The organism is Pseudomonas sp. R5(2019), from assembly GCF_009905435.1.
Lineage (GTDB): Bacteria > Pseudomonadota > Gammaproteobacteria > Pseudomonadales > Pseudomonadaceae > Aquipseudomonas.
The window spans coordinates 1-56323 of sequence record NZ_JAAAMT010000021.1 but is presented as its reverse complement, the minus strand read 5'-3'; the positions used below and the strand labels follow the sequence as shown (position 1 = coordinate 56323).

At 59.6% G+C, this 56323-nt stretch carries 54 protein-coding genes and 3 pseudogenes (1 of these 57 cut by a window edge); 28 read left to right on the top strand and 29 right to left on the bottom strand.

Annotation, left to right across the window (positions count from 1 at the left end):
- Positions 1 to 730, bottom strand: the 5' end (the start) of a protein-coding gene (locus GUY40_RS15435) for a response regulator (protein ID WP_166569782.1). It extends 2732 nt beyond the left edge of the window; only the first 730 of its 3462 coding nucleotides appear in the window; it begins with the start codon at positions 728 to 730; its stop codon lies beyond the left edge, outside the window.
- Between the two features lie 308 nt (positions 731 to 1038).
- Between GUY40_RS15435 and GUY40_RS15430 the strand changes: the two genes are divergently transcribed.
- From GUY40_RS15430 to GUY40_RS15415, 4 genes are all read left to right on the top strand, one after another.
- A complete protein-coding gene (locus GUY40_RS15430) occupies positions 1039 to 1404 on the top strand; it encodes a response regulator (protein WP_166569781.1) in 366 nt (121 codons plus the stop codon).
- A 325-nt stretch (positions 1405 to 1729) separates the two neighbouring features.
- Positions 1730 to 2512 carry an endonuclease/exonuclease/phosphatase family protein gene (locus GUY40_RS15425; protein WP_166569780.1) on the top strand — a complete coding sequence of 261 codons (783 nt, stop codon included), beginning with the start codon at positions 1730 to 1732 and terminating at the stop codon, positions 2510 to 2512.
- Positions 2509 to 3732, top strand: a complete 1224-nt coding sequence (gene clsB, locus GUY40_RS15420; protein ID WP_166569779.1) for a cardiolipin synthase ClsB — start codon at positions 2509 to 2511, stop codon at positions 3730 to 3732. Before GUY40_RS15425 ends, clsB begins: the two co-directional genes overlap by 4 nt.
- Positions 3729 to 4700, top strand: a complete 972-nt coding sequence (locus tag GUY40_RS15415; RefSeq protein WP_166569778.1) for a lysylphosphatidylglycerol synthase domain-containing protein — start codon at positions 3729 to 3731, stop codon at positions 4698 to 4700. The genes clsB and GUY40_RS15415 overlap by 4 nt, the downstream gene beginning before the upstream one ends.
- Here the strand turns inward: GUY40_RS15415 and GUY40_RS15410 are convergent.
- Both GUY40_RS15410 and GUY40_RS15405 read right to left on the bottom strand, forming a co-directional pair.
- Positions 4688 to 6313 carry a PAS domain-containing sensor histidine kinase gene (locus GUY40_RS15410; RefSeq protein ID WP_166569777.1) on the bottom strand — a complete coding sequence of 542 codons (1626 nt, stop codon included), beginning with the start codon at positions 6311 to 6313 and terminating at the stop codon, positions 4688 to 4690. The genes GUY40_RS15415 and GUY40_RS15410 overlap by 13 nt on opposite strands.
- 30 nt (positions 6314 to 6343) lie before the next feature.
- On the bottom strand, positions 6344 to 6817 hold the full coding sequence (locus tag GUY40_RS15405) for a nucleoside deaminase (RefSeq protein WP_256675770.1): 474 nt from the start codon (positions 6815 to 6817) through the stop codon (positions 6344 to 6346).
- A 191-nt stretch (positions 6818 to 7008) separates the two neighbouring features.
- On the opposite strand from GUY40_RS15405, the gene GUY40_RS15400 reads away from it, so the two are divergent.
- From GUY40_RS15400 to GUY40_RS15390, 3 genes are all read left to right on the top strand, one after another.
- A complete protein-coding gene (locus GUY40_RS15400; protein ID WP_166569776.1) occupies positions 7009 to 7704 on the top strand; it encodes a type 1 glutamine amidotransferase domain-containing protein in 696 nt (231 codons plus the stop codon).
- A 168-nt stretch (positions 7705 to 7872) separates the two neighbouring features.
- Entirely contained in the window at positions 7873 to 8523 is a 651-nt protein-coding gene (locus tag GUY40_RS15395; RefSeq protein ID WP_166569775.1) for a CSS-motif domain-containing protein, read from the top strand.
- Positions 8524 to 9340: 817 nt separating this feature from the next.
- Entirely contained in the window at positions 9341 to 9718 is a 378-nt protein-coding gene (locus GUY40_RS15390) for a DUF4175 domain-containing protein (RefSeq protein ID WP_166569774.1), read from the top strand.
- A gap of 247 nt (positions 9719 to 9965) precedes the next feature.
- On the opposite strand, the gene GUY40_RS15385 is transcribed toward GUY40_RS15390, so the two are convergent.
- From GUY40_RS15385 to GUY40_RS15335, 11 genes are all read right to left on the bottom strand, one after another.
- On the bottom strand, positions 9966 to 10544 hold the full coding sequence (locus GUY40_RS15385; protein WP_166569773.1) for a hypothetical protein: 579 nt from the start codon (positions 10542 to 10544) through the stop codon (positions 9966 to 9968).
- A 488-nt stretch (positions 10545 to 11032) separates the two neighbouring features.
- Positions 11033 to 11698, bottom strand: a complete 666-nt coding sequence (locus tag GUY40_RS15380) for a DUF2076 family protein (protein WP_166569772.1) — start codon at positions 11696 to 11698, stop codon at positions 11033 to 11035.
- Between the two features lie 516 nt (positions 11699 to 12214).
- Entirely contained in the window at positions 12215 to 13528 is a 1314-nt protein-coding gene (locus tag GUY40_RS15375; RefSeq protein ID WP_166569771.1) for a hemolysin family protein, read from the bottom strand.
- 418 nt (positions 13529 to 13946) lie between these two features.
- The gene (locus GUY40_RS15370) at positions 13947 to 14531 is read right to left on the bottom strand and encodes a recombinase family protein (RefSeq protein ID WP_166569770.1); all 585 of its coding nucleotides are present in this window, start codon (positions 14529 to 14531) and stop codon (positions 13947 to 13949) included.
- 130 nt (positions 14532 to 14661) lie between these two features.
- Positions 14662 to 14979 (bottom strand): hypothetical protein, encoded by a 318-nt coding sequence (locus GUY40_RS15365; protein WP_166569769.1) that lies wholly within the window; start codon positions 14977 to 14979, stop codon positions 14662 to 14664.
- A gap of 55 nt (positions 14980 to 15034) precedes the next feature.
- Entirely contained in the window at positions 15035 to 15355 is a 321-nt protein-coding gene (locus GUY40_RS15360; RefSeq protein ID WP_166569768.1) for a hypothetical protein, read from the bottom strand.
- A 198-nt stretch (positions 15356 to 15553) separates the two neighbouring features.
- Positions 15554 to 18235: a hypothetical protein gene (locus GUY40_RS15355; RefSeq protein WP_166569767.1), complete on the bottom strand. Its 2682-nt coding sequence runs from the start codon at positions 18233 to 18235 to the stop codon at positions 15554 to 15556.
- A gap of 103 nt (positions 18236 to 18338) precedes the next feature.
- On the bottom strand, positions 18339 to 18842 hold the full coding sequence (locus GUY40_RS15350; RefSeq protein ID WP_166569766.1) for a hypothetical protein: 504 nt from the start codon (positions 18840 to 18842) through the stop codon (positions 18339 to 18341).
- Positions 18839 to 19126: an AlpA family transcriptional regulator gene (locus tag GUY40_RS15345; RefSeq protein ID WP_166569765.1), complete on the bottom strand. Its 288-nt coding sequence runs from the start codon at positions 19124 to 19126 to the stop codon at positions 18839 to 18841. Before GUY40_RS15345 ends, GUY40_RS15350 begins: the two co-directional genes overlap by 4 nt.
- A gap of 206 nt (positions 19127 to 19332) precedes the next feature.
- Positions 19333 to 20550, bottom strand: coding sequence for an integrase arm-type DNA-binding domain-containing protein (locus GUY40_RS15340; RefSeq protein ID WP_166569764.1), 1218 nt, complete (start codon positions 20548 to 20550; stop codon positions 19333 to 19335).
- 82 nt (positions 20551 to 20632) lie between these two features.
- Complete coding sequence (locus GUY40_RS15335) at positions 20633 to 21502, bottom strand: hypothetical protein (RefSeq protein ID WP_166569763.1); 870 nt, start codon at positions 21500 to 21502, stop codon at positions 20633 to 20635.
- Positions 21503 to 21653: 151 nt separating this feature from the next.
- Here GUY40_RS15335 and GUY40_RS15330 point away from each other — a divergent pair, with 151 nt between their 5' ends.
- Genes GUY40_RS15330 through hbdH form a run of 4 tightly spaced genes read left to right on the top strand, consistent with a single transcriptional unit; the run spans position 21654 to position 26384 of the window.
- Positions 21654 to 23510 carry an extracellular solute-binding protein gene (locus GUY40_RS15330; RefSeq protein ID WP_371924821.1) on the top strand — a complete coding sequence of 619 codons (1857 nt, stop codon included), beginning with the start codon at positions 21654 to 21656 and terminating at the stop codon, positions 23508 to 23510.
- Positions 23507 to 24565: a microcin C ABC transporter permease YejB gene (locus GUY40_RS15325; protein WP_166569761.1), complete on the top strand. Its 1059-nt coding sequence runs from the start codon at positions 23507 to 23509 to the stop codon at positions 24563 to 24565. Before GUY40_RS15330 ends, GUY40_RS15325 begins: the two co-directional genes overlap by 4 nt.
- Positions 24565 to 25587, top strand: a complete 1023-nt coding sequence (locus GUY40_RS15320) for an ABC transporter permease (protein WP_166569760.1) — start codon at positions 24565 to 24567, stop codon at positions 25585 to 25587. Before GUY40_RS15325 ends, GUY40_RS15320 begins: the two co-directional genes overlap by 1 nt.
- A gap of 26 nt (positions 25588 to 25613) precedes the next feature.
- Positions 25614 to 26384: a 3-hydroxybutyrate dehydrogenase gene (hbdH, locus tag GUY40_RS15315; protein ID WP_166569759.1), complete on the top strand. Its 771-nt coding sequence runs from the start codon at positions 25614 to 25616 to the stop codon at positions 26382 to 26384.
- A gap of 279 nt (positions 26385 to 26663) precedes the next feature.
- On the opposite strand, the gene GUY40_RS15310 is transcribed toward hbdH, so the two are convergent.
- Complete coding sequence (locus GUY40_RS15310) at positions 26664 to 27824, bottom strand: PilT/PilU family type 4a pilus ATPase (RefSeq protein ID WP_166569758.1); 1161 nt, start codon at positions 27822 to 27824, stop codon at positions 26664 to 26666.
- Positions 27825 to 27951: 127 nt separating this feature from the next.
- On the opposite strand from GUY40_RS15310, the gene GUY40_RS15305 reads away from it, so the two are divergent.
- Positions 27952 to 28227 (top strand): peptidylprolyl isomerase, encoded by a 276-nt coding sequence (locus GUY40_RS15305; protein ID WP_166569757.1) that lies wholly within the window; start codon positions 27952 to 27954, stop codon positions 28225 to 28227.
- A gap of 41 nt (positions 28228 to 28268) precedes the next feature.
- Entirely contained in the window at positions 28269 to 28748 is a 480-nt protein-coding gene (gene eco / locus GUY40_RS15300) for a serine protease inhibitor ecotin (RefSeq protein ID WP_166569756.1), read from the top strand.
- A gap of 50 nt (positions 28749 to 28798) precedes the next feature.
- On the opposite strand, the gene GUY40_RS15295 is transcribed toward eco, so the two are convergent.
- Positions 28799 to 29059 carry a DUF1652 domain-containing protein gene (locus tag GUY40_RS15295; RefSeq protein ID WP_166569755.1) on the bottom strand — a complete coding sequence of 87 codons (261 nt, stop codon included), beginning with the start codon at positions 29057 to 29059 and terminating at the stop codon, positions 28799 to 28801.
- Positions 29060 to 29481: 422 nt separating this feature from the next.
- Here GUY40_RS15295 and GUY40_RS15290 point away from each other — a divergent pair, with 422 nt between their 5' ends.
- Complete coding sequence (locus tag GUY40_RS15290; RefSeq protein WP_256675769.1) at positions 29482 to 31932, top strand: autotransporter outer membrane beta-barrel domain-containing protein; 2451 nt, start codon at positions 29482 to 29484, stop codon at positions 31930 to 31932.
- Between the two features lie 6 nt (positions 31933 to 31938).
- Here the strand turns inward: GUY40_RS15290 and GUY40_RS15285 are convergent, their stop codons facing one another.
- Both GUY40_RS15285 and GUY40_RS15280 read right to left on the bottom strand, forming a co-directional pair.
- Positions 31939 to 32565 (bottom strand): LysE family translocator, encoded by a 627-nt coding sequence (locus GUY40_RS15285; protein ID WP_166569753.1) that lies wholly within the window; start codon positions 32563 to 32565, stop codon positions 31939 to 31941.
- Positions 32566 to 32617: 52 nt separating this feature from the next.
- Positions 32618 to 33307 (bottom strand): metallophosphoesterase, encoded by a 690-nt coding sequence (locus GUY40_RS15280; protein WP_166569752.1) that lies wholly within the window; start codon positions 33305 to 33307, stop codon positions 32618 to 32620.
- A 134-nt stretch (positions 33308 to 33441) separates the two neighbouring features.
- Here GUY40_RS15280 and GUY40_RS15275 point away from each other — a divergent pair, with 134 nt between their 5' ends.
- A complete protein-coding gene (locus GUY40_RS15275) occupies positions 33442 to 33936 on the top strand; it encodes a DUF3016 domain-containing protein (RefSeq protein WP_166569751.1) in 495 nt (164 codons plus the stop codon).
- 47 nt (positions 33937 to 33983) lie between these two features.
- Here the strand turns inward: GUY40_RS15275 and GUY40_RS15270 are convergent, their stop codons facing one another.
- The 3 genes from GUY40_RS15270 to GUY40_RS15260 all read right to left on the bottom strand — a co-directional run bounded on the left by GUY40_RS15270 (position 33984) and on the right by GUY40_RS15260 (position 36292).
- Complete coding sequence (locus GUY40_RS15270; RefSeq protein WP_166569750.1) at positions 33984 to 35345, bottom strand: cytosine permease; 1362 nt, start codon at positions 35343 to 35345, stop codon at positions 33984 to 33986.
- A 5-nt stretch (positions 35346 to 35350) separates the two neighbouring features.
- The gene (locus GUY40_RS15265; protein ID WP_166569749.1) at positions 35351 to 36031 is read right to left on the bottom strand and encodes a cysteine hydrolase family protein; all 681 of its coding nucleotides are present in this window, start codon (positions 36029 to 36031) and stop codon (positions 35351 to 35353) included.
- A 111-nt stretch (positions 36032 to 36142) separates the two neighbouring features.
- On the bottom strand, positions 36143 to 36292 hold the full coding sequence (locus GUY40_RS15260) for a hypothetical protein (protein WP_166569748.1): 150 nt from the start codon (positions 36290 to 36292) through the stop codon (positions 36143 to 36145).
- Positions 36293 to 36497: 205 nt separating this feature from the next.
- Between GUY40_RS15260 and GUY40_RS15255 the strand changes: the two genes are divergently transcribed.
- The 4 genes and pseudogenes from GUY40_RS15255 to GUY40_RS28805 form a co-directional block, all read left to right on the top strand.
- Positions 36498 to 37091, top strand: coding sequence for a fasciclin domain-containing protein (locus GUY40_RS15255; protein ID WP_166569747.1), 594 nt, complete (start codon positions 36498 to 36500; stop codon positions 37089 to 37091).
- Positions 37092 to 37216: 125 nt separating this feature from the next.
- Positions 37217 to 37792, top strand: coding sequence for a sigma-70 family RNA polymerase sigma factor (locus tag GUY40_RS15250; RefSeq protein WP_166569746.1), 576 nt, complete (start codon positions 37217 to 37219; stop codon positions 37790 to 37792).
- Positions 37789 to 38457 (top strand): anti-sigma factor domain-containing protein, encoded by a 669-nt coding sequence (locus GUY40_RS15245; protein WP_166569745.1) that lies wholly within the window; start codon positions 37789 to 37791, stop codon positions 38455 to 38457. Before GUY40_RS15250 ends, GUY40_RS15245 begins: the two co-directional genes overlap by 4 nt.
- Before the next feature lie 103 nt (positions 38458 to 38560).
- Positions 38561 to 38695, top strand: a pseudogene (locus tag GUY40_RS28805) (efflux RND transporter permease subunit); the annotation flags it as partial.
- A 154-nt stretch (positions 38696 to 38849) separates the two neighbouring features.
- On the opposite strand, the gene GUY40_RS15235 reads toward GUY40_RS28805, so the two are convergent.
- Positions 38850 to 40253, bottom strand: coding sequence for a cytosine permease (locus GUY40_RS15235; protein ID WP_166569743.1), 1404 nt, complete (start codon positions 40251 to 40253; stop codon positions 38850 to 38852).
- 332 nt (positions 40254 to 40585) lie between these two features.
- On the opposite strand from GUY40_RS15235, the gene GUY40_RS15230 reads away from it, so the two are divergent.
- The 5 genes from GUY40_RS15230 to GUY40_RS15210 all read left to right on the top strand — a co-directional run bounded on the left by GUY40_RS15230 (position 40586) and on the right by GUY40_RS15210 (position 46587).
- Positions 40586 to 41071: a flavin reductase family protein gene (locus GUY40_RS15230; protein WP_166569742.1), complete on the top strand. Its 486-nt coding sequence runs from the start codon at positions 40586 to 40588 to the stop codon at positions 41069 to 41071.
- A gap of 47 nt (positions 41072 to 41118) precedes the next feature.
- Positions 41119 to 42162 (top strand): LLM class flavin-dependent oxidoreductase, encoded by a 1044-nt coding sequence (locus tag GUY40_RS15225; RefSeq protein WP_166569741.1) that lies wholly within the window; start codon positions 41119 to 41121, stop codon positions 42160 to 42162.
- A 206-nt stretch (positions 42163 to 42368) separates the two neighbouring features.
- Positions 42369 to 43706 (top strand): hypothetical protein, encoded by a 1338-nt coding sequence (locus GUY40_RS15220; protein ID WP_178117836.1) that lies wholly within the window; start codon positions 42369 to 42371, stop codon positions 43704 to 43706.
- A 42-nt stretch (positions 43707 to 43748) separates the two neighbouring features.
- A complete protein-coding gene (locus GUY40_RS15215) occupies positions 43749 to 45431 on the top strand; it encodes an arylsulfatase (protein ID WP_166569740.1) in 1683 nt (560 codons plus the stop codon).
- Between the two features lie 130 nt (positions 45432 to 45561).
- Entirely contained in the window at positions 45562 to 46587 is a 1026-nt protein-coding gene (locus GUY40_RS15210) for a formylglycine-generating enzyme family protein (protein WP_166569739.1), read from the top strand.
- On the opposite strand, the gene GUY40_RS15205 is transcribed toward GUY40_RS15210, so the two are convergent.
- On the bottom strand, positions 46584 to 47807 hold the full coding sequence (locus GUY40_RS15205; protein ID WP_166569738.1) for a DUF1624 domain-containing protein: 1224 nt from the start codon (positions 47805 to 47807) through the stop codon (positions 46584 to 46586). The two genes, GUY40_RS15210 and GUY40_RS15205, sit on opposite strands and share 4 nt — an antisense overlap.
- Positions 47808 to 47992: 185 nt before the next feature.
- Here GUY40_RS15205 and GUY40_RS15200 point away from each other — a divergent pair, with 185 nt between their 5' ends.
- On the top strand, positions 47993 to 48334 hold the full coding sequence (locus GUY40_RS15200; RefSeq protein ID WP_166569737.1) for an FKBP-type peptidyl-prolyl cis-trans isomerase: 342 nt from the start codon (positions 47993 to 47995) through the stop codon (positions 48332 to 48334).
- A 281-nt stretch (positions 48335 to 48615) separates the two neighbouring features.
- Here the strand turns inward: GUY40_RS15200 and GUY40_RS15195 are convergent, their stop codons facing one another.
- From GUY40_RS15195 to GUY40_RS15185, 3 genes are read right to left on the bottom strand one after another with little or no spacing between them, the layout of a single operon-like run.
- The gene (locus GUY40_RS15195; protein WP_166569736.1) at positions 48616 to 49938 is read right to left on the bottom strand and encodes a TRAP transporter large permease; all 1323 of its coding nucleotides are present in this window, start codon (positions 49936 to 49938) and stop codon (positions 48616 to 48618) included.
- The gene (locus GUY40_RS15190; protein ID WP_166569735.1) at positions 49935 to 50465 is read right to left on the bottom strand and encodes a TRAP transporter small permease; all 531 of its coding nucleotides are present in this window, start codon (positions 50463 to 50465) and stop codon (positions 49935 to 49937) included. Before GUY40_RS15190 ends, GUY40_RS15195 begins: the two co-directional genes overlap by 4 nt.
- Before the next feature lie 5 nt (positions 50466 to 50470).
- Positions 50471 to 51415, bottom strand: a complete 945-nt coding sequence (locus GUY40_RS15185; protein WP_178117839.1) for a TRAP transporter substrate-binding protein — start codon at positions 51413 to 51415, stop codon at positions 50471 to 50473.
- 68 nt (positions 51416 to 51483) lie between these two features.
- Here GUY40_RS15185 and GUY40_RS15180 point away from each other — a divergent pair.
- A pseudogene (locus tag GUY40_RS15180) lies at positions 51484 to 52746 on the top strand (OprD family porin).
- A 223-nt stretch (positions 52747 to 52969) separates the two neighbouring features.
- On the opposite strand, the gene GUY40_RS15175 reads toward GUY40_RS15180, so the two are convergent.
- The 3 genes from GUY40_RS15175 to GUY40_RS28800 all read right to left on the bottom strand — a co-directional run bounded on the left by GUY40_RS15175 (position 52970) and on the right by GUY40_RS28800 (position 54130).
- On the bottom strand, positions 52970 to 53365 hold the full coding sequence (locus GUY40_RS15175) for a rhodanese-like domain-containing protein (protein WP_166569734.1): 396 nt from the start codon (positions 53363 to 53365) through the stop codon (positions 52970 to 52972).
- Positions 53366 to 53379: 14 nt separating this feature from the next.
- A complete protein-coding gene (locus tag GUY40_RS15170; protein ID WP_218585455.1) occupies positions 53380 to 53718 on the bottom strand; it encodes an alpha/beta hydrolase fold domain-containing protein in 339 nt (112 codons plus the stop codon).
- Positions 53719 to 53938: 220 nt separating this feature from the next.
- Positions 53939 to 54130: a class I tRNA ligase family protein gene (locus tag GUY40_RS28800; protein ID WP_371924820.1), complete on the bottom strand. Its 192-nt coding sequence runs from the start codon at positions 54128 to 54130 to the stop codon at positions 53939 to 53941.
- Positions 54131 to 54506: 376 nt separating this feature from the next.
- Between GUY40_RS28800 and GUY40_RS28350 the strand changes: the two are divergent.
- A pseudogene (locus GUY40_RS28350) lies at positions 54507 to 54611 on the top strand (FCD domain-containing protein); the annotation flags it as partial.
- A 179-nt stretch (positions 54612 to 54790) separates the two neighbouring features.
- Positions 54791 to 56131 carry an MFS transporter gene (locus tag GUY40_RS15155; RefSeq protein ID WP_166569732.1) on the top strand — a complete coding sequence of 447 codons (1341 nt, stop codon included), beginning with the start codon at positions 54791 to 54793 and terminating at the stop codon, positions 56129 to 56131.
- Positions 56132 to 56323: the final 192 nt, after the last annotated feature.

The window sequence follows — 56323 nt, the reverse complement described above, 5'->3', positions numbered from 1 at the left end:
GCCCGGTCTGGCCGGTGCGAAGCCAGGCCTGGTACTTGAGGCGTTCGCTGGCGTCGATCTGGGCCTTGAGGTTGGCCGAATGGCTGCCTGACAATCCCAGCAGGTCGCGGCGACCGCACCAGGCGAGCAAACCGCTGATCAGCACCATGAAACCGATATATAAAATGATCGACAGAACAGTCGTTCGCGTCACGTCGGCGTTACGGCTGACGCGCAATTGCTGCTCGATGGCCACGAAGTCGCTGAATTCTCTGCGCACCTCGTCGGTCAGGCGTTTGCCGCGACCCGCTTTTATGGCCGACGGGTAATCGCCATTGCTGCGGCGCATCTCGATCATTTCGCGGGCAAAGGCGTTCCACTCGGTCATCAACGCCTCTAGACGGGTCAGGCGGTCGACTTGCTGCGGGTTGTCGTCCACCAGCGTCTTCAAGGTGCTGAGTTCGGCGGTGATACGCGGTTTGGCCACCTCATAGGGGTCGAGAAAATGCTCGTCGCCGGTGATCAGGTAGCCGCGCATGCCGGTCTCCATATCAATCGACAGCTTGACCGCTTCGTTGGCATTGCCGATCACCCGATCGGTGTGCTCGACCCACTGAATCACGGTCAGCAGATAGCTGATGATGGCCACGAACACCACCGCACTGAGCAAGCCGACGCCCAGCGGCAACGCCACGTTGCGGCTCAGCAGCTTGCGAAAGCTTTGCTCATCGATCGAGGCGGGTTGGCTCATGTGCAGATTCCATTTGCGGTGGACAAAGGGCGAAGTGTGCCGCTGCTTCGAGTATTAGTTACATTTCTTCTGGCCTATCAACCAGATTTTTCGTACACAACTTTTTCTTTCTTCACTAGGCTTTCTAGTCGGCACGGTTGCATTTGGCCAGTGTTGGAGCGCTGGGTCGCAAGATAAATTCCCTTCATCTGTAAGCAACGTTATCCTGCGCACGCCCAATGACACGGTACTTCGTTGTGTTGCCGCGTACTGATCAGGATGACGGTCCCGAGCCTCTTTCCTACAAATATTGACCTGGGATAATCACGATGTCCGACACTGCCGCCAGCACCATCCTCGTCGTCGAAGACGACCGCATCGTCCGCATGCTGATTGTCGATGTGCTGGAGGAGCTTGATTACCAGGTGCTGGAGGCCGACGGCAGTGATGCCGCACTGGGCTTTTTGAAAGACGAAGGCAACATTATCGACTTGATGATGACCGACGTCGGCCTGCCGGACATGGACGGCTGCGAACTCGCCGCCGCCGCACGCCAGGTGCGACCCGACCTGCCGATCCTGTTCGCCAGTGGCTACACCGAAAGCATCGACGTGCCGGCCGACATGCACGTGATCGGCAAACCCTTCTCCATCGACCAGCTGCGCGACAAGGTCAGGGCCGTGCTGGGGCACTAACCCTTGTGGGCCCTGGCCGCGATGGACGTGTTGTAGGAGCGGACCTGGCCGCGATGGGCCGCGCAGCGGCCCCTTGGACCTGTGACATCTGCGAATCATCTTGCGAGTGCCGGCGGTTTCAGAATCGCCGGGGCCGCTTCGCAGCCCATCGCGGCCGGGTCCGCTCCTACAGGTCCTTAACTGACTGGCATTGCGGCAAGCCGTGCTCCTACAGGGGTATGCCCGAACATAATGAGGTGCACACCGTGCATCCGCTGCGCTGAAACTTCCTGTATCGCCCCGAGTCGGAATTTAGACACCTCCGACGGTCATCCAGGACTCTCGCATGACGACGCCCCACCCTCGCCCGAAACTCGAGCAGGCACCCGCGGTCCGCTCACTGCGGGTGCTGACGGTCAATACCCACAAGGGCTTCAGCGCCCTGAACCGGCGTTTCGTGCTACCGGAGCTGCGCGATGCGGTGCGCACGCTGTCCGCCGATGTCGTGTTCCTGCAAGAAGTGCTCGGCACCCATCGCCACCACGGCAAACGCTTCGACAACTGGACCGATATCCCCCAATACGAATTCCTCGCCGACACCATGTGGCCGGTGTTTGCCTATGGCCGCAATGCCGTCTACCCCGATGGCGAACACGGTAACGCCCTGCTGTCCAAGTTCCCGATCCTGCGCCACGACAACCGCGACATCAGCGTTCACGGCACCGAAGCGCGCGGGCTGTTGCACTCGGTACTGGCGGTGCCGGGCCAGACCGAAGTGCATACTGTGTGCGTGCACCTGGGCTTGAGCGAACGCCAGCGCCGCCAGCAAATGAACCTGTTGTGCCAACTGCTCGATGAAATACCGGAGGATGCCCCGGTCATCGTTGCCGGCGACTTCAATGACTGGCGCCAGCGCGCAGACCGGCAACTGGCCGAAAGCGCCCTGACGGAAGTGTTCAGCCAGGCCCTCGGCGCGCCCGCCAAGACCTTTCCGGCGCGCTGGCCACTGCTGCGGCTGGACCGTATTTACCTGCGCAATGCCACGGCCAGCAAGCCGCGGATTCTGGGCCGCAAACCGTGGACGCACTTGTCCGATCATCTGCCACTGGCTGTCGAGGTGCATTTATGAAAACCACATGGCAGAGCGGTAACCAGGTGCAATTGTTGATCAACGGCGAGGAGTACTACCCGTCGGTGTTCGAAGCCATTGCCCGCGCCCGGGAAGAGGTGCTGCTGGAAACCTTTATCATCTTTGAAGACAAGGTCGGCGAGCAGCTGCAGCAGGTGCTGGTCGATGCAGCAGAGCGCGGCGTACGGGTTGAAGTGCTGGTCGATGGCTATGGCACCGCCGACCTGAGTGCAGCCTATTTGCAGCGTTTGAGCGATGTCGGCGTGCGCTTGCAAGCCTTTGACCCCAGCCCGAAGCTGATGGGCATGCGCACCAACCTGTTCCGGCGCATGCACCGCAAAATCGTGGTGATCGATGGTGAGGTGGGGTTTGTCGGCGGCATCAATTATTCGGCCGATCACCTGGCCGACTTCGGTGAAATGGCCAAGCAGGACTATGCCGTGCAAGTGCGCGGGCCGATCGTCGCAGACCTGCACCAGGCCGTGCTGAAGCTGCTCGATGAAACCAGCCGGGTACACCGCAACCCCAGGCTCTGGCGCAGCCACCCTGCCCCCATCGACCCCGACAGCGCCCACGCCAGCATGCTGCTGAGCATTCGCGACAACATTCACCACAAAAACGATATCGAGCAGCACTACCTGCGTGCGATTCGCAGTGCCCGCTCGCGCCTGGTCATCGCCAATGCCTACTTTTTCCCCGGCTACCGCCTGCTGCACGAAATCCGCAATGCGGCCCGGCGCGGGGTCAAGGTAACGTTGATCCTGCAAGGCATGCCGGACATGCCCCTGGTGCGCCTGTGCTCACGCCTGCTGTACAACGACTTGCTGCGCGATGGGGTCGTGATTTCCGAATATTGCGAGCGGCCGCTGCATGGCAAGGTCGCGCTGGTGGATGATGAATGGTCGACCGTAGGCTCCAGCAATCTGGACCCGTTGAGCCTGTCACTGAACCTTGAAGCCAACCTGTTCATCCGCGACCGCACCTTCAACGAGCGGCTCTACACCCACCTGCAAGAGCTGGCGAACAGCCGCTGCAAGTCGGTCAGCCTGCAACGGGTGCTGCGCACCTATTGGTGGCGGGCACCGTTGATCTTTCTGACCTTTCACTTTCTGCGCCACTTCCCGGCCATCGCTGGCTGGCTGCCGGCACATTCACCCAGGATTACGCCCCTGAGCACCAAGGCCCGTGACCTGGAAGACACGCCGCAGGTTCATCCATGAGCACACCCACGTCTGAAAAGCGCGCGAAAAAGGGGCGTTGGGCCAAGCGGCTGTTGACCCTGGCGTTTTTTATCCTGGTGGCGGTGCTGCTGTTCATGCTGGTGCGCAATCTGGACTGGCAAGAGGTCAAGCACGCGCTGCAGTCTTATCGCGTCACCACGCTTGCCTTGGGCGGGTTGATTGCCCTGCTCAGCTATGCGGTGTTCAGCAGCTACGACCTGGTGGGGCGCCACTATACGGAACACACGCTGCGCGCTCGACAGATCCTGCCGCTGGCGTTTGTCTGCTATGCCTTTAACCTTAACCTCGGCGCCTGGGTCGGCGGCGTGGCGCTGCGCTTTCGCTTGTATTCCAAGCTGGGGCTGGACGTGCCGACGATCACACGCATTCTCACCTTTGGCTGGATCACCAACTGGCTGGGCTACCTGTTGGTGGCCGGGACGGTGTTTGCGCTCGGCTTCCCCGACCTGCCTGGCACCTTCAAGATCGGCGCCGGCGGCCTGCGCCTGATCGGCGTGCTGTTAGTGGCGCTTGCCATGCTCTATCTGCTGGCCTGTCGCTTTGCCAAACGGCGTACCTGGACCGTGCGCAAACACGAAATCACCCTGCCATCGTTCAAGCTCGCCGCCTTGCAGGCGAGCCTCGGAGTGACCAACTGGTGCCTGATGGCGGCGTTGATTTATCTGTTGCTGCCGGACAAGGGCGGTTACCCGAGCATTCTGGCAACGCTGCTGATCAGCAGCATTGCCGGTGTCATCACCCATATCCCGGCGGGGCTCGGGGTATTGGAGACGGTGTTTATCACCCTGCAGCACGACCAATACTCCAAAGGCACCCTGCTGGCCGCGTTGATTGGCTACCGGGCCTTGTACTTCCTGATGCCGCTGGCGATTGCCTGTGTGGTGTACCTGGTGCTGGAGCGGCGTAACCGCAGCACCAAAGCTCACCACCGCGATCAAACCACCTGATGGCGAGGCAAATACAGCGTCAGTGCCGCACCCGGCCCTGGCGCCGATTCGATCCGCACGCGCCCACCCGACTGCCGGGCAAAGCCATAGACCATCGACAGCCCAAGCCCCGTCCCCTGCCCCACGGGCTTGGTGGTGAAGAAGGGGTCAAAGGCTCTCTCGATGACCTCGCGGCTCATGCCGCAGCCGGTGTCCAGAACCTGCAGACAGCCATAATCGCCTAGCGGCAGGTCTTCATCGCCCAGGGGGGCAACCTCGTGGGTGTAATTGCGCGTGCTGATGCTTAACCGCCCGCCCAGCGGCATGGCATCGCGCGCGTTGATGCAGAGGTTGAGCAGCGCGCCTTCGAGCTGATGGCTGTCGATCATCACCGGCCACAGATTGGCAGTGAGGTCCAGTTCCAGGGTCACCGAGCGGCCAATGGTCTGATGGATCAGTTCATCCATGCCGTCAATCAGCTGGTTGATGTCGGTGGGCTCCGGCAATAGCGACTGGCGTCGGGCGAAGGCCAGCAGCCGGTGGGTCAGGGTCGCCGCCCGCACGGCAGCACCTTGCGCGGCATCGATGTAGCGCTGCAGGTCATCGCTGCGGCCTTCATCGACCCGCCGCTTGAGGAGTTCAAGGCTGCCACTGATGCCGGTCAGCAAGTTATTGAAATCGTGCGCCAAACCGCCCGTCAGCTGCCCTACGGCTTCCATCTTCTGACTGTGGCGCAACAGCTGTTCTGCCCGCTGCAATGCCTCGGCTCGCTCGTGCTCTTCGGTGACATCACGGCCCACGGCACTGAAGCAGTCACTGGCCGAAACCGCTGCCCAGTTGATCCAGCGCGCGCTGCCGTCCTTGTGCAGCAAGCGGCAGTCAGTGTCGGTCAGCTGTGCTTCACGTACCAGGCGCGCCACGTTGGCCTGAGCGATCAACATGTCCTGCGGATGGACGAAATCCAGTATCGAGCGCCCAACCAACTCGCTCTCGCTCCAACCCACGACCCGCTGCCATGCCGGGTTGGTGGCCGTGATGGTCAGGTCCGTGCGGGTGACCAGCATCAGGTCGGAGGACATTTCCCACACGCGGTTCAGGTCGGCCGTGCGCTCGACCACCTGGCGCTCGAATTTTTCCGCCAGCGCCTTGACCTGCTGTTGGGCACGCACCTGTTCGGTGGTTTCGACCACTGTATCGAGCATACCAACGACCCGACCGTTTTCATCCCGGACCGGGCTGTAGCAGAAGGTGAACCAGGCTTGTTCGGGCTGGTTGCGATTGACCACCAGCGGGAAGTTCTCGATGAACGTGGCCTCGCCCCGGTAGGCTTTCAAGGCAATAGGCCCGATGGTGTCCCAGGCTTCCGCCCAGATATCGTCAAAGCGCCGGCCCAGCGCTTCGGGTTTGTCGCCCAGGATCGGGCGAAAGCCGTCGTTGTAGATCGCCAGCAACTCCGGCCCCCACACCAGGCATCCGGGAAATTTGGACACCAGCAGCATGTCGACGGCAATCCGCAAGGCCGCGGGCCAGCTGTGCATCGGCCCGAGCGATGTCGATCCCCAGTCGAAGGCGCGGACCTTGTCGCTCATCTCGCTGCGCTGATTGGGGAACGAATCGAAAGACATCACCTGCATGCAAGACTTCCTTTTCTGTAAAACGCCTGGTTATACCCCGATGTCTTCATTCCACAACTGCGGATGCTGCTCAATGAAGGTTTCCATCATCTGGATGCACGCAGGGTCCTGCAACACGTCCAGCTTCACGCCACGGTCACGGAGCAACTGCTCTTCGCCCAGAAACGTCTTGTTTTCACCAACGATCACCCGGCCGATTCGGTAAAGCAGAATCGCACCACTGCACATGGAACAGGGCGACAGAGTGGTGTAGAGGGTGGCCTCACGGTAAACCCTGGCCGGTTGGCGCCCGGCATTCTCGAAGGCATTCATTTCGCCGTGATGAATCGCGCTGCCATCCTGCACGCGGCGGTTGTGGCCGCGGCCGATGATCTTGCCGTCGTGCACGATCACCGAACCGATCGGAATGCCGCCTTCAGCCAGGCCCTTGCGGGCTTCGTCAATGGCTGCCTGCATGAAAGGGTCCGGATGCACGACAGCGTCTTTGGGCAAAGAGGGGTTCATACGGGGTTCCTTCCTGTGATGAAATATTTCAGGAAATTAGCAGACTGCCAGCGTCAACAACACCGCTTCATTTGAAAAAAACCGGCAGACGACCGGAACGTGACTCATTACATAACGGAGCTATGCTTTATACGCTTTGCCGACCGGCTTTTTTGGGTAATGGAACTGCCGTCCACTCAAGGAGAGCGCCAATGAGCACAAAAATACTGGTGGTTGTAACCAACACCGCCAAATACCCTGAACATAACCGTGCCACCGGGCTTTGGCTGGGCGAAGCCGTGCACTTTGTCGAGGCGGTGGAAGCCAAGGGCGTTCAGGTGGATTTTGTCAGCCCTGCAGGCGGCTATGTCCCCATTGACCCTAAAAGCATGAACATGGCTGATGAAGCCGAATGGGCGTGGTACCAGGACAAGAAATGCATGAACCGCCTGGGCGCCACCTTCGCGCCTGGCCAGGTCAAGGCCAGCGACTATGCGGCGATCTATTACACCGGCGGTCACGGCGTGATCTGGGATTTCCCCAACAACACCGCGCTGCAAACCCTGGCGCGCGACATCTTCGAGCGCGGCGGTATCGTTGCATCGGTCTGCCACGGCGCCGTGGGCCTGCTGAACATCAAGCTTTCCGACAACTCCCTGCTGCTCAAGGATCGGGAAGTCACCGGCTTCTCCAATACCGAAGAAAAACTGGTTGAACTGGATAAGGATGTACCTTTTCTCACAGAAAATGAACTGGAGGCACGTGGCGGCTTGTACAGCAAGGCCGAAGACCCGTGGGCATCCTATGTCGTCGTCGACTCGAAGGAAGGAAGATTGATCACCGGCCAGAATCCGGCGTCCAGCAAGGCCGTTGCCGAGAAAGTGCTGGCCAGACTCGGCATTCGATAGGTGCTCCGACCGGTAGCGGCGAAAGTGCCCACGCCGTGTGCTTAAGAAGGCCACATTGATCGTCTCGAAGCCGCCCAGGCTTGACCTTATGCTCGATGAAGTGAGCCTGCACCCTGCCGTTGCGGCGCCAGGGAAGGCGGCACTTTTCATCCAACATAAGGGAATGCCATGACACCACTACGCACCAGCGTTCGCGATAAACGCAAGCTCCTGTTCGTTTCCATTGCGGTAGGCTTGACCCCGATTGTCGCCGGGCTGCTGGTTTTGTATACGCAAGTCGACAGATCCCTGGCGCAAAGCGCCACCAAGGCGACCATTATGGGGCTGCACAAGACCGAAGCGGTCATGGACCGGGTGAGCGCCGCTGCGGGCAAGATCCGCTACCTGGCCGGCCAGCCTTGTGACGCCGCGCTTTCCACCCTGCGCATGGGCGTGGTCAGCGAAACCTACCTGCGGTCCTTGACCCTGGTGCGCAACAACCGAATGTACTGCAGCTCGCTGGAAGGCGTGATGTCTGCGCCGCTGGATCCGGCCAACTTCCATGACGGCAAGTTCTGGTTGCGCCAGGGCAACCCGACGACGCCGGACAGCTCGATGCTTTACTACCGACTCTACAGTGACCCACAGGGTATCGCCGCGATCGTCGATGGTCAGACATTGCTCGACGCGCTGGACATCCGCGGCGACGAGACGCCCCTGATACTGGAAATGGGTGCGGCCTGGCTGGACCGGTTGGGCAACGTGCGAACGGAAGACATCCCGGAAAACCCCGAGCACCATGTGAAGCAAACCTCACGCCGTTATGGCTACTGCGCATAACATCGCTACAGGCCGCGTAAACACCGGAGTGTGGCAATATGCCACCTTCTGGTTACCACAATGGCTACCCGTTGGTCGGGTCAGGGCACCAACACAGGGCTTCGATCAAGGAAGTAACTCACCCAGACGCCTGCCGCGACAATGAGACAGACGAGCACCAAGACCATCGCAGCAAACCTGTTCACTGGCTGCATATCGCTTTCCTGATAGGAGGGTTCCTGCAAGCCTAGTGCCTTGGGTGAAGGCTGGGGTTTCCTAGCTAGGGTGTCGCCAAGTAGCTCGCCCAGATACCCGCAGAGACAACGACACAGACCGATATGATGACCATCGCAGCAAACTTTTCCACTGGCCCTGCTCCTACTCTGACACCCCCCTGCAAGCGTAGCCTGCAAAAAGGTCGTGTGCGCCCCGGTCGCCAACGGAGCGATGCAAGCCCTTGGCGTTTCAGCTCGGGGCGGTTGACGCTGGTCGGAACGACCGATGGTGACACCACGCGATTGACTATCCTGATAGCTGGCCATTTGCCTTTACGCAGGGAAGAGTCATGGCATATACGATCAGCTACACCTATCAAGGCAAACAGGTAGTCATGCGGTGCTTCGAAAACAATCTCTGCGGACACGATGCGGTGTATTACGCGCTGCTCCATTCAGGTGTCGCTTTGCGCGAAGGCGTGTCGAGTTGGGTGGGTAGTTACGCTTCTATTTGCCAATCGGCTGAACAATTCGGCGTCACCGATGTGAGATGGTGTCGTACAGATCAGGCTCCCACAGCCTAGACGTTGAAGGTTAGTTAGGTGCGCCCAGAGAGTGTAAGCATGCTCCTCAAAACCATTGCACAAGCCATCGCAATTCTGGGGGGCCTCTTAACGCTAGGTCTGACTGCCTATGCCGCCCAAGGCTCTGATTCAGGGTCGTTTACATTCTTGGCTCTGGTAATGGTTTGGGCTGCTTCGCCGTATGCGGCACTATTTATGCTCGCGCGTCGAGCCACGGCGAGTGGGTATTGGCCAGCGGTCTTGGTTGTTTCAACCTTGGCAGTCTTGATGTTCGGGTTGTACCTGTTTTGGCTTGGGTTCTTTGCGCAGCCTGATCCACAAAGCGGATTATTATTTATCGTACTCCCCTTTTATCAGTTGGCCTTTGTGGTAGTCATATTCGTTGTCGGTGCGCTAACAAAGGCTTGGTCTACCTAACAAGTCGTTCAAGGTGGACGCCGTACCGGCGCCACCACTCAGTTGCCCAAAGACCTGTCAGCCTTCGTTCATCCAGCCCTCGACCTGTTTTTCTGGTCAAATCGTCGATCTCACAAAATCGTTTCAGCAAGGGCCAGCGACCCTTGCTGAATCGATTTTGTCGGAGTTGCCGTTTGCGTAAAGCAGCTGGGCGAAAACCACAGCCGCATACCCTTGTGACTGATCTTGGATTTCACCGAGCATCGCCCTACAACAACGATTTCTTGACCGCTGCCAGCGCCTGTTCGGCTGAGCTGCCGCTATAGGTTGCAAGCGTCGCATTCTGCGTCTGCTCGATCAGGCGGCGATCCCTGCGCTCTTCATCGGACAGGTGTAGCTCACTGGCCCATTTGGTGCGCTCGGGATCTTCGACGACTTCAGGCTGGAGAAGTGGCGGGGTGTCGGGGTGGGGCACTCGGCAGGCTTCCTGCGGGGTGATCTTGGGCACAGGTTCAAGGGCCTTCTGCTCGTAGGCGGCTTTTGCCAGACAAAAAGCCACGCGTCGAGCCGCTTCAAAATCGGTCAGGCCCGAGTTAAATTGTTGCTGAACCAAAACGTCAGGAATATCGTCTCGTTGCGGCGGCGGAAAAAGCCGACTCAATCCTTGGCGAAGAAATTCACCCGGTTGATCCTTGGCGAACTCCAGCAGCCAAGCCCGCCCGCCCAGCTTGGCATAGCACCACATCAGGTCCGCCGCCATCTTGTCGGTCAGAACCTTGCGCTGTTCCCGGTCTACGGAACCGCGCTTTCTACCCCCGGTTTTTGGCTGACCAATCCGAGCAGTCATTAATCTATACCTTCAAAGACGTTTTTACACAGTCTGGGCCGAAAGCTGTCGTTTGCACATCCCCCGTGGGGCCACACTTCGCAAAAGCCACTTTGCTGCATAACGCCTAGCTGTAGCGGCTTGCAATCGAAAACGGTCGGGCTCGCAATCAACGCGAATTTGAGCTCAGATTATCTGCGACTGACGAAAGCGAGCCAGCGGGTTTTCGATTGCAAGCCGCTACAGCTACCGAGCGGACCATCACCGACCGGTAAGCGCGATTGCTCAGACTCAATCAGAATTTTTAGGTTTTCTTCGGCGGGGCGGTGGACGTTAATGCTTCTGGCTAACACTTCCCCTTGCCGGGTGTGCAGAGGGCTTTCAGCTCCAAGCCACCAGCGTGGTCACTATAGCGAACTGGTTGTGCTTGCGCGCAACGCGCCATGCCTGACGCACCTAACAAACTGCGCCGGCCATGAAGGCCGGCACGGAAGGCTCATTTTGCGGGATCAAACAAACTCTTCGTCGTCTCCACCATCGAAGAAGCCATTGTCAGCATAATACTCGTCTGATGCGGGATCCTCTTGAGCCACTTGGGGCTCTTCGGCACGGTCTTGGCTAGCGAGTTGATCAGCATCCTCGTCTTGGAACATATCCATCAGCATGTTACCAAGCACCATCCCCCCAGCCACACCAGCAGCCGTTTGCAAGGCACCCGAGAGGAAGCCACCACCTTGCGTTGGCATACCACGCTGGCCGAACCCTGGCTGCTGACCTACACTTGGTTGCTGTCCGAAACGCCCCCCGGCAAGAGACTTTTGTGCTCCGGAGTTGCTAGCTAATGAATTGGTCGATGGGCTCTCGACTGACTGAGGCTGGCTGCGACCGCCAAACAAGCCGGCTAGGAAGCCGCCACTGTTCTGCTGTGAACCGCTCTGGGCACGCTTGAGAGCGTCGATCTCCGCTTCCTGTTCCTTGATACGAGCGTCCAGCTGTTGGATAACATTTTCCTGCACGATGATAGCCTGCGCCATGTAGTACGGTGCTGCAGGCTGACGAGCAACATGCTCGCTGATAAATGCGTCGGCCTGGGACTCTCGCGGTACGGATTGCTCCTCCACAGCACGCAGGCGGGAAAAAAGTCCATCAATCAGGTTCTTCTCTTCAGGTTGCATAGTGTTCACTCAATGCCTCATGGCTGGATGCGCACATCATCGGAAGCGGCCTGAGCGATGTCAAAAAACAGCTATTTCAAGAGTTTTCACTGCTCGTTGGAGCACTATGTGCGAACCATACTGCGCATTGACAATCCTAGTCTTTCACCCACATGTCGCGACATCAGGATCCATGCGCGACTGACATCATCGGCCGCCAGGTGATTGTCGCGACATCAGGATCCATGCGCGACTGACATCATCGGCCGCCAGGTGATTAGCAGAAAATTTCAGTTTGGGCTGCTTTGAGTATGAAAGGTTTCGAAGAAAGCGAATCTGCCTCGATGGCACTTTCCAGCGAGTTTGTGCTTCAGGAACAAGCCCACCATTGGAAAATGCTGGGGCACTTTTGCAACGGTGGTAATTACCTCTACTCTTCCCGCCAAGCAACACCTCCCTCAGGAGCCTTCTGAACAAGGTGGCGCTCTGAGGGCGGCGGTTGCTTAAAGCGCGGTCAGACTAAACGTTGTGCACCACTTACTGCTGGATGGTTTCTTCGCTTGCTTCCCCATTCACAATCGGAGTGGCAAGTACTTTATCAATTCGCTTGTCGTCCATGTCGACGATCTCGAAGCGCCATCCATTCCAGTCCACACTGTTTCCTGTCGAGGGCACACGCCCAAGCAACAGCATTATCATCCCACTGATAGTGTGATAACGGCCCTTGTCTTCCTCAGGCACGGTCTTGAGTTCAAGGCGGTCTTTCATCTCAGGAATTGGAATAGCGCCATCCAGCAGCCATGAGCCATCAGCACGTTGCACTGCCCAGGAGTCGTCCGCGTTACGGGGTGTGAACTCACCTGTGACGGCTTCTAGGACATCTTGCAGGGTCACCAGGCCTTCAATCTCTCCATACTCGTCAATGACAAATGCCATCTGCATATCGTTGGCACGAAACTGCTCCAGCAACTCCATGCCTGTCAGTGTTTCGGGGACATACACACAGGGTTGGAGGTTTGCCGAGTAGTCTGGAGTTTCACCTTTTGCCACGCGGGCCAGGGCCTGCTTAGCGTGGATAACACCGATAAGTTTATCGAGTCGACCATCGCAGACCGGGAAACGCGAGTGCTCAGACTCAATCAGAATTTTTAGGTTTTCTTCGGCGGGGCGCTGGACATCAATGAAAACGACATCCGAGCGTGGAGCCATCAGCGAGCCCAGTTGACGGTCATCGAGTCGGAATACATTTCGCACCATTTCATGTTGATGCTGTTCAATGACGCCTGCCTCAGACCCTTCTTCGAGCATGGCGTGGATTTCTTCTTCCGTGACGCCGCTCTGATTGTTTTGCTTGACACCCAATAGGCGAAGCAATGCATGCGTAGACACTGTCAACAGCACCACAAATGGGCGTGTAATGAGCGCCAGTACCTGCATTGGGCGTGCAACGAGTCGCGCGATAGGTTCCGGACTGATTTGGCCAATGCGCTTGGGAACCAGCTCTCCGACCACGATCGAAACGTAGGTGACAACTATGACAACAGCAGCCGTTGCACCAATGCTTGCAACACTTTCCGGCACATTAAACGATTGCAACCATTGCGAAAGCGGTGCAGCCAGCACTGCTTCACCGAAAATACCGTTCAGGATACCAATGGAGGTGATACCAATCTGGATGGTCGAAAGGAACTTGGTGGGATCCTCCCCCAGTTTGAGGGCAACAGATGCTGCGTTATCCCCATCTGCGGCCAGCTTCATGAGACGTGCTTTACGGGCGGTGACCAGTGCGATCTCAGACATTGCGAAAATGCCGTTCAGCACAATCAGACCGATGAGAATCATGATTTCCATTGACTACCTCGTTGATCGACTGCGTGTTGGGCAAATGCAGGCATCAGTGCCAACGAAGGCTCGGCTTTGGCAAGGGCGAAGGAAGTATTGGGTGTGGCGGTGGTAGCACACAGGGGGACGTGTGCTGTTGAAGATTCAAGATATCGACAACTATGACTGTCCATAAAGAGCCGGTCTAGCCGGATGCTCCTCTTGTATAAGGGGCAGCTATCCTACAGCAGGCTGAAACCGCGTCAAACTCAGGTCAACCTCGAACAGATTACAGATTATTTCGACCTGTAAACGCCTGATTTCGCCCGGCCTGCGCCGGTTTGAGCGATTAGCTGGCCTTCTCTCAGCCAAGTTCAACAACGTCATCAGGCGTGGTTTGGGTTGTTCTGTCAGTTTCATCCTCACCTTCTCAAGCCCCCTGCGCGTTCTAGCACCGTACCCTATGGGCTGGGCTCCAGTGCCTTTTCACCGTGGCGATGCTCAGTCCTGAACTCTCGACCACTTCCCGCTGTGACTTACCTTCAGCCTTCAGCCGCTGCACCTGCGCAGTAGTGCCGGTGGCTACGGGTCGGCCCAGCTTCCTGCCTTCTGCCTTCGCTCTCGCCAACCCGGCCTGGGTCCGCTCGATGATCAGATCACGCTCGAACTCTGCGACAGCGGCCAGGACAGTCATCGTCATCTTGCCCGCCGAACTGGTCAGGTCGGCACCGCCCAAGGCCAGGCAGTGAACCTTGACCCCACGATCAGCCAGTGACTTCACCGTGGTCTGCACATCGATGGCGGATCTGCCAAGCCTGTCCAGCTTGGTGACGATGAGTACGTCCGAACTCTCCAGGCGCTCTACCAGCTTCTGGAAGCCGGGGCGCTCCATAGCTACCGTGCCGCCCGAGATCGTTTCCACGATCACACGCTGAGGCTCGACAGCGAAGCCTGCGGCCCGTACCTCCTGCACCTGGTTGTCAGTGGTCTGGTCTTCAGTGCTGACACGGGCATAAACGAATACGCGGCTCATGACGGATCTCCTCTGGTATCAACAAACGTTAGTATCAGTCTAACCCGTATCACCAAAGCCGCAAGCCGTTTTGTTGATACCTGATAACGCCCTTGGCAGCCGGTATCATTTAACGACCGTTTGTTGAGCGTCACAAACCGCAATGCTCCCGCATAAACCTCAGCACGTTGTCCACGCGCTCCGGATCCACATCAACCAACAGACCGACCCGCTTGTGCACGTAAAGCGCCTGGCGCTCTGGTGGCATATCACGGAGCAACGGCGCGTGCGCGATGGCTATACGGATTACGGCCGTGATGCCGGTGTCCTCCAGATCAAGCAGATGATGTTCCTTGCATTTAGCCCGCACAAAATCCCGATGCGCTTCGTCTCTTTTCAACCCCTCAACCATTTCCTTACATTTGCGGCGTGCATAAGCTTTATGTGCTTCGTCTAATTCTTTTTTCATAAAAGCAGCCTACCTCGGGCGTTCGGCCTGTCCGCTCGGGAATAGGATCCAATTTCTAATTGTCTGCGTCCACCATGGAGTTTTCATCACAACGACTCTGTTGATTCACCAGACGGACCAGCAGATCGGCATATCCCTCACCAGGGCGTAGAGCTGCCTTGACAGCCACTACCTGATCCGGCGACAGCCACAAGTAGAGTGACAGCCATCCAGCAGCCCGGCGACGTTCCCGCAACAACCGCATGAGCTTGGCATCCTTGGTTTTGGCCCGTGGCCGTGCCAGCAGCCAGCCTTGACTGAGCAACCTTTCGACTTCAGCCGGGTTGTCGATGGTCCGGGCGTATGACCCATGCACCAAAAGTTTGGGTTTCATCATCTTTACCTCCTACCTGCGGCGCCAACGAACCGCAAAACCTGACTCGGGGGTTTAAGGTGGGTTTGAGGGGTTTTGGGGGTTTTCTGCACCGCTCCCGCCCTATTTAGCATACGCATATACATAAGAACTATTCTCATTTGCTAAATCCCGCGTTAGCTATCTGGAAAACCCCCAAAACCCCTCAAACCCACCTTCGGCTCACTTGACCCGGCGCACCGTCCATGTGGCCATCCCATTGCGGCTGGGACCGCGCTCAAGGCGCAAACCATCGATGATCTGGCCTTGATGGCGTTCAAGCCAACGGCCCAGCCTCCGAGGATTGATGCCGTGCCCTTCGCCGGCGACTTCTTCCAGCACTGCGGCTAAACCCCGATCTTCGTCCGGCACACCGCGAAAGCAGGCAAAGCGCTGGTCATGCGCTGCCTTGATGATCTCCGCGACCTTCTTCGGTTTCTCGTCGAAGAGTTCGTGCAGTCCGTGCAACAGCGCCGCAAGCTTGGCGTGTTCCGGGTCTTGGGCGAACGCCGTATCGATTGCGTCAAAGGGATCACCCAGCTCAACGACGCCGAGCTCAGCTGCCCAGAGCACCGCCTGCCTTACCACGTCGTCCCAGGTCTCGAAGCTCGCCATCCTGCTCTTGCCACGACGCCTGCCTTCAACCCGATAGCCCAGCAGTACGGTGATTACATCGCGGACCATCTCCTGCCGATGCTGCTCTACCCACGCCTTCGGATCGAGGTCGAAGCTGCGCCGATCCGGCCGCTCCATCCGCGCATCGAGACGGCTGGTCAGGACGCGCCGGGCCAGATCGCCCACCAGCCGGATGTTGTTGCCGCTCAGGAGAAACAATGCGGTGTTCGGAAAGGCGAGCGTGAGGCTCTGCCCCAGCATCCGGTCGCTGTACACAGAGCTGGTGAGGAAGGTGCAGAGCGCCGCGCTGTCGAGGCGCTCGACCTGATTGTCGAGGACGATCACCGCCTTGCCCGTGCGCAGACTCGAAAGCAACCGTTTCCGCAGTTCTTCCTCTTGCGCGACCGGCGGCATCATCGCCGGCGCGCTCACTCCGGCCAGCAGTCCTAGACACTCGGTCAGCAAGGTTTTGCCACTGCCCGCCGCAGGCGCGTCGAAACCAAAGGCAGGCGCAGTCGGCAGGATCGGACGCATGACGGCGGTGAAGATCGCGGCCAGCATCACCCCCTGATCCGTCGGCGTGGCAAAGGGAAACTCCTTGAAGGGATACCAGATCCGCCGCAACGCCGCGACGACCTCGGCCTTACTGGGCCGGGTGTTGATGCGCACTTCGGGTTGCTGGGTCAGGTAGAGTCCGGTGGCTTCGTCGTAGCCGCGATCCTGCAACACACTGCCATCCAGCCGCATGATCGGTGCGCTGATGACGGTCCGCAGCACCGGCAGCCCCCACTCGCCGCGCTGACCGAGTACCTGCTTTGGCAGATCCTGCGGGCAGTCGGTCGTGACAATTGCCTGATTCCGTACATCCCATCTCGTGAAATGGATCAGCTTTCCAAGATGAATGAGCAGCCATTCCACAGCGACCGGCTGCACACCGCCCTCGACCAGCCGCACCACTTCACCTCCATGTTCAAAGAGCAGACCTTCCTCACGCAAGGCCGCGATGGCGGCGGCGACAGTCTTGGGCCGGTCGCCGGACACAAGCTGGATGGTCGCGCGTGCCAAGGTCAAGCCATAACGTGCATTGAGTCCGTGCGCATGGCTGAAGACATGGGGGCTGTTTCCCTTCAGGTTGAGCCATACCGTTGTAGATCCATAGTCCGGTTCAAGGGGATCGCGCAGGTACTCTCCGTCCCAGCGTTCGGGATCGGCCAACAGCTCGGCTACCGTGACCGCCTGCCAGTCGGAGGTGTAAAGGATGAACTCGGGTCCGAGCGTCGTACCTTCAACGGCCTGCTTCAGCACTTCACGCAGACGTGGTTCAGGCGTGTCCGGGTAGCGTTCGACGTACTCCTTCACCCGGCCTTCCAGCCACTGCGCCTTCACTGCCGCCGCTTCCGCTGCACACGCCGCCTTCGCATCGGTTTGCAGCTGGAGCAGCTTGGCCCTCTCGGCTTTCGTCAGATCGGGCAAGGCGCTCCGGGTATCCAGCGGTTGCGCATCCGGGTTGAAGATAAGAGGCTCGGGCAGCTTCTGCTGCAATGGGGCGACGCACTCGGCACCGCCACAAAAATCCAACCTTTCAGGCTGATAAACCGACGCATCCACAGGCCCGCGCAGCAGCATGGCCCCGCTCTTGGAAATCGCGATCCGGCCATGACCGGCCAACCAAAGACGGTCGAAGAGTACTTGCCCGGCGCGCGCTATATCGCTGGCATCCTTCACGACCATGTAGATGTGCATGCCACGCACACCACGTATCTTCTCAGCCATATCCATGTTGAAGATGCAGCTGGATGCCGAAGGCCGTAGTAAATGTGGCGCATCGTGCAAGGCCGGGCAGGTTGTATATAGAAGGTCGAGAAGCGCTTCAGGCAACAGGCTTTCCTCACCATCGGCGGGATCGTAGTCACCGAGGAGAATACCTGGGCCTGCGGACCATCCCATGTGCTCCCTGTCGCGAGAAATGATCGGCAGGCTATCGTCCACCGTGGTCGCCAGTTTTGCCTTGCTGACCACGAGAGCATGGTCATGGCCGTTGATGCCGTAGCTCAGGGCATTGGCTGGGGTCAGGCCGGTCAGCAGCTGGGCGAATTCGTCCAGCCCCGACAGCTTGAGCTTCCGGGCTTCACCGGCATAGAGCGCGCCGCCCGGTTCCTTGACCAGTTCGCCGTTCCGATCAAGCTCAAAGCGCTTGCTCAACCGGGTAGGGTTATGCGCGTTGAAGAGCGTAAGCTCGATGCCAAGCACTTGCCCAGTCCCGCTATCAGGACTAGGATCAACGGTACATTGTGTTGCTCCCTCAGCCCTCTCCGCCGCGTCACCGGCAGGGGGCTTTTTCATGCTGGTCATGTCATGCCCCCCTCAGCTTGCGCAGCATGAGAAATTCATCCCACTCGCCTTGTGTCGTCTCCCCGTCGCTGACCGAGATCAACACGTCTGTGTAATCAGCATCGAGACGACGGTGGATCAGAAGGTGTTCGGCCACCAGTGCCACGGCACGGACATTTTCGGGCTGGCGCATCATCTCCACAGCGTTGGACTTCAACCTCTGGCGCGTGCCCAGGTTCCAGTCGAGGGCCAAATAGGCGGCATTTTCGAAGTCATCGCCCGTACCTTCAAGGGCCACGGCCTCGCCCATGCCACTGGCGACGACGGCAGCGTACCCGGCCAGACAAACCATCGTGACCCTGAGCGCTTCGTGCCGGGAATCAACCGAGCTTTCGCCTTCGCAGTACCCGCCTAAATTATTTTCGGGATCGGGGATGATCGAGGTCCAGCCCCCCTGCAAAGCACAGCGCGCTTGTGCCACACAGTGGCCGGCTTCATGGATGGCGGTTTTGTAATTGCTGGTCATGATGCAGCCCCCTCTGCAAGCAGGGCGCGCTTGGCCTGCCGAACTGCGGTGGCCTTGGCGACGTTCTTGTCGATGCTCTGTTTGGTGGTAAAGGATGCGAGCAGCTTGCGAATATCGGACACGCGCCAAGCAATCGACCGAGGCCCGATTTGCACGGGTTGAGGGAATTTACCGTCGCGGATGTGATTCCACAGCGTGGCTTTGGAATAGCCAGTGACGGCGAGGACAACGGGCTGACGAATAACAGCGCAGTCTGGAAGATCGTCGAACGGAATACGGGACATAAAAAAAAGCTCCGACTCGAAAACTGACCGGCTACCTTGGGTAGCCATCCGTTTCGCATTCGAAGCTTTCGTCGTCGCCCCAGCTCCACCGCGCCTTTACGCGCTTGCGTTTAGAACCGTCTTGCCGTTTACGTATCCATGGGCCATATCACGTACAATCTGCTGGGGTGCAAGGACGTGATATGTGCGATGCCCTTGTCACTATCCTAGACCTTCCCGTCCTGTTCTGCCAATCCACACACGTAGTCCGCCCAGTAGGTCATGATCCGCCTGCGCTCGGCCAGATACTTCGCTTTGTTGTAGCGCCCACGCGTACCTCCAATGGTGTGCGCCAGCTGCATTTCAATCGCGTCGCTATCGAACATTTGTGCGTCACCCTCGCGGGCTTCATTCAGGTAGGTACTCGCCACATGCCTGAAACCATGCACCGTTTGCTTCCCGCCGTAGCCCAACAGCTTCAAGGCGTTGAGCAGTGAATTGCTGGCAATACCCTTTTGCCGTCCGCGTCCGGGCAGAATGAATCTGCTGTTGGGATTCATGACCTTCAGATCCTTCAGGATTGCCACCACCTGCGGTGGCAGTGGCACCAACAATACCCTGTCCGTTTTCATCCTCACTGCGGGTATCTCCCACAGCATTTCTTCAAAATCGAACTCGGTCCATTCGGCTTGCAGCAATTCGTTGGCGCGGACGAACGTCAACGTGATTAGCTGGAGCGCCAGCATCACTTCGCGGCTACCAATCTGGTCGTAGGTACTGATTTTCCTGACCAGTTCGGGAAATTCCTTCTGGCTGACATGGGCGCGGTTCCCTGACTTGTGAGCCTTAAGCGCACCCTCGCGGCCGACCGCTACGTTCTGGACAAGCCGACCGTTGTTGATCGCAAAATCAAGGACTGCCTGAATAATCCTCAACAGTCGAAAGGCCTGCGTCGTCGCACCGGTAGCTTGGACCCGGTGCAATACGGCGATGATGTCTGGCGCTTCGATATCCTTGACCGGCATTCGCCCGAGGATGGGGAAGGCATGGGTCTGCAAGGCGCTCAGCACCCCTTTGCTGTACTTCGCCGACCACAGGTGGGACCGGGCTTCATACCACTCCGTGGCGAAGGCTTCGAAGGTATCGGCCTGCGCCTGCTTGTCCTCGCGGACAGCCTTCTGCCTGACCTGCGACGGATCCTTGCCAGCCTTGAGGTCGGTGCGCAGGGCAGCGGCTTTCCTGCGCGCTTCGGCAAGGCCGGTGGCCGGGTAGACACCGAGGGACAGCAAGCCTTCCTTGCCTTGGCTGTAGAACCTGAACCTCCAGTACTTTTGCCCGGTGGCAAATACCCAGAGATAGAGGTTGTCACCGGCTGCCAGCTTCGTGATCTTCTTGCCGGGCTTGCAGCTGGCGTTCCTGCATTTCAGATCGGTCAGCGTGCTCATGGTGGTAAGCCCTCATTCGTGGTACATGCCTCAATTGTTATCCGGTTTCCTGTGAGATACCACTAAATTTAATTGTACTACCTTAGACCATAAGAATGGCTGAAACCCAGCAACAGCAGGGCTGTAACCCTTGCTGCTGCTGGGTTACTGGGGATACTTCGTCTGACAGGTTGGCGGCCTCATCCAGTCCGATGTGTACGGGCTGACCGGCTATTTGATTGAGCCGGGCTCGATAATCGATATCCAACCGCTGACGGTCCAACTCTGACTGCACCCTGTCAAGGAACACTGCACCTGGAATCGGCGTGAACCCAATCCGTACTGTCGAAAAGTCCTGGTCGATTTGGTTTTCAAGCCGCTCGATATAGCTGCGCCCTTCGTCCGACACATGGCGCAAAAACGCCCCACGTCTTCCTGGATCCTCGATCAGTGCATGCAGGTGCAGGCGCAGGGCAATGCCTGAGGGGAACATCTGCCAGTGTTGACCAGCGCCTGCCAGCAGCACCAGGCCAGGACTGGTGTCTGGAGCGATGTCCGGGCTTGAAGTCAGTACAAACAGTCCCGAGACCGATAGGGTCTTCCCGCGTTCTCCTTCGCGGATAGACAGTGAAAAACAGCCCGGTCGGTCAACCTGTGTCAACGCCTGCTCACCTGCATAGAAACGCTTGATCAGCTCCAGGGCGGGCTCTGCAAGCGAGCTTTGCGCGGCGACGCGCTTGAGTTGTACCCCCAGCATCTGGGCCAGCCATGCCCTGCGATCAGACGGCTGACCGGAAACGCCCAACGGCAAGGTCCAAAAATTCGTCAATAGCCGGTGAAAATCACTCACGCTGAGGGCTTCATTGAAGCTCGGCTGGTGACGCAAGAGATTGACAACGCGCAGGTCCGCAAGCGCCAGGTGATGCAGCCAGCTTGCCGGTGTTGCCGGTATATCGGTTGAAGGCAGAGTCATCGGGAATCCTTGTTAGCTGTGAACGGAGCACAAAAGATCCCACCGCCTCCCAATCGCCGTGGTATAGCTATTTATGGGGGGTGAAATTCCTCTTCATCTTTTCTTCTGGCCTTTGAAAGGGATGCTGCGATTGACCGTAAGGATCGGCCCGGTGCGGCTGGCTTTTTCATTTTCGGTTTGGCTGCTGCTGTGCCTGCAGATCCCATGCGCATCGGCAGCGCCGGAACATGCGCTGACGGTTTACGCAGAAACGCCCAGGTACCCCGCATCGTTCACCCATTTCAACTACACCAACCCCAAGGCCCCCAAAGGCGGAACGCTGCGCCGTTCGGCCCTGGAAATTGGCCAGTTCGATCATGTGTTGCCCTATATCGACAAGGGCGCTGGCGTCTCGCAAATCGACGGCTGGCTCTATTCGCCGCTGGCGGTGCGCTCACTCGACGAACCCTATAGTGTCTATGGCCTGGTGGCGCAAAAGATGGAACGTGCCGACGATGGCCGGTGGATGCGCTTTTACCTCAACCCAGACGCCCGGTTTGCCGATGGCACCCCGATCACGGCCCAGGACGTACGCTATACCTTTGACCTGCTGATGACCCAGGGCAGCCTCAAGTACCGCACACAGTTCGCTGACGTGGCCGGCGTTGAAGTGGAGGGCCCACGGCAGATTCGTTTCACCTTCAAAAGCAATGAAAACCGCACCCTGCCGCTGGACCTGGCGTCGTTGCCGGTGCTTCCCGAGCACTGGTGGAAAGACCGCGACTTTGCCAATGGCGGCGGCTTTGAGGCACCGTTGGGCAGCGGGCCTTATCGGGTGGCGAAAATGGACAATGGCCGCAGCATTACCTTTGCTCGCAACCCGGATTGGTGGGGCAAGGATTTGCCGGTCAGTCGCGGTATTTATAACTTCGACACCTTCACCGTCGAATTTTTCGGCGACACCGATGTGGCCCGGCAGATTCTTCGCGGCGGCAGCTACGACTACAACCGGGAGTTTTCCGCCACCGGGTACTCCATCGGCTACCGCGGGCCTGCGCTGGACGATGGCCGTCTGCAGCGCGCGCACCTGGCCCCGGATTCCCTGCAAAGCGCACAGGGTTTTGTCTTCAACCTGCAACGACCGCTGTTCCAGGACCGTCGCGTGCGCCAGGCGCTGGCCATGCTTTGGGATTTCGAATGGAGCAACCGGCAGATGATGCGCGACATGTACATCCGCCAGCAGAGCTATTTTTCCAACAGCCCCATGGCCGCCCGGCAACTGCCCGATGCCGCGCAGTTGGCACTGCTGGAACCGCTGCGTGGCCAAGTCCCGGAGGAGGTCTTCAGCCAGGTCTTCGAGGCGCCGAAAACCGATGGCAGCGGGTTTATCCGCGACAAGCAACTGCAAGCCCTGGCGCTGCTCGAGTCGGCGGGCTGGACGCCCAGGGGCGACCAACTGGTCAATGCCCAGGGTGAGCCCTTGAGTTTCACCTTCCTCAACGCGCAGAACGGTTTCGAACGCCTGCTGCTGCCCTGGAAGCGCAACCTGGCACAGATCGGCATCGACCTGCAGATTCGCCGCATCGATGCTTCCCAATACCTGAACCGTCTGATGGCCCGTGATTACGACATGATCGTCACCGGCTACCCGGTCTCGCCGTCGCCGGGCCAGGAGCTGTACAACTATTTCGGATCGAAAGCCGCCGAGGATCCAGGCTCCAATAATTACATGGTGTTGAAAGATCCCGCTGTGGATCGCCTGCTCGACGGCCTGATCAAGGCCAGCAGCAAGGATGCCATGATTGCCCACGCCCGCGCCCTGGACCGCGTGCTGAAATGGAACTACTACTGGATACCCAACTACTATCCCCCAGGAACCTCGACCGTGTGGTGGAACCGTTTCGGCCGGCCCGCGATTCAGGCGAGCAATGACGAAGCGGTGCAGACCTGGTGGGAAGTCAGCCCCACGGCACTGACCAACGAGCAAATGGCCGAGCGCCTGAACTCGCTCGCCAAGGAGGCGCGATGACGGCTTATATCCTGCGTCGCTTGCTGCTGATCATCCCCACGCTGCTGATTATCCTGTTGGTGAATTTCGCCATTATCCAGGCCGCACCTGGCGGGCCGGTGGAACAAGCCATCGCACGCCTGCAAGGCATCGGCGGTGGCGCAATTGCCAGTAGTGGCGAGACCGTCCACGGCAGTTCCAGGGCCAGCCGTGGCCTGGACCCGAAGCTGATCAAGGAAATCGAGCGCCAGTACGGTTTCGACAAATCGGCACCGGAACGGCTCTGGCTGATGCTGAAAAACTACGCCATGCTCGATTTTGGCAGCAGTTTCTTTCGTGGCGCGAAAGTCACCGAGCTGATCCTGGACAAGATGCCGGTCACGCTGTCGCTGGGCTTCTGGGCGACCCTGATCACCTACCTGGTGTCCATTCCGCTGGGCATTCGCAAGGCGGTCCGCCATGGCAGTCCGTTTGATGTCTGGACCAGCACGGCCATCATTATCGGTTACGCCATGCCGGCCTTTCTGTTTGCCCTGTTGTTGATCGTGGTGTTTGCCGGCGGCACCTCGCTCAACTGGTTCCCGGTACGCGGGCTGGTCTCGGAAGATTTCGACAGCCTCTCGACCCTGGGCAAAATCGCCGATTACTTCTGGCACCTGGTATTGCCGGTCACCGCATTGGTAATCGGCGGCTTTGCCACCCTGACCGTCCTCACCAAAAATGCCTTTCTCAACGAAATCACCCGCCAGTACGTGGTGACCGCTCGGGCCAAGGGGCTGAGCGAGTCGCGGGTGCTCTATGGGCATGTGTTTCGCAATGCCATGCTGTTGGTGGTGGCCGGCATTCCTCAGGCGTTGATCAGCGTGTTTTTCGCAGGCTCCTTGCTGATCGAGGTGATTTTCTCCCTTGACGGCCTGGGCCGCATGAGCTACGAGGCGGCGGTCTCCCGCGATTACCCGGTGGTGTTCGGCTCGCTGTTTATCTTCACCCTTTTTGGCCTGTTGGTACGGTTGATTGGCGACCTCTGCTACACCTTTGTCGACCCGCGCATCGACTTCCATGCGAGGAGCCACTGATGTTTGCCCTCTCCCCCATGAGCCAGCGCAAGCTGCAGCGCTTTCGCCGCAACCGGCGCGGATGGTACGCGCTGTGGTTGTTCGCCATTCTGTTTGCCATGAGCCTTGGCGGCGAGCTGATTGCCAATGACAAGCCGCTGCTGCTCAGCCTCAAGGGCGAGCTGTATTTTCCGGCCTTCAAGCGATACACCGAGCAGGAAATCGGCGGGCAATTACCGTTTCAGCCCGACTACCGCAGCCACTATGTGCGCCAGCTGGTGAAGGATCAGGGCGGCTGGATGCTGTTTGCACCGATCCCGTTCAGTGCCGATACCCCCAACTACGATTTGCTCGTACCCGCGCCGAGCCCGCCCTCGACCGTCAATTGGCTGGGCACGGACGACCAGGGCCGGGATGTGCTGGCGCGGGTCATTTTCGGTGCCCGGGTCTCGATCCTGTTTGCCTTGGCGCTCACCTTGATCAGTGTGGTGATCGGCATCACCGCTGGCGCCTTGCAGGGTTACCATGGCGGCTGGGTCGACCTGATGGGCCAGCGCCTGCTGGAGGTCTGGTCGGGGCTGCCGGTGCTGTATCTGTTGATCATCCTCTCGGGCTTTGTCGAGCCCGACTTCTGGTGGCTGCTGGGGATCATGGCGCTGTTTTCATGGCTGGCGCTGGTGGACGTGGTCCGCGCCGAGTTTTTGCGCGGGCGCAATCTGGAGTACGTCATGGCGGCTCGCGCCCTTGGCCTGCCCGACCGCTGGGTGATCGTGCGACACATCCTGCCCAATGCCATGACCGCAACCTTGTCCTTCGTGCCCTTCATCCTCACGGGTGCCATCTCGACGCTGACGGCGCTGGATTTTCTCGGTTTCGGCATGCCCGCCGGCAGCGCCTCGCTGGGTGAGTTGATCAGCCAGGGCAAGCAAAACCTGCAGGCACCTTGGCTGGGGTTCACCGCGTTTTTTACCCTGGCCCTGATGCTCTCGCTGTTGGTGTTTATCGGAGAAGCCTTGCGCGATGCGTTCGACCCTCGCGCGTGAATCGGTTCAAGCAAAAGGAGATGGACATGCAGCTTAAAGGCAAGACCGCCGTGGTCACCGGCTCTACCAGTGGCATCGGCTTGGGCATCGCTCTGCGTTTGGCCCACGCGGGCGCAAACCTGATACTTAACGGCTTTGGGGATGTCGACGAGGCCGTGGCGCAGGTCGCGGCGCACGGCGTCAAGGTGGGCCACCATCCGGCCGATGTCAGTGACGTGACGCACATTGCTGACCTGTTCGCCTATGCCGAGCGGGAATTTGGCGGCGTCGATATTCTTGTCAACAACGCCGGGATCCAGCATGTGGCGGCGGTCGAAGACTTTCCCGTAGAGCGCTGGGACGCGATTATCGCCATCAACCTGTCCGCCGTCTTCCACACCACCCGCCTGGCGCTGCCGGGCATGCGCGAACGGGGCTGGGGCCGAATCGTCAATATTGCTTCGGTGCACGGCCAGGTCGGTTCGGTCGGCAAGGCCGCCTATGTGGCCGCCAAGCATGGGGTGATTGGTTTGACCAAAGTGGTCGGCCTGGAAACCGCGACCAGCAATGTCACCTGCAATGCCATCTGCCCCGGTTGGGTATTGACACCGCTGGTGCAGAAGCAGATTGACGCACGGATTGCTGGCGGCACCGACCCACAGCAGGCTCGGCAGGATTTGCTGGCCGAGAAGCAGCCGTCACTGAGTTTCGTCACGCCTGATCATCTAGGTGAGCTGGTGTTGTTTCTGTGCAGCGAGGCTGGCAGCCAGGTGCGCGGTGCGGCCTGGAATGTGGATGGGGGGTGGCTCGCCCAGTAACCAACCTCCCGTAGGAGCCGGGCTTGGCCCTATGCCGGTCAGTTAAGGAATGGAGCGCCGAAAACCTGTGGGAGCGGATTTATCCGCGAATCCAGACACCGCGGTTTTTCAGGCATTGCGCGGCGCCTTCCATTCGCGGATAAATCCGCTCCCACAGAGTCCATGCCTTAACTGACTGGCATTGGGGCTTGCCCGCGATAAGGACATGGCGGTTTTACAGGTATTGCGCGTCATCGTTCATCGCGGGCGAGCCCGGCTCCTACCGGTTCGGCGCGGGGACTAGGGCCTTTCTTCTTCGTCATCCACCAGCCCCCAATCAGCCGCGTTGGGGTCAGGTGCTGAGCTCGGTGCCAAAGGCGCCGTGTGATGCTCCCCGACGCCATCGCGGTACAGCTTCAGCCGCAAGCGCAGGTTGTTGTACGAGTCGGCCTGGCGCAGCGCCTCCTCCTCTTCAATGGCGCCCTCCACCACCAGGTCGAACAGTGCCTGGTCAAAGCTCTGCATGCCCATCTCGCGTGAACGCTCGATCAGCCCCTTGAGTTCGGAAAACGCGTTGCGCTGGATGTAATCGCGCACCGTCGGGGTGCCGAGCATCACTTCCACCGCCGCCCGTCGATGGCCGTCGCGGGTTTGCACCAGCCGCTGGGACACGAACGCCTGCAGGTTGTTGCCCAGGTCATTAAGCAACTGCCCGCGGCGCTCGTCGGGGAAAAAGTTGATGATCCGGTCCAGTGCCTGGTTGGCGGTGTTGGCGTGCAGGGTCGAGATGGCCAGGTGACCGGTATTGGCAAAGGCCAGGGCGTGCTCCATGGTTTCACGGTCACGGATTTCACCAATCAGGATCACATCCGGTGCCTGGCGCAGGGTGTTCTTCAAGGCGGCGTGAAAGCTGCGGGTGTCGACCCCCACTTCGCGCTGGCTGATGATGGATTTCTTGTGCCGGTGAATGTACTCGATCGGGTCTTCAATGGTGACGATATGGCCGCTGCTGTGGCGGTTGCGATAGTCGATCAGCGCCGCCAGGGAGGTCGATTTGCCGGAGCCCGTGGCGCCAACAAATAACACCAGCCCTTGCTTTTGCATCACCGCATCAAGCAGCACCGCCGGCAACTTGAGGTCTTCGAACCGGGGAATATCCAGTTTGATATTGCGAAACACGATGGACACTTCGTTACGCTGGCGATAGATGTTGACCCGAAAACGGCCGGTGCCTGGCAACGACATCGCCAGATTCATCTCAAGATCCCGGGCAAAGTCGCGTGCCTGCTCGGCGTCCATGATACTGGCGGCGATCGTGGCCACTTCACCGGGCTTGAGTGCTTCAGTGCCCAGCGGCTTGAGCACGCCATTGAACTTGGCGCAAGGCGGTGCCCCGGTGGTCAGGTACAGGTCCGAGCCATCCTGGCTGGCGAGGGTTTTCAACAGCGCTTGTATATCCATATGCACGGCCCTGTGGCGTGAGAGACAGTCAACAGCTTGGTCCAGCCTGCCCCATGCGGCAAGCGCGAACAGCAACGATGGGGCATAATTGGCGCTTTACACTCGCACAGTGCAAGGCAATCGTGTCATGAAAGCTCTCGCTCGCCACATTCTGGTGAAAACCGCCGAAGAGGCCGAACAACTCAAGCAGCGCATCGCCAAGGGCGAAGCCTTCGATGTCCTGGCCAGGAAATACTCCACCTGCCCGTCCGGCAAACGCGGTGGAGACCTGGGCGAAGTACGCCCCGGGCAGATGGTCGGGGCCATTGACCAGGTCATCTTCAAAAAACCGGTTCGCATTGTGCACGGCCCGATCAAAAGCAAGTTTGGCTATCATCTGGTCCAGGTGTTTTACCGCGACTGATCTGCTACTCACCTCATGAAATTAACCTGCAAGGAGGCTCCATGCGCGTAGCGCTGACGCTGTCCACCCTGTTACTGCCACTGCTGATGGGCGCCAACGCCCACGCCGCTGGACCGAAAGACATTGCCCCGTACCCGGCGCCTGAAGCCGGCTTCACTCGCCAGATCATCCACTTGCCCCATCAAACCGATGAATCGGCCCACAAAATCGAGATCCTTGCGGGCAAGCAACTGGAGGTGGACTGCAACCGCCAACGACTGGGCGGCACCCTGGAAGAGAAAACCCTGGAAGGCTGGGGCTATCCCTACTACCGTCTGGCCGACGTGAAAGGCCCGGCGAGCACATTGATGGCGTGCCCGGACAACAAGAAAACCAAAGCCTTTGTGCCGGTTGTCGGTGACGGCTTCCTGCTGCGCTACAACAGCAAGCTGCCGGTTGTGGTCTATGTGCCTGAAGGCGTTGAGGTCCGCTATCGGGTCTGGTCTGCTTCGGAACGGGTGGGCAAGGCCACCGTGGAATAAAAAATGGCCGCTGAGGCAGATGCTTCAGCGGCCATTTTTTTGTGTGTTCGTTAAAGGCTGTCGTTGACCCGATGGGCCTGAACCCCTTGACGATTCTTCAAGTCATGACGCAACCCGGCAATCAAATTGGAAATGGCCCGGTTGCTGTTCAACTGCTCGGCACAAATCCCCGTCCTGTGGAGATCGACTCGCTCGCTGGTCCGATCATAAATCCGCACCGTCAGCGACCTGTCCTGGGCTTGGGTGCATTGGCAGCGCATCGGTAGAAAGCTGCTTTCGATGATGTTGCGCAGTTCCAGAGTTGACAACATTTAATACCCTCCTTGCGTCTCGGTGTCTGAATCCTTGGCGATCAGCGTAACCCTATGCAGACTAGGCCGTTTTTCCACCTCGCGTAGGAAATTTCAGTTCAGAACCGTCTTTATTGTTAGAAAAATGTTTCAAGGCCTGGTTGAAACTTTGCTGCGGCCTGCACAGTCACCTGCTTATCCCGGCGGCGAGCAAGGCGAAAAAGCCCGCGCCACGAAAACCCCGCAAGGCGTCGTGATTTCCGACCAATAGCTGGCAAACGGGGGAGTATCTCCCCCGCCATCGCACAGGCACAACTGTCAGTTCTGACAGCTTATACGGACTGTTTTTTATCCTTATAACGCTCGGTAAACACCTTCCCGTTCGGTCGTGGCCAAAGCGGTTTCAGGGGTGTTGCTCAGACCTAATGGATAAGGAAAAAGCCATGCCTCTGCGAACGCTCAAGCACACCGGGACCCTGCTACTGCTTAGCCTTGCTGTCCAGAATGCCAACGCCGCCTTCACCCCGACCCCCGGTGATGATGTGTATGTGTGTCATACCGGCTGCACAGAGCCGTCCTTGACAGACATCGGCGGGAATAACTCATTGATGTTCCCGGCCGGCAGCGCCGGAGCTATCTCCGGCAATGTGACCTTTGGCGCAGGTCGGGACAGTTTGATCATGAACGGCGGCAGCGTTGGAGGCGCCGTGCAGATGGGCAGCGGCATTGACTACACCCAGATCAATGGCGGAACGATCAAATCCCTGGCCCAGGGCGATGGCCTGGACAACTTCCTGATGACCGGCGGCACCATCACAGGCGCGTTTGAGGACGGTGATATCGCCAAACAAACTGGCGGCAGTATTGGCCGCGTCGACATGAAGCTCGATGACAACACCTATGACCTGTCTGGCGGCGCGATCAAGGGGAACCTGGTCACGGGTTTCGGCAAGGACACCATCATCGTCTCCGGTGGCAGCATCGGCGGCAATATCAGTGTCAGCGGTGGCAATGACAGCGTTTCGGTCAGCGGGGGCGATATCGGCGGCAATATCCTGATGAGCTTTGGCGATGACAGATTCAACTGGAAGGACGGTGGTGCCATTCATGGCGCTGTGCAGTTGGCGGATGGCAATGACACCGCAGTGGTCACCCACCTGCCGGCCAATCTCCTCTCCCAGCCAACCTCCATAGACGGCGGCCCGGGCACCGACACTCTGACGTTCGACAACAGCAAGCCGGCCCGTGGCGCGACCTATGTGAACTGGGAAAGTATCGCGCTGACCCATAAATCCGAAATGACGCTTAACGATTCGCTGGTGCTGGGTGACTCGGTGTCCGGCAAAGGCATGTTCAGCATCGACAGCACCAGTACCCTGCGTTCGGCCAAGGGCCAGGTGGTACCGATTGATGCCGCGCAAAAGGCCATCGTTGCCAACAACGGCGTCATCGACCTGACCGGCAACAGCGCCAAGGGCCGCTTCACGGTGGTGGGTGATTACCAGGGTAATGGCCGGCTCAAGGTGGGCAGCGTGCTCGCGGGGGATGGCGCCGACTCCGACAAGCTGGTGGTGTCCAAAGGTATGCTCAGCGGCAGTACCGTCATTGAGGTGAACAACTTCAAAGGCCTCGGGGCGCTCACCGCTCAAAACGGGATTCAGGTCGTTGAGGCCAACCAGGGTGCGAGCAGCAGCAATGGCGCGTTCACCCTCGGTAAGCCGCTGTCGGTTGGTGCTTATCAGTACTACCTGTTCAAAGGCGGCGTGACCGCCGGCAGCGAGAACAGTTGGTACCTGCGCTCCAGCGTCGTGGCCCCACCGGCGGTCACGCCATTGCCGCCCACACCGCCCACGCCTCAACCGGTCGCCCCGGTCCCGGCACCCGCGGTCAGCGCACCGGTGGCGGCTGTCGGTACCCCAGCGCTGCCTGTGCCGGTCGCGGGCCAAAGCATTGCCTTGTATCGAGCGGAGGTTCCGGTCTACTCGGCGGCGGCGCCGGCAGCCGCGACACTGGGCCGGGCCATGCTCGGCACCTTCCACCAGCGTCAGGGTGAGCAGCGCTTGCTCACCGAAAGCGGTTATGCCAAGGCAGGTTGGGCCCGGGTCTATGGTGAGAATGTTGACCAGAAGCTCGGGGGCACGGTGTCGCCGACCTTCAACGGCAGCGTCAGCGGCGCGCAGGTGGGTCACGATATCTGGTCATCAGATTCACAGCGCATGGGCCTGTATGTTGGTAAATCCCGCATCCGCGGCGACGTCAAAGGGTTTGCCCTGGGCTTTGAGGACAATCCGGTCGGGGATTTGAAACTGCTGGGTGATTCCGTCGGTGCCTACTGGACCCGCATCAGCAAATCCGGCGCCTACGTTGACCTGGTCGGTCAATATACCCGGCTCAACGGCCGTGGGCGCTCTGATCGAGGGCTTCAGCTGGATCTGGACGGCCAGGTGGTGTCGGTGTCTGTCGAGGCCGGCGTGCCATTCGCGCTGAACGAACAGTGGGACCTTGAACCCCAGGCCCAGGTGATCGCCCAGCGGGTCTCGCTGGACAACACGAATGACGGCATTTCCCACATCGACTTCGACAATGACCCGACGTTTACCGGTCGTGTGGGGGCGCGGCTGCGGGGTAATTTCAACGCGGGCGGGTTGCCGGTCACGCCGTGGGTGCGCACCAACCTGTGGCGGACCTTCAATGCCACTGACTCCGTGACCTACGACCGTATGGATCGAGTCGATACCGAACAGTCTGCGACTTGGTTGAACGTTGATACAGGCGTATCGATAGACCTGGCCCCTGCCGTCAGCGTCTATACCAGCGTCAGTTACGGCGCCAACACGGACAGCAACAGCCAGAAATACCTGGCCGGCGACCTGGGTATCCGCCTGCGCTGGTAACCCCCCTCACCCGCGCCGGGCCGCCAGCAAGCCAAGCCCGGCGCAGCTTAACAATACCGCGCTGGTACGGTTGAACATCCGGCGCTGGCGCGGTTCGTTGAACCAGCGACGCAGATAGGCACCGACCCAGGAATAGATCGCGATCGCCAGCCACTCCAGCAGCAAAAACATCCCGCCCAACCAGGCAAATTGCTCACTGACCGGTATCGGGCTCCCGAGCTTGATGAACTGCGGCAAAAACGCGGTGAAAATCAGAATGGCCTTGGGGTTGCCCGCCGCGACCCAGAACTCTTGCCGAGCCAGGCGAAACAACCGCGCCTGCTGGGCGGTGGCGGGTGCGGCCTGCTCAACCGGCGCACGCCACAATTGCCAGGCGATATAGAACAGATACGCCGCTCCCAGCACCTTGACGCCGGTAAAGAGCATTTCGCTGGTGTGCAGCACCACGGCAAGCCCCATGGCCGCCAGCGCGATCATGCCGGCAAAGGCAATCAACCGGCCAATCCCGGCCAGGCAGGCATTGCGCAGCCCATGGCTGCTGGCGTTATTGAGCGACAACAGGTTGTTGGGGCCCGGTGACATATTGAGGGCGAAGCAGGCGGGTATGAACAGGGCCAGGGTGGCGAGATCCATCGGGGCATTCCACAGCAGAAAAATTCGTCCAACGATAGTGCCTCTACCCTTCTCAGGCAACCGCTGTAAGCGTCGCAAGGTCCAGCAAGGTGAAGTGCCCGGTTGCCCAGCCAGCGGTGTCGATGTGATAGACATTGCCCAGCACCGTCACCTCCCGCAGCGGCGTGTGCCCGACGATGAGTGCCCTCAAGCCTGAAACCGGGCTTTCGTTCATCAGCTGCAAGCGGCGCCTGGACCATTGGCAGCTCTCTTGATCTGCGCTGGACAGGTGCCCGTCGATCACCTCTTCACGCAGACGTTGCCACTGCGCGAACGGGCAGTCGGCATGCACAAACCCGACCGTGCCCAAGGCTGTCTCAACCTCCATGACCAGGGGCATCTGCGCGAAACGACGGGCAAAAATGCGTTGCGCCTGTGCCGGCAGGTCCAGAAACCAGCCACCACCGCTGGCCCGGTACATCTCATGATCCAGCCAACCGCCTTGAACATGGGCGATGGCCAAGGCTTCATGGTTACCCTGCACGGCAAAAAACCAGGGTCGCTCCAGCCAGTCCAGCGCATCCAGGCTCTGCGGACCACGGTCCACCAGATCGCCCACGCTGAACAGGCGGTCGACGGTCGGATCGAAGCCTGCGCTGTCCAGCGTCCGTTGCAGGCGATCGAAATACCCATGGATATCGCCCACGGCCCAGTCCCTGCCATGGGCCGTGGGGTTGACTGAAAAATGCCGATAACTGCTCATGGTCCCGCCTTCGCCTGAATGAGTGCCGCACTATTGAGCATAGGGCATACGTCGAGCCTCCCAAGCGCCAGCTTGTCGCCCCCCATCAACGGCGTAAACTTGTGAGTAGAAAGCGCCATACGTGGAGGTGCGCCATGCGCCCGCTGTTCATTCCTGTCCTGCTGCTGGGCATGAGCATCCACTCAGCCTGGGCGGCCACTCCCCCTGTCGTCGTGCAGTTCACGAACCCGGACCATTACAGCGATGCCAGCCTGCGTTCAAACTACCAGCGCGGGGCCGACCCCAGTGTGCTCAAGGCCCTGCGGGCGAAATTCGAGAAGCTGGGCAGTCGCTACCTGCAACCGGGCCAACAACTGCAGATCGAAGTGCGCAATATCGACCTCGCCGGCCGTTTCGAGCCCTGGAACTACAACGCCAATGACGTGCGCTTCATGCGCGAGATCACCTGGCCGTCTATTGACCTGCATTACGTCTTGAGCCAGGACGGCAAAATCGTGCGTCAGGCCGATGCGCGGATCAGCGACAAGGCTTACCTGCAGCGCCCGGGTCGAACGAGCCACAGCGACCGCTTGTATTCGGAAAAGGCGATGCTTGACGACTGGTTCCGGCAGCAGTTCAAGCCTCGTTGACAGCGAAGCTTCGCGGGCAATGCCCGCGAAGCGGCCAGACGACAGTGTTACGGATTACTAAGCGGCTGGGTTTTCGACGCCCGGGCCTTCATGAGCCCGTAATACGACAACGCCGGCACCACCAGCCCGACCACCCAGGCAAGGTCTACCCCATCGAGCGCCTGTGCCACCGGCCCGACATACAAGGTGGTGTTCATGAACGGCACCTCCAGCACAATCGCCCCAATGAAACTGGCGCAGGCGATGCCATTGAACCGACCGTACTGCCCCTTCATGTCAAAAATGTCCGGCAGGCTGTAGACCCCTTTGCGCAGGCAGTAATAGTCCACCAGGTTGATGGCCGTCCAAGGGATCAGGAAGTAACTCATAAAGAAGATAAAGTTCAGGAAGAACGCGATGAAATCATCCTGGCTGATCGTGCACAACGCCGTCGCGATCACGCTGATCACCAGCATGAACACGCCGCGCACCCGAGGGGTGACGTTCAGTCGCGAAAACGGCTCGATCACCGTGACGGTCGACATGAACGCGCCATACAGGTTGAACACGTTGATCGATACCTGCCCGTAGAGGATAAAGGCGAACAGCAGCACCGCCACAGGGCCGAACAATCCCGCGACATGGCTGCCGACGTTGTCGCCAAAGCCGCTGATGCCGACGCTCAGCATCGCGCCGAGAATCATCATCCAGGCACCGCCCGTCACCGTTCCGGCATAGCTGTACCAGAACACCTTGGCCATCGAAGTGTGCGTCGGCAAGTAGCGCGAGTAATCGGCCACGTAAGGCGCATAAGACAGCTGCCAGGTGACCGCGATGCTCACGGCCACCAGGAATTTCGACAGCGAAAAGCCCGAGGCAGCCCACTGCTCCGCCGGGATCGGCAGGCTCAAGGCCAAGAGTGTCGCCGCGATAAACACCACCAGCGACAACAGCGACAACACCTTCTGCAAGCGGTGAATCAAGCGATACCCATACAGCGCGACGACAAAGCACAACGCGCCGATCAGGTAGATATTGCCGTTGCCCGACAGTGGGCTGACCGACTCAATGGCCTGCGCCGCCAGCAGGGTGTTACTGACGAAAAAGCCCAGGTAGATCAACATCACAAACAGCAACGGCAGCACCGCGCCGATCACACCGAATTGCGCGCGGCTCTGGATCATCTGCGGAATCCCCAGCTTCGGCCCCTGGGCCGAATGCGAGGCCATGAAAATCGCGCCCAGCAAAGAGCCCAGCACAATCGCCAGGGCACTCCAAAACAGGTTCAGCCCCATGACCACGGGTAACACCCCGGAGGCGATGGTGGTGATGTTCATGTTGGCGCCGAACCAGATGAAAAACAGCGAGCCCGGTTTGCCATAACGCTCGGCTTCAGGGATGAAATCGATGCTTCTTTTCTCGACGTTCATGCTGATCACTCCTGCGCCTGTGCGTGAAGACGGGTATGCAGCCGGTCAATGGCACCCGGCAGTTCGTGAACCTGGTGGGCAAACTGATCGGGGGACGTCGGTGTACAGCCGGTATAGGGCTCCCCTGCCATTGAGCGCAGCCACTGTGCGGTGGTCACCAGCTCCAGCGAATAGACCCAGTTCGCCAGGATCAACAGCGCCGAATAGTGGGCCGCTGCGGTGGTCGCCGTGCAGGCATCGGTCACCAGGCGAATGCGATAACCCAGGGCGAAGGCGTCGTACACCGTGGTCATCACGCAGACATCCGTGAGCACCCCGCTGACGGTCAGTGTGTCAATGCCCTGCTGTTGCAGACGGGCATGCAGGTCAGTCTGGAAAAAGGCGCTGTAGCGCGGCTTGTCGATAACCGTTTCACCGGCTATCGGTGCCAGTGCCGGGAGGATCTCGACCGCAGTCGTGCCGCTGCGGTAGCTGGCGGGGCCACCGTCCGAGGCCAGCGGTTCATTGGGAGGCAGGCCGGTGCCGTCGGCCAGATTGATGTGGCGGGAATAGAACACGGCAACTGCCTGCTGGCGCGCCGCGCTCAAGAGGCTGGAGGTGTTGCGAACCACAGTGTCGAACCCTTCCAGGGCGAAACCGTTTTCGCATTGCATATCGATGATCAATAGCGCGTTGTTATTATTCATGGCAAACCTGATCAAAAAAGTGGACGCGTTGCTGCGTCCAGCACACTCGAATACACCATCACCAGGCGCAGCAATGCCCCGGGCGACGTGCACTGGACCTTCTGAGTGTGATCAGGAAATTATTTGCCAGAAGCCGTTCTGCTTGGCTGAAACGCTTGAGCGCAAGCGTTTGAGACGCACGTGCGAAGTGGTCGAGTTGGCGCGCAGATAGGCCAGCTCGATGCCCAGAGGTGCGATCAGTGAGTTGAATCGATTGTTCATGGTGAGCATCGACCGTGGATGAGATAGAACTGATTACTGGTATACCATAATACATAAAAGTCGCAAGTGCCCTGCGTCGGCCGGACAATATCGCGGGCATCTCACCTTTATTTGCATCCGCCTGCATCCAACTGGCAATCCCCTGCGTATATCCAGCAAGGCCAGACTTTCCTGGCCCCTTAAACGCCAGTAAAGGGGTAACACCATGAACAGTATTTCGCTCAAACGTCCGGTTATCACCCGCCTGCTGACCCTGGCCATTGCCAGTGGTTGTGCCTTCAGCACTGTGCAAGCGGCGGACATGTCCCACCCGACCGTCATGGTGGGTGGGCAAAGCATGTTGCCGAGCAAAACCATCGTCGATAACGCGGTCAATTCGGCCGACCACACCACCCTGGTGGCCGCTGTCAAAGCCGCAGGCCTGGTCGATACCCTCAAAGGCAAAGGCCCATTCACCGTCTTTGCACCGGTCAATTCAGCCTTCGCGGCATTGCCGGCCGGCACCGTGGATAACCTGCTCAAACCCGAAAACAAGGGCACCCTGACCCAGATTCTGACCTACCACGTGGTGGCCGGTAATCTGGACATGCTGGAGCTGAGCAAACGCATCAAGGCCGGTGGTGGCAAGACTGAGTTGACCACCGTCAGCGGTGGCAAACTCTGGTTGATGATGAATGGCCCGCACAACATTGTGGTCAAGGATGAAAAAGGCGATGTGGCCGATATCAGCACCTACGATGTCACCCAGTCCAATGGCGTGATTCATGTGATCGATAAGGTGCTGCTGCCAAAAAGCTGAGTCGTGGCGGGCATTGCCACCGTGGTGATGCCCGTTTTTCCCGGAGCAGCTATAACTGATGACGGGTAGGTGCAGCATGAAACTGCACGTGCAGGCAGCCCGGGTGTTGGCGGCACGCTGCCCCATTGAACCGAACGCGCAGGAGTCAGACCATTTCGACTGTCGACGCCAATCAGCTTCGAACTTTGCTCACCGAAGTGTCGCTGGGCAATCGCCGCTCATTCGAGGCCTTGTATCGAAGCGTCAGCGGCCTGCTCTATGCGGTGGCGTTCAAATGCATGGGGCGTAAAGACATGGCGCAAGAAGTGGTTCAGGAAAGCTTCGTGCGCATCTGGCACCACGCCTCGCGCTACGACAGCACTGTCGCCGAACCGCTGACCTGGATGATCAGCATCACCCGCCACCTGGCCATTGACCAACTGCGCAAGCGCCGCGAAGTCGCATTGGACGACAACCCGCTGCACGAGTTGGAAGACCACACCCCCGGTGCCGTCGAGCAATTAACGGCTCAACGTGAAGCGAGCGCCCTGAACCGCTGCCTGCAGACCCTGGACAACGCCCAGCGCACGGCCATCACCACGGCCTATTTTCAGGGCCTGTCGTGCTCGGAAATCGCCGCGCGCCTTCATCAACCCCTGGGCTCGGTCAAGTCCTGGATTCGTCGGGGCATGGAGCGCTTGCGCAGGTGCCTTGAACCATGAACTACCAATCCCCTTCCCTGCGCCGGGCGCTGGCCGCCGATTACAGCATCGGCCTGATGCCGCCGCTGGCGCGCAAGCGCTTTGAGCGGTTGCTCAAGACCGATCCGACCTTGCGCGCCGAAGTCGCCCAGTGGCACGAGTCGCTGCTGGCGCTCACCCAGCCGCTGCCCGAAGAGCCGGTGCCCGAACAGGTCTGGCAAGCCATCGAAGCGCGGCTATTCCCGGCAGCGCGCAAGCCCGGCCTGTGGGACATGCACTGGCTGCGCGGCGCGATCCTGGCGGCGATGCTTTCGGTGGTAGTGGCAATCGGGGCGTATTTGTACCAAGGCGATCCGCTTTACACCACGACGCTTGTGGCCGATAACCAGCAAGCCGTCATGGTCGTTGATGGCTACGACGATTATCTGCAGATAGAAGCCCTGAAACTGACCTCCGTCGACGCTGACCGCAGCCTGGAGCTGTGGGCAATTCCGGCGGATGGAAAACCCGTGTCACTCGGCCTGTTGCCACGCCAGGGCAGCTCGAAACTTGAACTGGACGCCGGACAGCAAGCGGCACTGAAAAACGCCAAGGCGCTGGCGGTGAGCCTGGAGCCGTTGGCCGGTTCGCCCACAGGCCAGCCGACAGGGCCGGTGTTGTATCAGGGTGTATTGCGCTCGCTGTGAACCCATAGGAGCCGGGCTTGTCGGATCGCCGCACCGCCGCGATGAACGATGACGCGCAACCCCTGAAAAACTGCGGCGTCCTCTTTCGCGGACAAGCCCATTTGCCAGCGGGGCCAGCTCGGCCAGCCAACAGGCGATTGGTACCGGGGTGATCGGCGGGATGTTGACGGCGACACTGGCGGTGGTGTTTGTGCCGGTGTTCTTTGTGGTGATGACGCGCTTGACGGGCAAGCGCCGTAATATCGTTCAATCGGTGGTGCCAGAACAAAATCAGGGCTGCTTTGCAGCCCATCGCGGCCAGGTCCGCTCCTACATTCCCCGCGCAAATATTGCGCAGGCTGTTGTAGGAGCGGACCTGGCCGCGATGGAGCGCGAAGCGGCCCCGGTTACACTCAATCAGCCATGACGATTTTACCCACCCGCGCCTCACCACGGGTCGCCAGGCAGTAGTACAGCGGGCAGGTCACCGCCAGCCCCACCAGCCACGACAGGTCCACCCCGTCGATGATGTTGGCGTACGGCCCGACATAAATCGCCGTGTTCGCCACCGGAAGCTGCACCAGGATGCCGATGAAGTACGCCACGATCGCATGCATGTTGAAGCGGCCATAGATCCCGCCATCGGCGCGGAAGATCGAAGTGATGTCGTACTGGCGGTTCTTGATCAGGTAGAAGTCGATCAGGTTGATCGACGCCCACGGCACCAACACCAGCAACAGCGCCAGAATCAGGCCGATGAATTGCGAAATGAAGTCTGCCGATGCGCTCAGCGCCATCAGGCAGCAGCCCACCAAAACGACGCTCGACAGCACAACCCGTACACGAATGCTCGGCGTCCAGTTGCCGGCGAAGGTCTGGATCGAGGTCACGATCGACAGCACCGCGCCATACAGGTTGAGGGCGTTGTGGCTGATGATGTTGAGCAGGAACAGCACCATCAGGATCGGGCCCAGCCAACCGGTGGACTGCTTGACCGCCGCCATGGCCTCGGTGCCTTCAGGCGTTGCCAGCACAGCGACAGCGCCAAAGCTGAACGACAGAATGGTGCCCAGGGTAGCGCCCAGGTAGGTGGCCATGAACGGACGGAACACACCGATATCGGCCGGCAGGTAACGCGAGTAATCCGAAACATACGGCGAGAAGCTGATCTGCCAGATGATCCCCAACGACACCGTCGCCAGAAAGCCCGAGAGGTTAAAGGCGCCGCGACTGAAGAAGTCCACCGGCAGCTCATGGGCAAAGATATAGAGAAAGCCCGCCAGCAATGCCGTGCCCATCACCCAGGTGCCGATCCGGTTCAGGGTGTGAATGAAGCGGTAGCCGATCACCCCGATGGCCGTGGCACTCAGCGCGCCGATGATGATCCCGGCCGGCAGTGGCACCGACTCGGCAATCCCGGTGATGGATTTGCCCGCCAGCACAATGTTGGAAATAAAGAAGCCCAGGTAGATGACCGCTGCAAAAAACACGATCAACAGCGCGCCATAACGGCCGAACTGGCCGCGGCTCTGAACCATCTGCGGGATGCCCATGCACGGCCCCTGGGCCGAAGCGAGGGCGATGACGATACCGCCAATCATGTGACCGAGCACAATCGCGATCAGCCCCCACAATAGATCAAGGTGGAATACCTGAATCACCATCGCACCGGTCACGATCGGCAGTGGCGCAATGTTGGTGCTGAACCAGAGGGTGAAGAGGTCACGGGCCTTGCCGTGGCGCTCGGCGAGTGGAACGTAATCGACCGTGTGATTTTCGATCAATTGGCTGGAGCCGGACTGCTGGGAGTTATTCATGAGTTCGAAGATGCCTGTTCTTATCTTTGTCTGAAGCCAAACCATGGCGCGCTGGCTGCTCTTCAGCAGCTCAGTGAGTGCAGACCATATTATGGTATTCCAGGCTTTTGACAAGACTGATCCGCTGTTTGAACGACGAACTGATCCGCTCCCTGCTGCCCGCTCAATCGCCGCAAAAACCTCGCAGCCCCGGAAAACAGGCGCTTGAGCGCTGACGACGACGTTTGTCGCCTGCAACGGAAAAAGGACTTGCAAAGTCAATCTTACGGTATACCATCAGACAACAAAGCTCATAAAAAGCGCCCTAGCCGCTCCCCGCGAGGATTTCTGCAATGATCGATGCCAACGTCTACAAGCATGTGATGGGTTCGTTCCCTTCCGGCGTAACCGTCATCACCACTCTGGACGACGACGGCCAGATCGTCGGTCTGACGGCCAGCGCCTTCAGTTCTTTGTCCATGGACCCGGCGCTGGTGCTGTTTTGCCCCAACTACAGCTCCGACTCCTATCCTGTACTGATCAAGAACAAGCGTTTTGCCATTCACATGCTGTCGGCCGAGCAGCAGAAAGAGGCCTACGCCTTCGCCAGCAAGGGCAAGGACAAGGCCGCCGGTATCGAGTGGACCTTGAGTGAGCTGGGCAACCCGCTGCTGGCCAACGCCACCGCCATCATCGAATGCGAGCTGTGGCGCGAATATGAAGGTGGTGACCACGCCATCATGGTGGGCGCGGTGAAAAACCTGATCGTGCCGCAGCGGTCCATCGGCCCGCTGGTGTACTGCCGCGGCAAAATGGGCGCATTGCCCGCGTTTGCCTGACCCTTGCGCATCATTTCTAAAAAGACCAAAGATTCGAGGAACGCGTCATGAAATTTTCCCTGTTCGTGCACATGGAACGCTGGGACGAAAGCGTCAGCCATCGTCAACTGTTCGAGGACCTGACCGAACTGACGCTGATGGCCGAAACCGGCGGTTTCAGCACCGTCTGGATCGGCGAACACCACGCCATGGAATACACCATCTCGCCAAGCCCGATGCCTCTGCTTGCGTACCTGGCGGCGAAAACCACGACCATTCACCTGGGCGCCGGTACCATCATCGCGCCGTTCTGGCACCCGCTGCGGGTGGCCGGTGAATGCGCCCTGCTCGATGTGATCAGCAATGGCCGCATGGAAGTCGGTCTGGCCCGCGGTGCCTATCAGGTCGAGTTCGACCGCATGGCCGGCGGCATGCCAGCCTCCAGCGGCGGCAATGCCTTGCGTGAAATGGTTCCAGTGGTGCGCGCACTGTGGCAAGGCGACTACGCCCATGACGGCGATATCTGGAAATTCCCCACCTCCACCAGCGTGCCCAAGCCGATCCAGAAACCCAACCCGCCGATGTGGATCGCCGCCCGCGACCCGGACTCGCACAACTTCGCAGTGGCCAACGGCTGCAACGTGATGGTGACGCCGCTGATGAAGGGCGACGAAGAAGTCGTCGATCTGAAGAACAAGTTCGAATCAGCCCTGGCCAACAACCCCGGTGTGCCGCGCCCGCAACTGATGGTGCTGCGCCATACCCACGTGCACGCCAGCGACGACCCGGATGGCTGGCAAGTGGGTGCCAAGGCGATTTCACGTTTCTACCGCACCTTCGATGCCTGGTTCGGCAACAAGACCGTGCCGCAGAACGGCTTCCTGGAGCCAAGCCCGGAATCCAAGTTCGCCGAACGCCCGGAGTTCGAACTGGAGAACATCCGCAAGAACACCATGATCGGCACCCCGGAAGAAATCATCGCCCGCATCAAGTACTACCAGGAACTGGGTGTGGACGAGTTCAGCTTCTGGTGTGACAACAGCTTGCCGCATGAAGAAAAGCGCAAATCGTTGCAGCTGTTTATTGATCAGGTGGTGCCGGCGTTTCGTTGAGATCTTTTAGATCGGCGTCGACCTAATTCGCGGCGGTCCGCCGGACCGCCGCGAAGCTTTTGAAGACACCACCATCCCCCATGTCACGCACACACAAATGCGCTGGCAGCCAGACACAAGCCTGTACCCCCGCCGCTTCCTACCATACCCCTCGCAACACCTCCTGCTTTACGCCTATCGATAATCTTAAAAAGAACAGGCCTTGCATGAACCCCATTGCTCGATTTCCTTCACGTCTCGCCATTTCCTCGCTGACCCTGCTCGGGCTGTGCAGCCAGGCGGGTGCCTACACGCTTTATCAGGCCGACGGCTTGCAGGTGGACAGCCGAGTGCTGCTGTCCTACGGCCTCTTTCACAGTGACGAAAGTTATAACCAGGGCGGCCCGGTCAAGAACGGCGCCATCGGCTGGAGCGAAGGATTCGCGCGTTATGGCCTTTATGCCACTCAGCGACTGGACGCGCTGGGCAACTCGACGCTGTATGGCGAGTTCAACCTCGTCAGCAGCGGCACGTTCGGCTCCGGCGATGCCGCCGGCTACACCGATGGCAGCGAACGCCGCACCGCCGTTGATCGCAAGTACCTGGGCTGGCGCTCGGGCGATCTGTTCCCGGCGCTGGGCACCGATGGCCTGGAGTTTTCCGCCGGCAGTCAGAAAATCCGTGTCGGCGACGGCTTTATCATCAATGGCGACGGCCTGAGTGTCGGCCATAATCTGGGTGACGGTGGCCTGGACCGGGGCGGCGCTTATTACCTGACGGCGCGCAACGCCTTTGATCAAACCGCCTGGCTGCATCTGGGCGGCAAAGGCCCGTGGACCGGCGACCTGATCTGGATCAAGTCCGATAACCAGATCAAGGCCAAGCCGGAGCTGGGCGTGGCAGTGCTGGAGCACCATGCTGCCGAAGGCACGCTGGGCCTGACCTATGTGCGCGGCCTGGGCGTCGACAAGGACTACGCCAACCCGTTCTCGGCCCAGCGCGACGGCCTCAAGGTCGTCAGCCTGCGCGGCCAGGGCAACCTGGGCGTGGAGTCGCTGTTCACCTCGTTCGAATACGCCCACCAGGAAAAACAGCAAGGCGATGAAAGCGCCTGGTACATGGAGGCCGGCTGGACTTTCGCCCAGGCGCCATGGCAGCCGCAGCTCGCCTACCGCTACAGCCGCTACTCGGAAGACTACGATCCGCTGTTCAGCGGCTACAGCCGTGGCTACGGCACCTGGTTCCAGGGCGAAGTCGCGGCCAACTATTCAGGCCCGTTCCAGCGCAACGCCACGGTGCAGATGCTGCGCCTGGAAGCCAAGCCCCACCGCAACGTCGCGGTCGGCGCCCTGCTGTTCGACTTCAATACCCTGGACAACCGCCAGGGTGACTTGAGTGCTCGCGAGCTGGACCTGTACGTGGATGTCAACTTTGATAATGGCCTGACCATCAGCCCGTTGATTGGCCTCTACAAGCCGGACAAAAGCGCCGAACAAGGCGGCTCGCAACTGGGCAGCCGCGACCTGAATCTCTACAGTCAACTGGTGGTCACCTACGGCTTCTGACCGTACGGTGTTCACGTAAAAACCGGGAAGATAACAACAGCCATGAACCCTCTCATTCGAAAACACCGCCTGGCCACCCTCAGCCTGGCGCTGATGACACCCTGGTGCGCGGCGCAGGCGACCAGCCAACCCAACGTACTGCTGATCGTTGCCGACGACCTGGGCTACTCCGACATCGGCGCCTTTGGTGGTGAAATCGATACACCCAACCTCGACCGCCTGATCAAGGACAGCCGCCAGCTGCAATCGCTATATGTGGCACCGACCTGTTCGCCGACCCGCTCGATGCTGATGTCCGGCACCGACCACCATCTGGCCGGCGTCGGCAACATGGCCGAGATGAATACTCCACACCTGACCCCCGAGCAGCAGGATCGTCCCGGCTACGAGGGCTACCTGAACCAACGCATCGCCGCCCTGCCGCAATTGATGAAGGACGCCGGTTACAACACCTACACCGTGGGCAAATGGCACTTGGGCGGCGCCGACGGCCAGCGTCCGGCGCAGCGCGGTTTTGAACAGTCCTACTCGTTGATGGGCGGCGGTGCGGCGCATTTCAATCAATCCGCGCCCATGCAGATCGCCTCGTCGGCACCGCCGCCGACCTACCGCGAGAACGACGCCAAGGTCAGCCTGCCGGCCAACTTCTACTCTTCACGCGATTACACCGCCAAGCTGATCGACTACATCGATGCCGGTCGTAAACAGGACGACAAGCCGTTCTTCGCCTACGCCGCCTACACCGCCGCCCACCTGCCGCTGCAAGCGCCGGATGAGTTTTTGAAGAAGTACAAGGGGCGATATGACGAGGGCTACGATGTGGCCGCCGAACGACGCATCGAGAAAATGAAAAAGCTCGGCCTGGTGGACGCCGGCGTACCGGTCACGCCGATGCCGGCCGGGGTCAAGCCATGGGCCAGCCTCAGCGCCCGGGAGAAGGCCGTTTCGGCGCGGACCATGGAAGCCTATGCGGCGATGGTCGATGCCTTTGACCATGAGATCGGCAACCTGGTCGCGCACCTCAAGGCCAAGGGGCTGTATGACAACACCCTGATCGTGTTCCTTTCTGACAATGGCCCAGAAGGCAACGCCTGGGACAAGGACGAATCCAACGACAAATGGATCCCGGCGCACTTTGACCTGGCGCTGGACAACATCGGCCGACCGAACTCCTTTGCCTTCCAGGGTGAAGCCTGGGGCCAGGTCAGTGCCCAGCCCTTCCGTTTCTTCAAGGCCTACACCCACGAAGGCGGCATTCGTTCCGCGGCCTTTATTCGCTACCCGCAACGCGTCAGCCCAGGCCAGAGCGACGCGGTGGTGACGGCCATGGACATCATGCCGACCATCCTCGACGCCGCCGGCATCAAGCACCCGGGCATCGAGTACCAGGGCAAGACCGTGCAACCAATGAAAGGCATGTCGATGCTGCCGTTCCTGGAAGGCAAGGCCCGTGCCGTGCACAACCCGGATTACCCGGTGGGCTTTGAGCTGATGGGGCGCAATGCCGTGCGCAAGGGCAACTGGAAGATCGTCTACGACTACCAGGGCGGCCAGGGGGTCTGGAGTCTCTATGACCTGGCGAAGGATCCAGGCGAACTGCATGACCTGGCGGCCAGCAATCGGCAGAAGCTCGATGAACTGCTGATCGAATGGACCCAATACGTCCAGCAGAACAACGTCATCTCCACCGGGCGTGATACCACGTACCCCCGTCGAGACTACTGATCACCGCTGTCAACCGTAGGAGCCGGCTTCAGCCGCGATGGGGCGCGCAGCGGCCCTGGGGTCTGCTTCGCAGCCCATCGCGGCTAAAGCCGGCTCCTACAAAAGCATTGAGCATCGTTGGGGATCTTGCATGCACCCACTTATCAAATGCCTGCTGGTGAGCCTGGCGCTCGCCTGCCTCGGCGCCCAGGCAGCGCCTTATGCGGCACTGGGAACCTTGAATGATTGCCGCGCCTATCCCGGGCGGCCGGATCCTGCCGTGCCGACCGAAGAACAATGGGTCGAAGGCGGCAGCTTCATCCTGGGTTCCAATACCCATTACGCCGAGGAAGCGCCGGCCCGCCAAGTCACGGTCGAGGGGTTCTGGATCGACCGCCACGAAGTCACCAACGCACAGTACCGGCGCTTCGTCGAGGCCACCGGCTACCGCACCCTGGCCGAGCGTGGCCTGAACCGTACGCGCTTTCCCGGCCTGCCGGAACCCCTGTATCGCCCGGGCTCCACGGTGTTCGTGGCGCCGACGCAGCTGGCATTCAATAGCCTGCAATGGTGGACCTACATCGAGGGCGCCAATTGGCAACACCCCACCGGGCCTGACAGCTCGATTGCCGATCTGGATAACCATCCGGTGGTGCACATCGCCTATGAAGACGCCAAGGCCTATGCCGACTGGATGGGTCGTGCATTGCCGACCGAGGCGCAGTACGAATATGCCGCCAAGGGTGCGACAGGGACGACCTTCCCGTGGGGCAAAGTGCTCAACCCGCACGGCCGCAGCATGGCCAACACTTGGGACGGCGCCTTCCCGCTGCGCAATGGCAGGCAAGATGGCTTTGCCGCCACCGCACCGGTTGGTTGCTACCCGGCGAACAACTTTGCCCTTTACGACATGGTCGGCAACGTCTGGGAATGGGTGAGTGACCGCTGGACGCCCGACCATGGCGCGGCAACGGTTTCGCACCCGGACATCGACCTGGAAGACAACCTCAGCGAACAAGCCCGCGGCACAGAATTGGGCACCATCAAGGGCGGCTCGTACCTGTGCTCGCCGTCCTACTGCAAGCGCTACCGCCCCAGCTCCCGGCATGCCCAGGATCTCACCATGGGCACCAACCATATTGGCTTCAGGACGGTGTCGATCAGGCCCGGGCCTTAGAGGTACTTAAGCCAGGTGATATCCCGCCGCCGCTGCTTCAACGCCGCAAACCAGCGAGTCGGATAAAACAGCACCACGGCCAGCAACATTGTCCACAGCCAGATCGCCCAGAGCTGATCGAAGCCGTAATAGTCCCCCTGGTCGGCGCCCCAGATCGCCAGCGCCACCAGGTAGAAGACCTTCAGCACATACAGGTGCAGCAAGTAAAAGAACATCGGCGCACCGCCGTACAGCGCCAGCACGGCACTCTCGCGTCGGGCCTGCCAGCGCTCGAACAACGCCAGCAGCAAACATCCAAGGCCCAGGGTCGGTAGCAGGAACATCACCGACGGCGGATACTTTTTCGCGCTCAGAAAGCTCATGACCGTGCGCAGGCTGTCGCCGGTGTAGACCCAGGGCTTCTCCCCGTAGACGTTGAGATAGCGAATAACCAGAAACGCCAGCAACAACCCGCCACCCAACTTGAGCAGCCGCGCCATGCGCACTTGGGGTGGCACCTCCTTGCTGAACCAGGGCCCGATCGTCCAACCCAGCAGAATCACGCCGATCCAGGGCAACACCGGGTACGTTGTCCGCGCGCGGGTGACCTCGGTAATGTCGATAAACACCCGCTGGTGCAGGATCGACCAAGGCACGAACAGCGGCGATTCCGGCCCCAGCACCAGGTCATCGAGCAGGTTGTGCCCGGCAATAATTGCCACGCCCAGCACCATCAGCCAGCTGCGCTTGAAATGCAGCAACCCAGCCAGGGCGATCATGCAGAGACCGATGCACCAGATCACTTGCAGCCAGAGCGTCCTGGGCGGGAATTCGGCGGTCCAGGCGAAGCAGACGAAGGTCAGTTCAAGAAACACCAGAAACAGCCCACGCTTGAGCAGAAATACCGAGGTGTCACGCAGGCTGTGCTTCTGGCTATAGAGATAGGCCGACAGGCCCGTCAGCAGGATAAACACGGGGGCGCACAGGGTGCTGAGCATGCGCGAGAAAAACAGCCCCGGGTCCACGGTCAGGGCGTCCATCGGGTCGCTGACCTGACGGTGCAGGAAGAAGGTTTCGCGGACGTGGTCCAGCAACATGCACAGCATCACAAAGCCGCGCAGGGCGTCGATGGCCAGCATCCGCGATTGGGCGATAGCCGCAGTGCCGACGCGTTCCTGAGCGAGCGCGCCCTGCCCCGCCAGCCCAGTGGAGGTAGAAGAAAGAAAAGCCTTGGGTCGCATGGTTCCATTGCCGTCAGGTGATGATCGAAAGGGCATATGGTACATTATAACAATTCATTTCAACACGCCGCGCCGATGTTTCCAATTGTAACCAAACGCTCTATCACGTGCCTTTGCGGTGTCCGGCTTGAAGCTGCCGATCAAGCACTTCACACTTGCCGCCTGAAAATTCTTCGAGGTTTACCATGAACACCGAACTGACCCTCACCGACCTCGTCATCGGTGACGGCAAGGCTGTCGTCAAAGGCGCGCTGATCACCACCCAATACACCGGCTGGCTGGAAGACGGCACGGTATTCGACTCGTCCTTCGAACGTGGCAAACCCTTTCAGTGCGTGATCGGCACCGGCCGGGTCATCAAGGGCTGGGACCAGGGCCTGATGGGCATGAAAGTTGGCGGCAAGCGCAAACTCTTCGTGCCAGCGCATCTAGGCTATGGCGAGAGGTCGATGGGCGCGCATATCAAGCCGCACTCGAACCTGATTTTCGAGATTGAATTGCTGGAAGTGCTGACGCGGGAGGATTAAGCAAGTCATTCAGGGTTAGCCGAAAGAGGCTTATGCGCTTCGGGACGCCGCGCCTACCCCGGCAAGGTTTTTGTCGCTTGTGCTGGCCTCATCGCTAGCAAGCTCTGCTCCCACATTGTCGACAAGGTAGGAAGCCGGGCTTGCCCGCGAGGCGGCGTACCTGATACACCACGGTGCGCCTATCGCTGGCAAGCCATGCTTCTACAGACGTACGGCTCAGCTTCGGGGAGTGCCTGCGAACATGAAATCTCCCACAGGGTCCCCACTTTCAGGACCTGTCTTCAAAAACTCAGCAACCAGAGGCTCAGCCCCGGGAAGGCCACCAGCAACACGATCCGCATCAGGTCCGAACACAGGAACGGCACGATTTCGATGGCGGTCTCGCTGTACGGCACATCCCTGGCCGTGCGCTGGACGATAAACAGGTTCATACCCAGTGGCGGATGAATGAGCCCGATCTCCACCACCATCAAGGCCAGAATCCCGAACCAGATCGACTTGTCTGTCTCGCTCAGCCCAAAGAAATCCAGGCCCATGATCATCGGGTAGAAAATCGGGATGGTCAGCAAGATCATTGCCAGCGAATCCATCACGCATCCGAGCAGCAAGTACAGCCCCAGGATGATGATCAACACCAGCATCGGCGCCAGCCCGCTGCCGATCACCCACGCTGCCAGCTCGCTGGGCATCTGTGTCAGGGCCAGGCCTGAGTTGAGCAGGTCGGCGCCCAGCAACACCAGGAAGATCATCGCCGAGGTTTCTGCCGTGCCCAGCAAGCTCAGGCGAATACCCGACCAGCGCATGCCACCCTGTACTACCGCCAGCACGCCACAGGCCGCCGCCCCCAGCGACGCCGCTTCGGTCGGATTGGCCCAGCCGCCGTAAATGCCGACGATCACCACCAGGAACACCCCGATCACCGGGGTGACATTGATCAGCGCCTTGAGCCGCTCCGCCACCGAGGCCTTGGGCGATACGGTGGACTGGGTTTGGTCACGCGCGACCATGATACGCAGCACGATCATGTAGCCGATGATCGCAATGACGCCCGGCACAATAGCGGCCATAAACAACTTGGCAATGGATTCCTGGGTCAGCACCGCATAGATGATCAGCGGCACCGATGGCGGGATCAGAATCCCGAGGGTGCCGCCCGCCGCCACGGTGGCCGTGGCCAACCGACCCGAGTAGTTATGCCGGCGCAGCTCCGGCAGCGCCACATGGCTCATGGTCGCGGCCGTGGCCAGTGACGAACCGCAGATGGCGCCAAAGCCTGCACAGGCACCAATAGCCGACATGCCCATACCGCCCTTCCAATGCCCGATAAAGCTCGAGGCGCAGCGGAAGATCGCCCGGGACAGGCCGCCATGGGTCGCGAACTGGCCCATCATCACGAACAGCGGGATCACCGCCAGGTCGTAGTTGGACAGCCGCGAGTAGGCCAGGTCATTGAGGGTAAACAGCAGCGACGACAGGTCCCCATTGTTCACCGCCCAGAAACACGCCGCTCCGCCCACCATCATGGTGATGCCGATATGCACTCGCAGCAGCAACAAGCTCATGGTGAGGGCCAGTGCAATCAAACCCAACGACAAACCGCTCATGACCGACCTCCCAGGCCCAACACCTCATACGCCCGCGCCAATGCGCACATCCCCAACAACACAAGGCTCGGCACAATCAGCATCAGTGGAATCCACAGCGGGATGGACAGCAGCGTCGTGGCATCGCCGAACGCATGGTTATCGACCATCTGCAGACTGGTGCGCCAGGCCAGGATCCAGGCCACCGCACAGCACAGCACATGAGCGATGCCATCGAGCCCGGTGCGAATGCCCTGAGGCAGCCAGCCGGTCAGCGCATCAACCTTGATATGCGTGCCGCGCAGCTCGCACAAGGGCAGGAACGCAGCGATCGCCACCGAGGCGCCCACCTCCATGAGTTCCATGTCGCCGCGCACCGGCATGGAAAACAGCTTGCGGCCGACAATCGAGACGATCGACATCGCCACCAGCCCGAGCAGGATCAGCCCGCCGCCCAGAGCGAACCCCAGGGTGACTTGCAGCAGGGCAAACCGCGCCCGGCCCTGATGGGCGTGCAACTCGAATGAGAAATCCAGTGATTCCTTCATCCCGATTACTGCCCCGTGCCAGCGAGGGCGCGCACGCCGTCAACCAGCGCCTTGCCGTCCAGGCCTTTCTTGTCTGCTTCTTCGACCCATTGCTGCACGGCGCTGGCAGAGGATTTCTCCATCAGCGCATAGGCATTGCTGTCGATGCTGACCAGGGAGGCAGTCGGGCTTGCGCTCAGGGCGCTGTCGGTGGCTTTATCCCACGCCGTGGCGAAGCGTTCGGACAGCGCCTTGCCGCTGTTGCGCTCGATAATCGCCTGCAGGTCGGCCGGCAGGCTGTCGAATTTGCGCTGGTTCATCAGCATTGCCAGCACGGTGTAGCCGAAGGCCGGCTGACCTTGCGGGGTGACGCTGTGGTACTGGGTCACTTCATCGAGCTTGGTCGCCGGCACCACTTCCCAGGCTGCCAAGGCGCCATCGACCACGCCTTTGGAAATGGCTTCGGTCATTTGCGCCGGCGGCATGCTGACTGGCGTCGCGCCTAGGCTTTCGAGGGTTTTCGCCGCTGTACGGCTGGACGCCCGCAGCTTGAGCCCGGCCAGGTCCGCCCCGCTTTGCACCGGCTTGCCACGGGTGTGCAGGTTCATGCCGCCGTCGCCGTGCACCACCAGCACCTTGTAGCCGTTGAAGTCGTCCTTGGCGTACTGCTGGTAGAAATCCCAGATGATTGCGTTGCCGGCCTTGCCGCCGTAGGGCAGCACGAACGGCAGCTCCAGCGCTTCGACACGCGGGAATTTACCGGCCGAATACGCCGGCGCCGTCCAGACGATGTCGGCCACGCCATTGCGCGCCATGTCGGCGAGCTTGGCCGGCGTGCCGCCCAGCTGCATCGATGGGTAAAGCTGGCATTTGATCCGGTCGTTGGACTCCAGGCGCAGCTGTTCGCACCACGGCTCGATGATGTTGACCTGGGCGTTGGAGGTGGACGGCAGGAAATGAGCGACTTTCAGGGTGATGGTGTCGGCGTGGGCCGAGACAGCGCAGGTCGGCCTTCAACACAGCCCTGGAGATAAAAATAATGACAAGGCACCCAAGCACCCTTCCGGCACTGACCTGCCTGCTCGCTGGCACCTGTACCTTGAGTGGCGCTGCACACGCCGTCTTTTTGAACGACAGCAAAGCCAGCATTGAAGCTCGCAACATGTACATCAATCGCGACTTCCGCCAACACAGCGCGCCCCAGTCCAAGGCCGAGGAATGGGCCCAGGGCTTCACCTTGCGCTATGAGTCGGGCTTCACCGAAGGCACCGTGGGCGTTGGCGTCGACGCCATCGGCCAGACCGCCATCAAGCTCGATTCGAGCAGGGACCGCCGCAACACTGGCTTGCTGGCCTTCGGCGCCCAAAGCCTGGAGCCCGAAGACACCTACAGCGAACTGGGCCTGACCGCCAAGCTGCGGGTGTCCAAAAGCGTGCTCAAACTCGGCACCCTGTAACCCCAGCTGCCGGTGGCCTCCTACAACGACGTGCGGCTGCTGTCATCCACTTACGCGGGTAGCCTGCTCACCTCACAAGACATCGCCGGCCTGACCTTCAACGCCGCGCGCCTGGAGAAAATCAACCTGCGCGACTCCTCGAGCAACGATGAGATGAACTACGGTGGCGTGCGCAGTTCGCACCTGGACCTGGCCGGCGGCAGCTACGCAATCAACCCGGCGCTGGCGCTCAGTTACTACTATGCGCAGATGCAAGACATCTATCATCAGCACTTCGTTGGCCTGGTCAATACCGCAGCACTGGGCCAGGGTGTGTCGCTGAAGACCGACCTGCGTTATTTCGACACCTCCGAAAGCGGTGATCACCGTTTCCGTAGCGCCGCACGAGTCGATGGCGGGCGGATCGACAACCGCTTCTTCAACGGCATGCTCACCGTAGGCATCGGCCCACACAAATTCGGCGTCGGCTACCAGAACCTTTCGGGTGACGGCGACTTTGCCTACCCCGGCCTGGACCCCTACTCCGTCAACCTGGTGACCTTCAACGTCTTCACCAAGGCCGAGACCGACGCCTGGCAGGCGCGCTACGACTATGACGTCGCCGCACTGGGAATTCCCGGCCTGACCTTCATGACTCGCTACGTCAGCGGCAGCCATATCAACACCGCCGCGGTGCAAGACGGCAGCGAATGGGAACGCGACACCGACCTGGTCTACACCTTCCAGCAGGGTTTCATGAAGGGCTTCAACGTGCGCCTGCGCAATGCGACGTTCCGTTCCGGCAACGGGCTGACCACCGACGCCAATGAAAACCGCGTGATTCTGGGCTATACGCTGGCGTTGTAATTGATAGCGTGACAAGAGCCATTCGTGGGCTTGCCCGCGAACAGGTGATTAGATTCAGGTGCCATCAAACACCTGGTGATCTGCGGACGGCAAAGCAATTACAACGACGACACCACCGTCCGAGTTTTCGTCAACAGGCATTGCCATTCGGCCGTGAATAGCGACCCTTTCATGAGTTCATCATCGAAAAGGGCCGCATGCTCAGCGGCGGTCCATCAGATGGTTAACAGCCGCAGACGATGGGCGTTCCGTCCTTGCCCTCGCTACCTTCGGTGGCGTACCCGTCACGTATCCACCAGTCTAGGCCGCCAAGCAGCTCCTTTACCTGAAAACCTAGCGTCAGCAATTTCAACGCCGTCTTGGTCGATGCGTTGCAACCGATCCCATCGCAATAGGTCACATAAACCTTGGACTTATCCAGCCCCACGGTGGTGTTGAAGCACAGTGCCTTATGGGGAAGATTGATCGCGCCAGGAATATGTTGGCGCTCGTAAACCTGGGCACTGCGCCCGTCGACGACCACCACGCCGGCACCGTCCTTCAGCGCTAGGTAGAGGTCCCAGCTGTCGGTTTCATAGCTGAGTTTTTTTTGGTAGTAGGCCAGTTGATCAACACTCATTACAGTGTCCTCTCTCAGAGTGAAAAAGCTAAAGTCGCCGCGATTTTCGCAACGCCACGTTGCGCACTGCCCAACTTGCCCGAATAGAGGCAAAAGTCGTGGGGAAGGTCGCCATGAAAATGGTGATTGACCGGCGCATTATGTCGGGTAGCCTGTTCGACAAAAGCCTGTGCCTCGTCGCGCCATACATCGTGGCCTGCGCTATGCAGTTCACACGGTGGTAGTGCTACGAAGGAAAAGTCGTCGCTCAAAGGGTCGAAATGCTCGGCCATGCACCAAGGTGCCCAATGCTGAGCGAACCAGGCCAACGTTGCGGCATCCAACGGAAAGCCCTCCGCGAGTACCGCACCCATTGCACGAGGTTCGACCAAACCCTTCGTAACCGTAGAGATCACACTGCGAACAATGAAATGTCTTGTATGGTAGCAACCTTATTTGTTGGCCAATCAAATTGGCATAATGCTCGCCGGCCTGTTTATAAGCCGAGTTATTTGCCGCCTGCATAAAATAATCGAGATGAATATCCGCCAGCTCCAACGACAATTGCATAGCCCTGCGCATGAGTCGCCCATACTAAAACGACTGACGCAGCAACGCATTAGCTTTACGTGGGAGGTAACTTTGATAATCATCACTGTAACTGACAAACAGCACATCGTGCCCGCGCTGCCTGAGGACTCGCTGCATAACATCCGCTGCGAGAAAAGGACCCGACAAGTGCCCGAGGTGAAGATCCCCATTGGGAGTGGGAGGCGTAATGGGCACAATGAATTTTGACGCCAAAATAAAGTCCTTTTATAAGCGAGACACCAATCCGATGGTTTAGTTTCAAGCGGACCCGAGACTATACCAGCGCTTTTTTGAATGCAACGGAACCCGCCGATATTTTTTGTACTCCGTCGAACAAATGTAGCGCTCCATGTTTTCCTTCCTTTTCAGACGTGGGCAAGAGCGGTTAGATTACGCAACATCAATCTAAGAAGTTATTACTTTTTGCGTAAGCAACTACTTACAGCGAACTAGTACCTTGCCCACACCGATCGGCAGCCATAAAACATTTTGTTTATGCCGCAACACAGTAATACCTACTAAAAAAGAGTTGAGATCAACGCAAGCCATTGTTTTTTAATGCATTCAACCCAGTATCAGGAGCATTCTGGAACTGCGCATGGGGCTTGAAGTGCAGGCGGCCACACTGGCTGCTATGCGCCGCACTGATGAGCAGCTGGCACGCATGCGCCAGGCGAGCGCTTTTCCGGCGAGTGACCGTTGCTGTGCGGCCCCCAAGTCGGCCCTCGATCATAGCCCCATATCTTCGCCCTGCCACTACGGCCCTGACTACGCCGATGCCGCTCCTCGACATTCCCGTTTCGGTAGCTTGCTGATAATGAGCCATCGTTCATTGAAGCGCGCATCGAGGTCACTATGACAAGCAACCATACGGAACAGGTCGATCCCGCCACCCTACGCAAAGTCATCTGCGCCGCTGCCATCGGCAACTTCGTGGAGTGGTTCGACTTTGCGGTCTACGGCTTTTTGGCCACCACCATCGCCCAGCAGTTCTTCCCCAGTGACGACAGCGGTGCGGCGCTGCTGAAAACCTTCGCGGTGTTCGCCGTGGCATTTGCCTTCCGGCCGCTGGGCGGGATCTTCTTCGGGATGCTCGGGGACCGCATCGGACGCAAGCGCACGCTGGCCGCGACGATCCTGTTGATGGCCGCCGCCACGACCCTGATCGGGATGTTGCCCACGTATGCCAGCATCGGTTTGCTGGCGCCGCTGTTGCTGACGCTGATTCGCTGCGCGCAAGGGTTTTCCGCGGGCGGCGAATATGCCGGCGCCTGCGCGTATCTGATGGAGCATGCGCCGCGCAACAAAAGAGCCTGGTACGGCAGTTTTGTGCCCGTGTCGACCTTCACCGCTTTTGCCAGTGCAGCGGTGGTGGCCTACACGCTGGAGGCGAGCCTGTCTAGCGAAGCCATGAGCAGTTGGGGCTGGCGGCTGCCGTTCCTGATCGCGGCGCCGCTGGGCATCGTTGGCCTGTACCTGCGCTGGCGGTTGGATGAGACCCCTGCGTTTCAAACCGTGACCGAGCAACACGAAGTGGCTCACTCGCCACTGCGTGAAACCCTGCGCAACCACGGCGCGGCGATCTGCTGCCTGGGCGCGTTCGTGTCGCTGACGGCGCTGTCGTTCTATATGTTCACCACCTACTTTGCGACCTACCTGCAAGTGGCAGGCGGCCTGAGCCGAGCGACCGCATTGCTGGTCTCGGTGATTGCACTGGTGTTCGCCGCGGCCCTGTGCCCGGTGGCCGGTGCTTTTTCTGACAAGGTCGGACGGCGTGCGACGGTGGGAACTGCCTGCGTGCTGTTGCTGGTTGGCGTGGTCCCGGCGTTCCTGCTCGCCAGCTCCGGCTCGTTCCTAGCATCAGTGCTGGGCGTGATGATGCTGGCGACCGGCGCGGTGCTGTGCGGGGTGGTCACGGCGGCACTGCTGTCGGAGACCTTTCCGACTCGCACCCGCTATACCGCTTCGGCCATCACCTACAACATGGCCTACACAATCTTCGGCGGCACCGCCCCGCTGCTGGCCACCTGGTTAATCAGCCAGACTGGTAGCAACCTGTCGCCGGCGTTTTACCTGATGGGGATTTCGTTGTTGGCGCTGGCCGGGGGGCTGGCGTTGCCGGAGACTTCGCGGATATCGCTGGATGAGGTGGGAGAGCAAACTAACAAGCCTAATGCGGCGGTGCCCACTACATGAGACGGCTAACGCTTACTGTGTTGGGATCTTGGGAAGATATGGGCTGAATCCAGCACAACCCCTGTACAGACTGTGTGAAAACCAACTGTGACCGCCTGAACAAACAAATGCCTCGACCTGTTCGGGGCATTTCTGAGTACGCAACAGGAAAAAAAGGCCTTATTCAGGCCATCAGCTCCATCATTCGACGTA

What these genes read in the sequence shown, in the direction of transcription:
- GUY40_RS15390 (WP_166569774.1), top strand. Translation starts at nt 9,341, where the DNA reads ATGCTCCTCAAAACCATTGCACAAGCCATCGCAATTCTGGGGGGCCTC.
- GUY40_RS15220 (WP_178117836.1), top strand. Translation starts at nt 42,369, where the DNA reads ATGAACCCCATTGCTCGATTTCCTTCACGTCTCGCCATTTCCTCGCTG.
- GUY40_RS15400 (WP_166569776.1), top strand. Translation starts at nt 7,009, where the DNA reads ATGAGCACAAAAATACTGGTGGTTGTAACCAACACCGCCAAATACCCT.
- GUY40_RS15325 (WP_166569761.1), top strand. Translation starts at nt 23,507, where the DNA reads ATGACGGCTTATATCCTGCGTCGCTTGCTGCTGATCATCCCCACGCTG.
- GUY40_RS15255 (WP_166569747.1), top strand. Translation starts at nt 36,498, where the DNA reads ATGAACAGTATTTCGCTCAAACGTCCGGTTATCACCCGCCTGCTGACC.
- GUY40_RS15295 (WP_166569755.1), bottom strand. Translation starts at nt 29,059, where the DNA reads ATGTTGTCAACTCTGGAACTGCGCAACATCATCGAAAGCAGCTTTCTA.
- GUY40_RS15375 (WP_166569771.1), bottom strand. Translation starts at nt 13,528, where the DNA reads ATGGAAATCATGATTCTCATCGGTCTGATTGTGCTGAACGGCATTTTC.
- GUY40_RS15320 (WP_166569760.1), top strand. Translation starts at nt 24,565, where the DNA reads ATGTTTGCCCTCTCCCCCATGAGCCAGCGCAAGCTGCAGCGCTTTCGC.
- GUY40_RS15385 (WP_166569773.1), bottom strand. Translation starts at nt 10,544, where the DNA reads ATGACTGCTCGGATTGGTCAGCCAAAAACCGGGGGTAGAAAGCGCGGT.
- GUY40_RS15305 (WP_166569757.1), top strand. Translation starts at nt 27,952, where the DNA reads ATGAAAGCTCTCGCTCGCCACATTCTGGTGAAAACCGCCGAAGAGGCC.
- GUY40_RS15155 (WP_166569732.1), top strand. Translation starts at nt 54,791, where the DNA reads ATGACAAGCAACCATACGGAACAGGTCGATCCCGCCACCCTACGCAAA.
- GUY40_RS15405 (WP_256675770.1), bottom strand. Translation starts at nt 6,817, where the DNA reads ATGAACCCCTCTTTGCCCAAAGACGCTGTCGTGCATCCGGACCCTTTC.
- GUY40_RS15245 (WP_166569745.1), top strand. Translation starts at nt 37,789, where the DNA reads ATGAACTACCAATCCCCTTCCCTGCGCCGGGCGCTGGCCGCCGATTAC.
- GUY40_RS15310 (WP_166569758.1), bottom strand. Translation starts at nt 27,824, where the DNA reads ATGGATATACAAGCGCTGTTGAAAACCCTCGCCAGCCAGGATGGCTCG.
- GUY40_RS15415 (WP_166569778.1), top strand. Translation starts at nt 3,729, where the DNA reads ATGAGCACACCCACGTCTGAAAAGCGCGCGAAAAAGGGGCGTTGGGCC.
- GUY40_RS15200 (WP_166569737.1), top strand. Translation starts at nt 47,993, where the DNA reads ATGAACACCGAACTGACCCTCACCGACCTCGTCATCGGTGACGGCAAG.
- GUY40_RS15275 (WP_166569751.1), top strand. Translation starts at nt 33,442, where the DNA reads ATGCGCCCGCTGTTCATTCCTGTCCTGCTGCTGGGCATGAGCATCCAC.
- GUY40_RS15345 (WP_166569765.1), bottom strand. Translation starts at nt 19,126, where the DNA reads ATGTCCCGTATTCCGTTCGACGATCTTCCAGACTGCGCTGTTATTCGT.
- GUY40_RS15195 (WP_166569736.1), bottom strand. Translation starts at nt 49,938, where the DNA reads ATGAGCGGTTTGTCGTTGGGTTTGATTGCACTGGCCCTCACCATGAGC.
- hbdH (WP_166569759.1), top strand. Translation starts at nt 25,614, where the DNA reads ATGCAGCTTAAAGGCAAGACCGCCGTGGTCACCGGCTCTACCAGTGGC.
- GUY40_RS15360 (WP_166569768.1), bottom strand. Translation starts at nt 15,355, where the DNA reads ATGATGAAACCCAAACTTTTGGTGCATGGGTCATACGCCCGGACCATC.
- GUY40_RS15205 (WP_166569738.1), bottom strand. Translation starts at nt 47,807, where the DNA reads ATGCGACCCAAGGCTTTTCTTTCTTCTACCTCCACTGGGCTGGCGGGG.
- clsB (WP_166569779.1), top strand. Translation starts at nt 2,509, where the DNA reads ATGAAAACCACATGGCAGAGCGGTAACCAGGTGCAATTGTTGATCAAC.
- GUY40_RS15265 (WP_166569749.1), bottom strand. Translation starts at nt 36,031, where the DNA reads ATGAATAATAACAACGCGCTATTGATCATCGATATGCAATGCGAAAAC.
- GUY40_RS15270 (WP_166569750.1), bottom strand. Translation starts at nt 35,345, where the DNA reads ATGAACGTCGAGAAAAGAAGCATCGATTTCATCCCTGAAGCCGAGCGT.
- GUY40_RS15210 (WP_166569739.1), top strand. Translation starts at nt 45,562, where the DNA reads ATGCACCCACTTATCAAATGCCTGCTGGTGAGCCTGGCGCTCGCCTGC.
- GUY40_RS15285 (WP_166569753.1), bottom strand. Translation starts at nt 32,565, where the DNA reads ATGGATCTCGCCACCCTGGCCCTGTTCATACCCGCCTGCTTCGCCCTC.
- GUY40_RS15230 (WP_166569742.1), top strand. Translation starts at nt 40,586, where the DNA reads ATGATCGATGCCAACGTCTACAAGCATGTGATGGGTTCGTTCCCTTCC.
- GUY40_RS15425 (WP_166569780.1), top strand. Translation starts at nt 1,730, where the DNA reads ATGACGACGCCCCACCCTCGCCCGAAACTCGAGCAGGCACCCGCGGTC.
- GUY40_RS15335 (WP_166569763.1), bottom strand. Translation starts at nt 21,502, where the DNA reads ATGACTCTGCCTTCAACCGATATACCGGCAACACCGGCAAGCTGGCTG.
- GUY40_RS15170 (WP_218585455.1), bottom strand. Translation starts at nt 53,718, where the DNA reads ATGGGTGCGGTACTCGCGGAGGGCTTTCCGTTGGATGCCGCAACGTTG.
- GUY40_RS15370 (WP_166569770.1), bottom strand. Translation starts at nt 14,531, where the DNA reads ATGAGCCGCGTATTCGTTTATGCCCGTGTCAGCACTGAAGACCAGACC.
- GUY40_RS15260 (WP_166569748.1), bottom strand. Translation starts at nt 36,292, where the DNA reads ATGAACAATCGATTCAACTCACTGATCGCACCTCTGGGCATCGAGCTG.
- GUY40_RS15395 (WP_166569775.1), top strand. Translation starts at nt 7,873, where the DNA reads ATGACACCACTACGCACCAGCGTTCGCGATAAACGCAAGCTCCTGTTC.
- GUY40_RS15410 (WP_166569777.1), bottom strand. Translation starts at nt 6,313, where the DNA reads ATGCAGGTGATGTCTTTCGATTCGTTCCCCAATCAGCGCAGCGAGATG.
- GUY40_RS15190 (WP_166569735.1), bottom strand. Translation starts at nt 50,465, where the DNA reads ATGAAGGAATCACTGGATTTCTCATTCGAGTTGCACGCCCATCAGGGC.
- GUY40_RS15280 (WP_166569752.1), bottom strand. Translation starts at nt 33,307, where the DNA reads ATGAGCAGTTATCGGCATTTTTCAGTCAACCCCACGGCCCATGGCAGG.
- GUY40_RS15350 (WP_166569766.1), bottom strand. Translation starts at nt 18,842, where the DNA reads ATGACCAGCAATTACAAAACCGCCATCCATGAAGCCGGCCACTGTGTG.
- GUY40_RS15340 (WP_166569764.1), bottom strand. Translation starts at nt 20,550, where the DNA reads ATGAGCACGCTGACCGATCTGAAATGCAGGAACGCCAGCTGCAAGCCC.
- eco (WP_166569756.1), top strand. Translation starts at nt 28,269, where the DNA reads ATGCGCGTAGCGCTGACGCTGTCCACCCTGTTACTGCCACTGCTGATG.
- GUY40_RS15430 (WP_166569781.1), top strand. Translation starts at nt 1,039, where the DNA reads ATGTCCGACACTGCCGCCAGCACCATCCTCGTCGTCGAAGACGACCGC.
- GUY40_RS15365 (WP_166569769.1), bottom strand. Translation starts at nt 14,979, where the DNA reads ATGAAAAAAGAATTAGACGAAGCACATAAAGCTTATGCACGCCGCAAA.
- GUY40_RS15215 (WP_166569740.1), top strand. Translation starts at nt 43,749, where the DNA reads ATGAACCCTCTCATTCGAAAACACCGCCTGGCCACCCTCAGCCTGGCG.
- GUY40_RS15235 (WP_166569743.1), bottom strand. Translation starts at nt 40,253, where the DNA reads ATGAATAACTCCCAGCAGTCCGGCTCCAGCCAATTGATCGAAAATCAC.
- GUY40_RS15225 (WP_166569741.1), top strand. Translation starts at nt 41,119, where the DNA reads ATGAAATTTTCCCTGTTCGTGCACATGGAACGCTGGGACGAAAGCGTC.
- GUY40_RS15290 (WP_256675769.1), top strand. Translation starts at nt 29,482, where the DNA reads ATGCCTCTGCGAACGCTCAAGCACACCGGGACCCTGCTACTGCTTAGC.
- GUY40_RS15175 (WP_166569734.1), bottom strand. Translation starts at nt 53,365, where the DNA reads ATGAGTGTTGATCAACTGGCCTACTACCAAAAAAAACTCAGCTATGAA.
- GUY40_RS15380 (WP_166569772.1), bottom strand. Translation starts at nt 11,698, where the DNA reads ATGCAACCTGAAGAGAAGAACCTGATTGATGGACTTTTTTCCCGCCTG.